Below are 54,861 nucleotides of genomic sequence, written 5' to 3' on the forward strand. Positions count from 1 at the left end.
AGATGCACCCCCTGCACCAGGGTCTTCTGGCCGGCGAGCTCGATGCGCAGGGCGTTGGTCATGTTCCACTCCGCGGCCTTGGCCACGGCATAGGCGCTCGATCCGCCGGAGGCGAACCACGACAGCACCGACAGGATATTCACGATCGCCCCCCCGCCGTTCGACGCGAGAACCGGCGCGAACGCGCGGATCACGCCGAGGGTTCCGAACACGTGCGTGTCGAGCTCGAGCCGGATCGTGTCGAGGTCGCCGGTCAGGAGGTTCGCACGAGTCGCGACGCCGGCATTGTTGACGAGCAGGGTGACATCGGGGGCTGCGGCAGCCGCATCCGTCACCGACCGCGCATCGAGGAGGTCCAGGCGCAGCACCTCGACCCGCGGGTCGGACACCTCGATCAGCCCGGGGCGACGAGCCGTGGCGTAGACCTTCGCGGCCCCGCGCGCGAGCAGTTCGTCGACGAAGCGGCGGCCGATGCCGCGATTGGCTCCGGTGACCAGTGCGATCGAGTCGGTGACATCCATGGGGGTTCCCTTCGCTTCGGTGCGGACGCGGTCGCACCCGCTCTCTGGCGGTTACGCTAAGACCTCACGTTGACGTCAAAGGCAAATCGGGCGCGGCGACGGATGCCGGCGGCCGACGCGAACCGGAGGATGCACACCATGCGAATCGGGGAACTGGCCGGCAGGTCGAAGGTGAGCACGCGAGCGCTCCGCTACTACGAGGAGCAGGGCATCCTCAGATCCGAGCGCACGCCGAGCGGCCAGCGGATCTACGCGGATTCGGCGGTGGACCGAGTGCGGCTCATCCAGCACTTCTACGCCGCCGGGCTCGGCAGCCGCACGATCGCGACCATCCTGCCCTGCGTCGACGCCGGGCACGCGGAACCCGAGATGGTCGAGAGCCTGCGCGCCGAACGCGCTCGCATCACCACAAGCATCGCCGAACTCGAAGAGGCGGGGCGGAAGCTGGATCAGGTGATCGAGCTCGCCGTGCGCCCGGATCCGGAGCACTGCCCGTCATCGCGCGAGCAGCCGGCCGTCAGGGACACGGCATCGGTCTGACCGCGCGCAACGCGAGGCGGTTCGCACTGGGCTGCCGCTGACCTCGTTCTCGGTAACCCCGCTGCCTGCGGGCAGATCGATGAGCAGGAAGGAGACTTTGGTGGTTATGACGGCTTGAACTGGCCCCACTCGGACAGCTTGGGTTCTAAAGGTGGTCGCAACACCTGACCCCAAGGGGTGTTGCCATGACCAAGCCGTTTCGCCGGCCTAAGAAGCGTGGACCCACCTGGCTCCGCTGGTGATCTCGGAACCTCGATTGTCATCGCTCTGCTGATCGTGCCGCGCGCCTGGAGCCTGCTGTGCGAGGCCGCGGACATCCTGCTGGAGGCGGTTCCCAGGGGCGTCGACCTGGAGGAGGTCCGCAGGCACCTGCTGGAGACGCCGGGCGTCATCGACGTCCACGACCTGCACGCCTGGAGCATCACCTCAGGGCTTCCGGTCATGTCCGCCCACGTTGTGATGGAGGGTGGCGCCCCGGTGGACGGCTCCTTCGGTCAGGTGCTGGACCGGCTGCACGAGTGCCTGGCCGGTCACTTCGACGTCGAGCACTCCACGCTGCAACCGGAGCCCGCCGGTCACACCGATCACGAAGGCGCACGGCACCGCCGAGACGGTGAAGTACCCGCTCCTTATGGCTCTCATATCCGACATGATGTAGAACTTCTACGCCATGTAGAAACCAGAGAGCCTGATGAGTGACGACACGCGTGCAACGATCAAGGAACGACTTTCCACCCTGCAGGCCCAGCAACGCCGGGCTGAGCGCCTGCGCACGATCGCCGTCGCCGGCGCGGCGGTGGTGGCGATCGGCGCGGTGGTCACGGCGGCCACCGTGCTGATCCTCAAGGAACGCGCCCGAACGTCACTGGAGGCGGTGCAGACCGTCGCCATCCCCCAGCGCGAGCACACCAAGGATCCGGTGAAGTACCCGCAAAGCCCGCCGGTCGGCGGCAATCACGACCCCGCCTGGCAAAACTGCGGCCTCTACAGCCAGCCGCTGCGCGCCGAGAACGTGGTGCACTCCCAGGAGCACGGAGCGGTGTGGATCACCTATCGGCCCGATCTGCCCATGGAGCAGGTGGAGAAGTTGCTCGATCTGGCCCGGGGCCGCGACTACATCATCGTCTCGCCTTATCCGAATCTGTCGGCTCCGGTGGTGGCCAGCGCCTGGGCCAAGCAGTTGAAGCTGAAGGGGGTCGAGGACCCGCGGCTGCCGGCGTTCCTGCGTGCCCACGTCCAGGGCCCGGCCACTCCCGAGCCCGGCGCGTCCTGTTCTGGCGGCATCGGAGAGCCCTACACATGATCCGGCTCCCCTTCCGGCGCCGGCGGCACTTCGCCCTCGCCGCAGCGACGGTCCTGGTGATCGCGCTGATCGGCGCCGGCCTCGGCGTCCTGTATCCCCGGCCGCCTGCCGACGACTCGGTGGAGGCCGGTTTCGCCCGGGACATGCAGGCCCATCACGCCCAGGCCGTACGGATGTCGATGATCGTCCGAGATCGCAGCACGGATGCCGAGATCCGGATGCTCGCCTACGACATCGCGCTCAGCCAGCAGCAGCAGATCGGCCAGATGTACGCCTGGCTGCAGCTGTGGGACCTGCCCCAGGCATCCCTGGATGCGCCGATGGCCTGGATGCGCCGAGCACACCACTCCACGACCGGCACGACGCGGAGCATGACCTCCATGCCGGGAATGGCCACCGCCGCGCAGATCAAGCAGCTGGAACAAGCCGCCGGGCGCGAGGCCGACGTGCTGTTTCTTCGCCTGATGATCCCCCATCATCAAGGCGGCGTGCAGATGGCGCAGGCCGCGCTGAACGCCACCGGTCAGCCGCAGGTCCGGCGCCTGGCCATCTCCCTCGTGGCTGCCCAGAGCAGTGAGATCGACCTGATGAAGCGCATGCTCACCACCCTGGGCGCCGCCGATGTACTCCCGGCTGGCTGAAGGAGCGCTGGTCAACGGCGCCCTGCGACGAAGGATGCGAGCCTTTCACACCTCCGCGGCGTTGATCGGGCTGCACGACAGCGTGCGCGGCGGACGCGCTCTGGGAATCGGCCGCGGCCAGGACCACAGGATCACCGCGTGCCTGGAGCGCGCCGGCGCGGCGGCGGTCGACGTCATCGATCTGGGTGCCACAGATCGGCGCGCTCCTCTGGCCTCAGTGGAGGCCGGCTATGACATCGTGGGCGACTTCGCCGTCACCGCTGGCCGATCTCGCCGCGGCCACGGCCGGCGCCTTGGTCGCCGCCGTCCTGCTGCCTTCCGATAAGGCAATGCTGTCGCCAACGGCGCTGCCCTACATTCGAGCCGCCTCCTGGGCGGCGCTGAGCTGGGTGATCGCGACCGCGGTAGTCCTCCTGCTCACCTTGTCCGATGTTCTCGCGGTTCCGGCCGGCCGACTCCGGCGAGCGCCTCCACGACGGGCGGCGCCTTTCAAAGGCTTCCCGACGGTCCTCACTTCGCCGTTGACACCCCCACCTTCTACATCTGGTAGAAGATAAGCGGGCGCGTACCGCGCAAAACCTCCTCCAGGAGCAGGACATGACGACGAATCTGAAGATAACCCTCACCATCGCCGCCGTGATGGCGGCGATCATCGCGGCGTTCACCGTGTTCGGTGACTTCGGAACGCAATCCACCAGACCCGCAGCCGATGCGGCCGGCGCGCAGAGCGCTCCTGCCCAGCTGCTGGTGCGCGAGGACAGCCACAAACTGTCCACCGCGGCTGACGGCAAGGTCACGCTGGTGGAATTCCTCGACTTCGAGTGCGAAGCCTGCGGCGCGGCCTTCCCGCACATGGAGCGCATTCGCGCCGAGTACGACGGGCGCATCACCGTCGTGGTGCGCTACTTCCCGCTGCCGGGTCACCGCAACGGCGAACTCGCCGCACGAGTCGCCGAGGCCGCCGCCAAGCAGGGCAAGTTCGAGGCCATGCACGCCAAGCTGTTTCAGTCCCAAAAGCAGTGGGGCGAGGCCTCTGAATCCAAGGAGGCGTTCTTCACCGACCTGGCCCAGCAGGTGGGCCTGGACATGACCGCCTTCTCGACCGACCTCACCGCGCCCGCGACCGCCCAGCGGGTGAGGAAAGACCAGGACGACGGAACGGCCCTCGGCATCCAGGGCACCCCCACGATCTTCTTCAACGGCGCCCAGCTGACCGAGGCGCCCAGCTACGACAACCTCAAGGCCAAAATCGACGCGGCGCTCGCCTCGTGACCACCTCCGCCATCGACCAGCCCCCGATCACCGCTGAGGGCTCGTCCTCGTCCATCATCATCAGGGCGCTGCCGTTCGTGCTGACGATCGGTGGCGGCCTCGGCCTGCTGGCCGCGTTCTTGCTGATGATCGAACGTCTGCACCTGGCCGCCGATCCCACCTACGTTCCCACCTGCAGCATCAACCCGATCCTCAGCTGCGGATCGGTCATGAAGAGCGCCCAGGCCTCCGTCTTCGGCTTTCCCAACCCGCTGCTGGGCGTCGCGGCCTTCTGCGTCGTGACGACGGTGGGCGCGGTTCTGCTGGCCGGAGCCCGCCTGCGGCCCTGGTTCTGGTATGGCCTGCAGCTGGGCACCCTGGCCGGCGTCGTCTTCGTGCACTGGTTGATCGTCCAGAGCCTGTACGTGATCGGCGCCTTGTGCCCGTACTGCATGCTCGTATGGATCGCGACGATTCCCATCTTCTGGTACGTCACGCTCGCCAACCTGCACAGCGGCCGCATCGCCCTGCCGCGCGGCGCGCACCGGGCCGCCGCGGCGGCGGCCCGGTATCACACGAGCGTGCTCATGGTGTGGATGCTCGCCATCCTCGGCCTCGTCCTGCAGCGCTTCTGGTCCTACTGGATCACGCTGATCTGAGATCCGGTCACTGGCCCGGGCGGCGACGCCTGCTCATGACGACGCTGAATACCGCCATGACGACGATGAAGCCGACGACCACCCACAGGAACATCGACGGCCCGTCGCTCTCATTGGCCTGCGGGGTCACGGCCGGCTCCGCGGGCCGGGCGCTCAGCGCGGGAGAGCTCGGCGCGGGCGTGCCGGCGGTCTGCGAGCCACCCGCACTCGCACTCGGAGTTGAGGTGGGGGTCGAAGAGGCGATCACAGTGAACGGGATCTCGCCGGTGCGGGGATGGCCGTCGGAGGAGACCACCCGGAAACCGATCGTGTACCTACCCGCCGGAAGCGTCCCGGACAGCTGCTGGATGACCTTCTTGCCCCGCATGTCGGCCTCACCGGACTGGAATCGCTCGCCCGCGGCGTTCAACACCGCCACCTTCGGGAACTTCACCTCTCGTTCGAACTCCAACGTCACTTCGCTGACGTCGGAGACTTTGTTGTCCTTGGCCGGATCGCTGGACTTCAGCACGTCATGCGCCTGAACTGTCGTGATCGGCCACAGCGCCGCGATGAGAGCGACAAGAACGATCGCTGATCTGTGCAGGAACATGAAGTGGCTCCCTTTCGGTGGGGCGTGACCGCTTGCGCTGCGGCAGGCGCATGGGTGATCGATGTACTCGGGCAGCGCGCCTGCGCCGAAGACCTGCCGCTCGGCGTGCACCTCGTTGCGCATCAACCAGGTGAGCGTGGTGACGAAAACCCCCTGACCAGCGCGCGGACGCGATCTCGGGCATGAGGCGGCCTTTGAGGCGTCAGGCTGACCACATGGAACTTCTACATTATGTCGAAGATAGGTGCCGAGCGCCCCACCGGTAGGGCTCAATGGCCATGTCATCGAGACCCCGCAGCCTGGGCAGGCTCATGCCGGGGGCAGCAGCGATCACCGGCAGGGCTGCTCTCACCGGTGTCGGCGTCGTTCCCGGCGTGCCCGCTCCTGGGCCCGAAGCAACGACACCAGGTGCGGATCCAGCTCAATGTCGCCCTCCGGCGGGGGCGACCACCGCTCCACTGGCGACACCGGCGCATCCAGCACCGCCTGTGCCGACTCATCGGCCTGTTTCCACCGGGCCTTTTCGGCTTCCGCATCCCGCTCGGCGCGCTGACTCGCGGCGCGCTGCCGGGCGAGGATCACCTGTGCCGCCCTCGGCGATGCGGTGCCCAGGAAGAGTGGAATGTGGAGCGATCGAGAGCGGGGACGGGCGCTCGGGTGAGGCGCGAAGGCGCGAGGGAGCCGGGGCGGGACCGCTCACATCGGGGTCACCGCCACCACCGCCGCTCGACTGCGGCCACACGGGGGTGGACGGTGTTCACCAGCCCAGTTCGTCGCAGCCCAGGTGGTCGGCCGGTTCGACCTGCAAGGTGGCGTGAGCCACGTTGTGGCGCCGGCGCAGCAGGTCGCGGGCCTGGTCCAAGACGGCGTGGCTGTCGGCGCCGTCTGAGGTGACCAGGTGGGCGGTGGCCACGTTCATGCCGGAGGTCAACGTCCACAGGTGCAGGTCGTGGACGTCGCGCACGCCCTCGACGGCCACCAGATCACCGGCAACGGCGGAGGCGTCCATACCGGCCGGGACGTGCTGGCCCAGGACCGCGAACACCTGCCGTCCGAGCGAGATGGCGCGCACCGCGACGAAGACACCGATGGCCAGCGCGACCAGCGTGTCCCAGATCGGCTGGCCGGTCGCCGCGACCAGCCAGCCGGCGACGATGACGCCGACCGACCCGGCGGTGTCGGCCACCACCTCAAGGTAGGCGCCCTTGACGTTCAAGCTCTCAGCCGCGCCCGAACGCAGCAACAGCAACACGATCACATTGATGACCAGGCCGATGGCTCCCACGATGAGCATCGGCCCGGAGGAGACCTCGGCGCCGGCGCCGATCCGGCCCACCGCCTCGGCCACCACGTACACCGCCACGCCGAGCATCAGCAGCACGGCCAGCAGGGAGGCGAACACCTCCGCGCGGTAGGAGCCGTAGCTACGGCGCCCCGTGGTGTCGGGGCGGGTGGCGATCCGGGTGGCCACCAGCGCGGCGCCCAGCGTCACCACGTCGGCGGCCATGTGCCCGGCATCCGACAGCAACGCCAGCGAACCCGACATCAACCCATAGACCAGCTCGACCACGAAGTAGGAGCCGATCAGGGCGAAGGAGACCGCGAGTCGCCACCGGTGCCGGCCCCCGGCGTGCCCATGGCCGTGCCCGGTGCCCATCAGCGGGTTCCACCGCGTTCGGGGTGGATGGCCTGGGTGTGCTCGGTGTGGGCGAGCGCAAGGTCGAGCAGCATCCGCACGTGCGCGTCCTCCAGCCGGTAGAAGGCCATCCGACCGGCCCGGCGGGCCGTCACGATGCGGTGCGCCCGCAACAGCCGCAGTGCGTGCGAGACCGCCGACTCGCTCTGGCCGCTCACCGCGGCCAGGTCGCACACGCACATCTCGCCCTCCAGCAGGGCCAGCAGCAACCGCAGGCGGCCTGGATCGGCCAGCAACCCGAACACCTCCGCGGTGTCGGTCAGATCCTGCGCGGCGGGCATCCGCTCACGCACCGCCGCCACCCGGGGCGCGTCCACTATCCGGGCGGTACAGCCGTCAACGGCCACGAATCGCTCATCTGAATAACTATTCATATATAAAGGTTAGCGGCCGCCAGAGGCGGCCTGTCAACTGATACCCCGACTTTCTCGCTGCTTCGATGCTCAGGGCGCCGCCCGCCGCCCGGTGCCCCGATACGGCGTCCTGGTGCGGCAGACACCGGCCGCCAAAAGCGCGGTATCAGAGCACACTGAAGTTGGCCCGGTTGAGTGGGCAGGTCGGGATTTGCGGCTGTGCGGCAGCGTAGCGGGATTGCTGGGCGTGTCGGCGCTCGTATTCGGCGGGGCCGAGCATGCCTGGAGTCGAGTGACGCCGGCGGGGGCGTAGAACCCTTCGATCAAGCGGAGGTGACATCGGCACCTGTGAACTCCTCCCAGGACACATCGTCCCAAGCGATCAGGTGTCCACAAGACCGGGACAACATCACCACCCACCTGGCCACCCTGCGTGACGGCGGCGTGTTGGCCTCCCGCCGAAAGTGGAAGACCGTCTACCACCGGGCGGATGCGGGGCGGATCGGCCGCGCACCGAGCGACCTCCAGGTAAGCCTGCAGGCGTGCCGCCCGCCGGCGGAGTGTGCGCTGGATTCTCCCTGCGAATAGGCCCTCACCGTCGGCGAACGAGGCGCAGTGAGGCGATAGCCCGAGACGGCAGGAGCCGCCGGGCATCCGTACCTCACAACTTAGGCACCCATCTATATTGACAATCCTCAAATCAATGAGGCAGGCTGAGCATTACTTCGACAGACTTCTAATCAGTCGAGGGGTGGGTAGAGCTCGGTGGACCGGGGCTCACCTCCACCCCGGCACCCTTGACGATCAGCACGCGACTCACAGGAGAGACGATCATGAGCGATGGACAGCGCGACCCGGCGGCCGTGGAGATCGAGCCGTTCACGTCCGAGGGCGGCGAACTGCCCGTGGTGGTGATCGGTGCGGGCCCGGTTGGCCTGGCCGCCGCCGCCCACCTGGCCGAGCGCGGCCTGAACTTCCTCCTCTTGGAGGCCGGACAGCAGGTCGGGGCCTCGATCACCCAATGGGGGCACGTGCGCACCTTCAGCCCGTGGCGCTACAACGTCGACGCCGCAGCCCGGCGCCTGCTCCAGGCCGAAGGCTGGGCCGCGCCGGATCCCGAGTGGCTGCCGACCGGCGCCGAGCTGATCGACGACTACCTCGCCCCGCTGGCCAAGCACCCGGAGATCGCCCCCAACGTGCGCTTCGGTGCGGCGGTGACCGCGATCAGCCGCCTGGGCTATGACCGGGTCCGCTCCATCGGCCGCGAGCAGGTGCCGTTCCTGATCCGCCTGGCCGACGGCCGCGAGGTCCATGCCGGGGCGATCGTCGACGCCTCCGGCACCTGGACCACGCCCAACGTGCTGGGGGCCAATGGTCTTCCCGCCTACGGTGAAGCCGAGGCAGCGGCGCTCATCGACCACGCGCTGCCCGACGTGCTGGGCGCCGACCGCGAGAGGTACGAGGGCCGCCACACCCTCGTGGTCGGAGCCGGTCATTCGGCGGCCACCACTCTGCTGGCTCTGGCCCAGTTGCAGGACACCCCCGTCACCTGGGCAATCCGGGCGGGCAGCGCGGCACGTGCCTACGGTGGCGGCGAGGCCGACGCACTGCCCGCACGTGGCGCCCTCGGCACCCGCCTGCGCACCCTGGTCAAGGACGGACGCATCCAACTGCTGACCGGTTTCTTCACCCACTCCCTCACCAAGGCCGACGGCCAGGTGACGGTACTCAGCCGCGACCCCTCTGGCACCGAGCAGTCCATCACCGTCGAGCGCGTCGTGGTCGCCACCGGATACCGGCCCGACCACTCCATCGCCTCCGAGCTGCGCCTGGAGCTCGACCCCATCCTCGGCTCGCCCCGCGCGCTGGCCCCGCTGATCGACCCCAACCAGCACTCCTGCGGCACCGTCCCGGCCCACGGCGTCGACGAGCTGTCCCACCCCGAGACCGGCTACTACGCGGTGGGCGTCAAGAGCTACGGCCGCGCTCCCACCTTCCTGATGGCCACCGGATACGAGCAGGTCCGCTCCGTCGTCGCCGCGTTGGCCGGGGACTGGGAGGCCGCCCATGACGTGCAGCTGGACCTGCCCGAGACAGGCGTGTGCTCCTCCGGTCTGGCCGAGGCCCAGGAGCAGCGGGTCGGCCTGGCCACCGGCATCAGCGGCGGCCTGCTCGCCACCCCGCTCCCGCTGGCCACCGTCGGCGGCAGCGACGGTGGTGGCGGTTGCTGCGGCTGAACGCGCCGGCCATCGACCAGCACCGAAGCCGCAGACACAGGGAGCGTCAGATGTCTGAGGGATACCCCACCGCCGCCCAGAAGGAGGCCCTGCGCCTGATCTGTGAGCACGGGCCCATCGACACCCGCCGCCTGGGTGAGCACCTGGTGGCCGCCCGCCGGTCGAGCACCAACCCGGGCTACGCCCCGGCGATCGCCCGGACGGCCGGAACCCTGGCTTGGCGGCTGCAGGCTCAGGGGTTCATCGCCGAAGACCCCTGCAGTGCCCTGTGGATGACCACGGCGGATGGACGCCGGCTGATCGGCTGCGCCGGGACGCACGGGTGAGCTCCGCCGCTGAAGCCGCCGCTGAGGCCGCCGTCCCTGTCCCGGGGGGCGGCGGCCGGCCGCGCTTGGCCCAGGGGTGGCGCATCGTCGCCGCCCTGGCCGTGACGCAGACCATCGGCTACGGCGTGCTCTACTACGCCTTCTCCGTCTTCCTCACCCCCATGGCAGCCGACCTGCACGCCAGTGGCGCCCAGATCGCGGCCGCGCTGACCGGCTCGATCCTGATCGCCGCGCTGTGCGCTCCGCTGGTCGGCCGCCTGCTGGACGCCCGCGGCGGCCGGGGCCTGATGACCGCCGGGTCGATCATCGGCACGCTCGCCGTCCTGGCCTGGTCGCGGGTCGAGAACCTGCCCCAGCTGTACGCGGCCTTCGCCGCGATCGGCATCGCGTGCGCGATGGTGTTGTACGAAAGCGCCTTCGCCGTCATCGTCAGCTGGTTCGACGGCCCCACCCACGGCCACGGCCACGGCCGAGCCAACGCCCTGCTCGCGCTCACCGTCGTCGCCGGGTTCGCCTCCACCATCTTCCTGCCGCTGACCGGCCTGCTGGTCGACTCCTACGGCTGGCGCACCGCCCTGGTGGTCCTGGCCGTGATCTACGGAGTAGCGGCGATCCCGTTGCACGCGTTCGTCGTGCGCCGCCCCGCCCTCGCCGGACATCGGCCGGCCACGACCCACGAGCGGGCTCAGGTCGTCAAGACCGCCACCCGGGCGCGGCCGTTCTGGCTGCTGGTGATCGCCTTCACCGCCAACGGCGGCGCGGCAGCGGTGATGTCCGTCCTGCTCATCACCTACCTCATCCATCTGGGGCACTCCCCCGTCCTGGCCGCCACACTGGCCGGACTGCTGGGGGTTTTGTCGGTGACCGGCCGCCTGCTCACCACCGGCCTGCAACACCGCCTGCCCGCCGCCCTCATCGCCGCCGCGATCTTCGCCCTGCAGGGCGTCGCCGCCGCGCTGCTTCCGCCGGCCGGGCACACGGTGCCGGGCGCCATCGGCTGCGTGCTCGGATTTGGGCTTGGCTTCGGCATCGCCTCCATCACCCTGCCGCACCTGCTCCTGCAGCGCTACGGCAGCAGCGCTTATGCCTCGCTGTCAGGCCGCATCGCCGCCTTCTCCGTCGCCGACAAAGCCCTGGCGCCGCTGGGCGCGGTCGCGCTGGCCCAGGCGGTCGGCTACCAGTGGGTGATGGCAACCGTTGCGCTGGCCTGCGCGATCGCCGCGTTCGCGCTGGTCGCCTACCACCGCGTATGATTTAGACAAATGTCAAATTAAGGGGTTGCTGTATGACCGCCGCCACCACCCAGTGCTGTGCTCCGATCGCCCGCGAACCCATCTCACCAGCCGACGCGGCCGAACTCGCGGCGGCGCTCAAGGCGGTCGCCGACCCCGTCCGGTTGCGGCTGCTGTCGATGATCGGCTCCCACCCCGGCGGTGAGGCGTGCGTGTGTGACCTGACCGGCGCCTTCGACCTGAGCGCCCCCACCATCTCCCACCATCTCAAGACTCTGCGGCTGGCCGGGCTGATCGACAGTGAGCGGCGCGGCACCTGGGTCTACTACTGGATCGTCCCCTCGGCGGTGGCCCGGCTGAGCGCGCTGTTCACCCCGCTGGCCGAGCCCACGAACGCGTGAGCCCGACCGAGGCGACGGCACCATCGCCTTCGCCGCGGCGGATCGACGTACAGTTCACTGCCGGGCCGGATGATGCCCGCGCCAGCAGGCGGGGCCTCTCCGAGCGCGGCCGACACCGTCGCCTACCTGGCCGACTACGAGCAGCGCTACCGGTTACCGATCGTCCGCCCCGTGCGCGTACGGGGCGGACGGCGGGATGAGGACCATCTGACGGTCCAGGCCGACGCCGGTACCTGGCAGGCACGAATCGTGATCAGCGCGACCGGCACCTGGTGGCGGCCGTTCATCCCGCACTACCCGGGCATCGGCGACTTCGAGGGCCGGCAACTGCACACCGCCGGCCACACCGGACCCGAGCCCTTGCGCGGTGAGCGTGTGGTTATCGTGGGCGGCGCCAACTCCGCCGCACAGATCCTCGCCGAGGTCTCCACTGTCGCGAGCACCACCTAGGCCACCCTGCGCCCGCCTCGGCCACTTTGATCGGCGCCGCCCGCACCGCTAAAACCTGTGTCGCCGAAGTCCTGCAGCAGCTCGGGTCCTGACGCCCGCTCCTTGTGCTGAGATGCGGGGGCGCGATCGTTCACGGTGAGCGGCGTCCAAGCGCGGGGAGAACGCCACCTGGGCCGAGAGCACGTCTCACCATTTTGATTAGAAATCCTTCTAACTTGACATTCCTCTAATCAAAGTGGAACGCTGACCCTACTTAGATATCTGTCAAATCCAAGCGAGGTCGGTGTGGCGTAAGAGCGTGCGCCACCGACCCGAAAGGGGCACGCCATGGCAAGCGAGAGCACCGGTGGATTCATCGGGAACCTGCAGGAAGCCTTCACCCCGCCCGCAGCCGGAGGATGCTGTGGAGGCCCCGCTCCCAGCGCATCCAACGACGCCGTTTCCGTGGCCGTGTCGTGTTGCGGAGGTACGACCGAGGCCGAGCAGACCACCCAGACCGAGGGCTGCGGCCAGGCACCGGCCGCCGCCGGTAACACTTCCGGTGGATGCTGCGGATGAGCTCCCCGACCCCCGTCTCCCCGCCTGTGCCACCAGAGGCGGCCAAGGCCCCCGGCCTGGCGGCCGCCCTGGAACAGGTGAGCGCGCGGCGGATGCTCGACTGCGTCGCGGAGTTGGCCGCCGACCGCTACGCGGGCCGCCGGGTGGGCACCCCCGGCGGCCACGCCGCGGCCACCTGGCTCGCCGACCGGTTACGCACGCTGGGCGCCGATGTTCGGCTTGACCCGTTCGATGTCGCCGAAGTGCGAGAGCTGTATCGCACACCGGTGTTGCAGTGGAGCGCCGGCCGGGCAACCCGGCGGTTGGAGCATCGCCGCGATTTCGTCGAGCACCTGGCCTCGGCCGAACTGCCCGATCCGCGCTCGGCGCCGCTGGCGGACGCGGGCACGGCGGATCTTGGCGGGCGCTGGGTGCTGGCTCCGGCCAGCGAATGGGCGCAGACCTGCCGGCGCGCCGAAGCCGACGGCGCCCTCGGCGTGCTGACGGCCCGAAACACCGACGACGACGGGTGGATGCCCAAAATGATCGCCGGGCCCGCCCGGCATGCGGTGGCGGTCATCGGAGTACGCACCGACCTGCACCGGCAGCTGGCCGATGCCCTCGCCGGGGGGGAAGTGACCGTGACCGCGTCGGCACCGCTGCGCGCGGTCGGTGTTGGCGGTGTCAACGTTCACGGCCACCTGCCGATCGGGCCGGACGTGCCGGATGAGGGGGCAGGGGAAGGGACGGCGGGTGGGCCGCGGGTGCTGCTGACGGCGCACTTCGACGGAGTGGGCGACGACCCGGGCCGTCGCCTGCCCGCCGCGGCCGACAACGCCTCCGGGGTGGCCGCGATCCTGGAAGCCGCCCGTGTCCTCGCCACCACCTTGACCGTGCCGGTGGATCTGAGGGTGTCCTTCCTGGACGCCGAAGAGGTCGGCGCCTGGGGTTCGGCCCACCATGCCCCCGCTGTGGCGCCGGGCACCCAGGTCATCAACCTGGACGGGGCCGCGCAACTGCACCAGGCGGCCGCGGTCGAGGCGGGCGGCCCGGCCCATGCCCTGCTGGCCGTCTTGGACCAGGCCGGGCGCCGTATCGGGGTGGCACTGCGGGCCGGGGCGATGGCCTCGGACAACCGCCGCTACGCCGCGGCGGGGCTGGCCGCGATCGGCATCGGCATGGGCATGCCCGGCTACCAGCCCCCCGCCGAGACCCCCGACCGCGTCGAGCCGGCCACCCTGGTGGCCGCCGCCCGCCTGCTCATCTCCGCCGTCTGGCTGCTGGCCGGCACGCAGCGCCCCTGAGCGGGGCGCCTTGTCGGACCAGGACCCTCGGCGTGGGCCTGCGGTCCAGGCGTTCTGGGCCACGGGCCCGGCTCAGGCCGCCCAGGCCGGGTCACCGGGCGTCGAGATCGGCGATCAGGTTTTCGACACGGGCTCGGATCTCGTCGCGGATGCTCCTGACGGCCTCGATGTCCCGGCCGGAGGGGTCGTCGAGCTTCCAGTCCTCGTACCGCTTGCCGGGGAAGAACGGGCAGGTGTCCCCGCAGCCCATGGTGATGACCACATCGCAGACCCGCACGGCTTCGACGGTCAGCACCTTGGGCTGCTCAGCGGCGATGTCGATGCCGACCTCGGCCATCGCCCGCACCGCGACCGGATTGATCGTCTCTGCGGGCTGCGACCCGGCCGAGCGGACCTCGATCCGATCGCCTGCCAGATGGGTGAGCCAGCCGGCGGCCATCTGGGATCGGCCGGCGTTGTGCACGCAGACGAACAGGACCTGGGGCGTATCAGCTGTGTCAGGCATGGACTGATCCTTTTGATGCGGGGGCGGTGGAGAACAGGCGGCGGCCGGCCAGGCTGACGTAGACCAGGGCGACCAGGACGGGCACCTCGATCAGCGGGCCGACCACCCCGGCCAGGGCCTGGCCGGAGGTGACCCCGAAGACGCCGACCGCGACCGCGATGGCCAGCTCGAAGTTGTTGCCCGCCGCGGTGAAGGCGAGCGTCGTGGTGCGCTCGTAGGTCAGGCCGATCGCCCGGCCGGCCAGGAAGGAGCCACCCCACATGAGGGCGAAGTAGGCCAGCAGCGGTACCGCGATGCGCGCCACGTCTCCGGGTTGGGAAGTGATCGTGTCACCTTGCAGGGCGAACAGGATGACGATGGTGAACAGCAGCCCGTACAACGCGATCGGCCCTATCTTCGGCAGGAAGCGCTCCTCGTACCATTCGCGGCCCCGGGCACGCTCGCCCAGCCTGCGCGACAGGTAGCCCGCCACCAGCGGGATACCGAGGAAGATCAGCACGTACCAGGCGATGTCCCAGGCCGAGACCGCCAGCGCGGTGCCTTCGCCCAGGCCCAGCCAGCTGGGCAGCACCTGCAGGTAGAACCAGCCGAGCGCGGCGAAGGCCACCACCTGGAAGATCGAGTTGATCGCGACCAGCACGGCGGCGGCCTCACGGTCGCCGCAGGCCAGGTCGTTCCAGATCAGCACCATGGCGATGCAGCGGGCCAGGCCGACGATGATCAGGCCGGTGCGGTACTCGGGCAGGTCGGGCAGGAGCAGCCAGGCCAGCGCGAACATCAGCGCCGGGCCGAGGACCCAGTTCAGCACCAGCGAGGCGACGAGCAGCCGCCGGTCGCCGGTGACGGCGCCCAGGCGGTCGTAGCGGACCTTGGCCAACACCGGGTACATCATCAGCAGCAGACCCAGCGCGATCGGCAGCGAGATCTCACCGATCTTCACCGCCTCCAGCGCGGAGTTCAGACCGGGCACCAAGCGGCCGAGCAGCAGACCCGCGGCCATCGCCAGCCCGATCCACACCGGCAGGAGGCGATCCAGCGTCGACAGGGCGCCGATCACGCCCGGCTGCCCCACAGGGGCGGAGACCGAGGCTCGGGTGGATGGTGAGGACATGGATTTCCTTCCGTGGTCGCGCTCAGGCCGTGGCGGGAACGTTGATCAGGGCCGACAGCTCGGCCAGGGTCTCGGGGACCAGCCGGTAGTACACCCACGAGGCCCGGCGCTCGGAGACCAGCAGCCCGACCTCTTTCAGGACCTTCAGGTGGTGACTGATGGTCGGCTGTGACAGCTCGAAGGCGCCGGTCAGGTCGCACACGCACACCTCGCCGCCGGCATGGCTGGCCACGATCGACACGATGCGCAGCCGTACCGGATCTCCCAGTGCCTTGAACACCCGCGCCACGGCGGCGCCCTGCTCGGCGCTGAGCGGCTCGCGCGTCAGCGGCGAGCTGCACTCCAAAAGCTCCAGCGGCTCCATCGAACCCTCCCGTATAGAGATCCATCGAAGTCGACCAACATCTATATTGACATATGTCTATTAGGGCACGATACGGAGGTGCCGCCTTTCCGGGCGCCGGGCAGGTCGAGGATCGGCCGCACTTCCGCGACGCTCTTGCCGTCCGGGTCGGGCAACTCCCAGTCCAGGTAGCGCTTGCCGGGAAAGACCGGGCAGGCGTCCGGCCCATGGTGACCAGCACGTCGGCAGCGCGGACAATCTCCCCGGTCCATGACAGAAGCCGATATTGGCATATATCGATATCAGCAGAGACGAACAACTGGTGAACAGTCGATGTGATCTGGCCTGTCGCGGAGAAGGGCGAAGCAATCAGGGCACTGGACGGCCAGCAGCGACGACGCGCCGATCCTGGATGCACTCTTGGACGCCGGCGCCGACCTCGAAGCCGACGGGGCGATGATCGGTGGTGGTACGGCGATCTCGGACGCGCGCGCGTTCGCACAATGGAACGTCGCGCGCCGATTGATCGAACACGGTGCCCGCACGCTGCTCTGGGAAGCTGCCACGCTCAATCTGATGGACCGGATCGCCGACTATTTCGCCGCCGACCCGTCACCCACGGCCTGTGGTCAGCCTGCCACGGCGGCCAGTGCCAAGCGGCAGAGTTCTTCCTACGACGCGGCGGCGACGTTAACCGGGTCGGCCACGACCAGCCGCCCCCGCTGGATGCCGCCCACCGCACCGGCGCAGATGACCCGCTCACCTGGCTGCGTGACCACGGCGCCAAGTCGACCAGCGAACCCAGCTGACCTACGCCTGGTCCAGGGCGCGGCGCAGAGCGGCTACCGACGGCGCTCCCTCCAGGCGGCCATCCTCATCCCGATACATCCGGCACGACACGCTGGCCGGCACCCCCGGATCGGCGAACGGGTCGACACCGTCGATCAGCAGCGTCGGCGACCCGCGCATCCCCCACCGGGCCGCCTGCTCGTCGTCGTCGATCACTCGCCGCATCACCGATACCCACCGGCGATCGGCCAGCACCTCAGCCAGCCGCTCATCCAGCACCGACGCGTTCGGACAGTCCGGCACCACCAGCACCGTCAACTCCATCATCAGCCGCCCTTCGCAGCAGTGTAGTAATCCTGCGGAGTTCCTCTACGGGTACTTCGTCCCTGGTGCGACGTATCTTGACGGCGCCCCTGCCTCGAGCCCGATGACCGCGCTGCGCCGCTCCAGGAGGATCACGTCGCGCCACACGCCGTGGTGGTGGCCGACACGCTCGCGGGTACCGATGACGCGGAAGCCGAGCGCCTGGTGCAGAGACAGGCTGGGCGCGTTCTGCGGGAAGATTCCTGCCTGGATTGTCCAGATTCCGGCGTCCTGTGACCCGGCGATGAACGCGGCCAGCAGGGCCCGGCCGATGCCGCGGGCCTGGCAGTCGGGGTGGACGTAGAGGCTGTGCTCGACGACTCCGGCGTACACCGCCCTGGCCGAGACCGGTGAGGCGGCCACCCAGCCGACGACCTCACCTGTGTCGGTGTCGACGGCGACATAGCGCGGGTGCGTCAACTTACCCTCGGTGAAGCCCTCCCAGCTGGGTGCGAGCGTCTCGAAGCTGGCTTGGCCGCCCTCCAGCCCCGCCTGGTAGATGGCCAGCACCTGCTCGGCGTCGGTCTCACGCATCGGCCGGATCTCCAGCCCTGGCGAGATCGCGGGCTTGACGGCCTGGATGATGGCCGAGTGCACTCCGTCGCCGTGATCGGCCGTCAGCGTGATCGAGGTGGCCACGAACCCGGTCGCCGCCAGCAGGGCCCGGTATTCGACGATGGTGAGGGATCCGGCGATACAGCCCACCCGCTGCTCGGTGGCCACGCGTCGCTGCGCCTCGGCGGCTCCGCCGGTCGCACTGTCGGTGACGACGTCACTGATGCCCAGGCGGCCGCCGGGCCGCAGAACCCGGAAGGTCTCAGCCAGCACGGCCGCCTTGTCGCTGGAGAGGTTGATCACGCAGTTGGAGATGACGACGTCGACCGCGTGATCCGCCAGCGGGATCGCCTCGATCGTGCCGCACACGAACTCGGTGTTCGCCACACCCGCCTCCGCGGCGTTGCGCCGGGCGAGTTCCACCATGTCGGCGCTGGCGTCCAGGCCATAGGCCTTTCCGTACGGGCCGATGCGGCGCGCCGACAGCAACACATCGATGCCGCCCCCGGAGCCGAGGTCGAGCACGGTCTCGCCCGTGCGTAGCTCGGCGACGGCGACCGGGTTGCCGCAGCCGAGGCTGGCGCGCAGCGCGCCCTCGGGCAGTCCCGCGGTGTCGTCGTAGCCGGCCGCGCCGAAGCAGCCGTCGGCGAACGCATCGGGAGCGCAGTCCACGACGCTCTCACCGGCCAGCGCCGCGCGGGCCAGACCGGAGTAGCGCTCGACGACCTCCTCATGTGCCATGGCGTGCTCCTCGGTCGCAGGTGGAGGTGGCCGGGACAGGGTTGCCCATCACCACGTCGGCAGCGGTGGGAAAGCACCGCACGCACTCTTCGTTGATCCGGTACAGGCCGGAGGTGCCGTGCCGCTCCACCAGCACGAACCGCACCTCGGACAGGATCTTCAGGTGGTGCGACACCGTCGACTGGCCCACCCCGCAGGCGGCGACGATCTCGCTCACGGTCATCGGCTCGCGCCGCCGGGCCAGCAGCGACACGATCTGGATGCGGGTGCCGTCGGCCAGCGCCCTGAACCAGCTCGCGTACTCCTTGGCCGCCTCGCGCTCCAGCGGCTCCAGCTTCTCATTCATCGAAAATCGACGATAATCGATGAATGCCTGCCTGGCAACGAGGCCGACGCCGAGGTCCCGATGATGGCCCTCCGCTCCCGAACGCGTCCCCAGCCGCCAGGCAGGTCTGACGGCGCCATTGGGTTCGCGTGATGGGTGTCGGGATTAGAAGGTTTCTCGACAGGCATCCGACGAGCCTCTCGGCGGCCCGGAAAACCAGACAGCAGATGACAAAACATCGACCCGGATGGTCGTTCTCGGGGTTGAATTGACGACAGGATTTCCCGACAGATAGAAGGGGGTTTCGCCCCTTCCCGAGAAGTGCCGGTGCGGATCGTCCACTCCCGCTCGTCCACAGCTGAAGGGCGCTATCGAGGACGACCGCCCGCGCCGGACGGCGACCAGCGCGAAGAAGCGAGGACGGCCTTCCAAGAAGACGGCGCCTCAATCGCGGCCCTGGCCCGCGCCCACGGAGTGAGCCGGGCCGCCGTGCGGACCGCGTTGACCGGCCTGCTACCCGACCAGCCCAGCCTGATCGACTGAGACTTCCGCCCATTCAAGGGTCCGCGCCGTCAGCCAAGATCGCTATGGCCGCTTTCCGACGTATCTCGGTCGTCCCCCTTATATGAAACGCGCGGACGCCTGCGCCGATCCACCCCGCGGTGCTCTTCCGCCGTCTTCCGGTCGTCACTCGGAGGCCAACCCTCCTCGCAGGCCGACCCTGACGCCAGAGCACCACGGCAGATGCTGCTTCCAGCCTTCCGATGGTCAGTCGCTACTGGCCGTTCCGATCCTTCTCACGGGCCTTTTCGGTTGCTCAGGCGAAATCAGTTGGCGGGCTTGCCGAACCAGCGGGAGAGGTGGTCGTCCAGGTCCTGCTGATCGTCGCCGATCCAGGCGACGTGGCCGTCGGGGCGCAGCAGGACGCACGGGACATCCAGTTCCGCAGCGGGATCCGCGAGGTAATCGACCCTGCCTGACCAGCCGCCGACGGTCAGGCGTTCGGTGCGGTCCAGCAGCAGGCCACGGCCGCGATGCAGCAGACCGTAGAGGTGGCCCTGTTTCACGTCGATGTCGTGCAGGCGGCGGCCGAGCAGGCCGGGGCCCTCGCCGAAGTCGTAACGGATGCCGATCGCGGTGATCTTCTCGATCAGATAGCGGTTCACCTCGTCGAAGTCCATCAGTTCGGTGAGCAGCCTGCGCACGGCCTGCGGGCCCGGTTCGGTGGACAGCAGTTCCGTCTGGGCGCGGGTGTTGTCCAGCACGTCCTCGGCGACCGGATGACGTTCGGCCTGGTAGGTGTCCAGCAGTGTTTCCGGGGCCCAGCCGCGGATCTGTGCGGCCAGTTTCCAGCCGAGGTTGAATGCGTCCTGAACGCCCAGGTTGAGGCCCTGTCCGCCGATGGGTGGATGGACGTGTGCCGCATCGCCGGCCAGCAGCACCCGCCCGACCCGATAACGTTCGGCCAGCCGGGTGGCATCCCCGAAGCGGGACATCCAGCGCGGGGAGTGCACGCCGAAATCGCTTCCGGCGATGGTGCGCAACTGTTGTTTGAAATCCTCGAGGGTGGGCGGTTCCGCGCGGTCGCTGACTCCCGCGGCGGGGACTACGACGCTATAGACCCCTTCGCCGAAGGGCCGGAGCCAGAATCGCTGATGGGCCTCGCGGATTTCGGTCACCTTGGCGGCGATCTCCTCCTGCGGCACGCCCACTTCCATCTCGCCCATCAGCGTCTCGGTCCGTGAGGGCTCGCCGGGGAAGCCGACACCGAGCAGTTTACGCACCGTACTGCGCCCGCCGTCACAGCCGACGAGGTAGCGTGAACGCAGCTGTTCCCCGTCGGCCAGCTCGACGGTCACCCCCTCGTCGTCCTGCTCGAAGCCGGCGACCGCGCAACCGCGCCGGACCTGCGCACCCAGTTCGATCGCATGCTCTTCGAGCAGATATTCGATGACCGGCTGCGGGATGCCCAGCAGATAGGCGTACGCGGAATCCAGGCCCTTGGGCGCGGGTTTGGGGATGGCGGCGAAGAAACCGCCGGCCGGACGCTGTCTTCCATGCTGGAGAATGCGATCCAGCAGTCCGCGCATCGCCATCAGCTCGAGACTGCGAATATGCAGACCGACTATGCGGACGAACGACGCGGGCTCGGTTGCCTTCTCCAGAACGAGTACCCGCACATCGTGCAGCCGCAGTTCGGCGGCCAGCATCGCACCGGTCGGCCCGCACCCGGCAATGATCACATCGAAGACGAGGGGCGCGCGATCGGCGCCGGAGGCCGGCGACCAGAGAACTCCGGGGACGTCGCCCACCGTGGAGTCACGCCCGGCCCTGTCGTTCGACAGCGGCTCGGCGGTGACCTGCTGAGAGTGCATAGGTGCTGCCTTTCGGGAGTGCCTTGTTGGCGAGGCGCTCCCGGCGACACCTACGTCAATCGCCCGGCCGTGACGGAAAGGGGGAGCACCCACATCGATACAGCGTTCATGGGTCTCACCTCCTCGGGCGGTGTCACGGTCAACTGCAAGCTACAAGCCCGAGCATCATCCCGTCCAATCCTTTCCCGGCCACGTGATCACGATTCCAGACGGGCCCGTGCGGTTGCAGGGCGAATCCGGTGTGGCGGCCCGGCTGGTCCCGGTCGACGGTCTGATCCTGGCTGCCCCCGAGGCGGACCGGATCTCGGTAGGCGCTGCCCTGATGAGGTTCGCTCGTGGCCACTACGCGAACTGGTCGTAGGCGAGCTTGACGACCAGCGCGATGACGACGCACAGCAAGACGCCGAGCAAATCATCCCGCCCGCCCGGACGCGATGGCCGGGCGGTGGGGCATCGGGCCGTTCCCGACGCCCCAGGTGTTCACGACTGTGGCCTCGAGCTTGTGGCCGGGTCAGCGATCAGCGGGTTCCCACCACGTCAAATTGGCGGCCGCCTGGGCCACCGGCTCGATGATCTCCCACGCTTCGGCGATCAGCCCATTGTGCAACCGCCAGATATCGACCACCACGATTCCGGGCTCGGCGCCGGGCAGCCAACGGCGCGAGTGCATCATGACGCGATCACCGTCGGCCAGCACATGCTGGATCTCGACCGAGCCGTTTCCGGCGCTGGTCATCGATCGTCGTTGGAACATCGTGATGACCAATCGCGCCATCGAACCGTTCCTCGCAGACGTGGCCCCCGACCTGCTCCGGCCGCCGATCAACATGGTGCGGCTGGGGCTGGACCCGCGCGGGCTCGCTCCCCGGATCGTCAACCTGGCCGAGGTGCGTTCGCTGCTGCGTACCCGGATCACGCGGCAGCTTGCCGCGGTTCCCGACCCCGAGCTCACCGCGCTCTATGAGGAGCTGCTGGCGCCCGGCTTCGACGACGCGAGCCACCCGATCCGACGTTGAGGCCAGATCAGCAGGGTAGGGCCGGCCTGACCGCTCCACAGGCGCGGCATCCGCGGGCCGCCTGCTCGCCTAACGTGCCTTAACAACCTTCAAGCCGCTGACCAGCCAGTTCACTGATACAGTGACTCCGCCGGCGCGGAGATGATCAAGCCTTGGCGCCGACATGCTCTCACCGCACACTCACTCCCGGCCATCGGGTCACCCCTGAACCCCAGCTTGGTCCTTTCATGAACACTCCTTTCCGAGAAGAACTCGCCGAACAACCCGGCGGGCCGCTACCAGGGTCGGATTTCTTCTCAGGACTCGTTCTCACGTAAACAAGGGCAGGGCGAGTTATGGGAGAGGTTTGTGAGAGGATTCCGGGGGTGAGCAGCGAGCCGGACTCAGCCACCGCCGATGCCGACGAAGTCGAGCGCCACCTATGCCTGCGGTGCCGGGTCGAGCCGGGCTCTCCATGCCGGTCGCGCTCCGGTACGGTCGCCGGGACCTACCACACCGGCCGGTTCATGAAGGTGCCCCGGCTGGCGAAGCGGCTGCGGGTGCCGACGCCGGCCGATCGGGGACCGGGGCAGCTGTGGCGCCCGGGCAGCCCGCCGCCGGCGCCGATTCCTACGGACACCCCGGCCACCGACGTCAGGGTCGGCTACGCCCGCTGCTCGCACCTGACCCAGGAACTCCAGTCCCAGCTCGACGCCCTGGAAGCGCACGGCATCAGCCACGACAAGATCTTCGCCGAGAAGGTCTCCACCCGCGTCCGGGTGCGGCCAAAGTTCGAGGCCGCGCTGGAGATGTGCCGCCAGATCAAGGCCCACGCACCACACTGCCGCGTCATCCTCACCGTCTACGAGATGAAGCGGCTGGGCCGTGACTCCGCCGAGCTGACCGCGCTCGCCGACCACCTCACCGCCCACGGCATCGCCCTGGAAATGCTCGCCGGACCGCTGCCCGGCGTCTACGACCCCAGCGGAACCGGCCGCATCCTGTTCGCGTTCTTCGCCGCGATGGCCGAAACCGAACGCGAGAACATCCGCGAAGCCACCCTCGAAGGCCTGAATGCCGCCGCCCGCAAGGGCAACCACGGCGGACGCCCACCAGTCATCACCGACGACATGCTGCACACCGTGCTCCGACGTCGTGCCAACGGCGAGTCGGTGCAGGACATCCGAGGCGACTTGATCATCCCCACCGGCAAACGCAAGGGACAAAACCCGAGCCTGGCCAGCATCTACCGAGCACTCGCCGAGCACGACAGGCGCCAGCGGCACCCGGACACGATCGAACAGGCCCACACCACGTTCGCAGCCGATCAGGCGAACACCTGACCAACCGAAACGGCCATCACCGCCCGATTTTCGGCAAGTACTACGCCGCCCCCTCTGCGCGCGCCCGCGTAGAGGTGTCCGGAAACTCCCCCTCGGAGGGCTCTCCTGCCCTCAGATGCGCCTACGCGCGAATACGACAGCCCACTCGTTTGAACCTCCGGAGGAAGGACGAGTCCTCCTACCCCGTGGCGTAATGCGACCGGTTGTGCTCCTGCCCGGCGATCTGCGCCGCTTCGATCCGGTCGGCATCGGTGACCACGCTGCGCAGGGCGGGGCTCGCCAACACCAGAGAGACCAGCAGAAGCACACCGGAGGCGATCGGAACGTAGTACAGCTCCACACGACCCAGCAGCCCGGCCAGGAGTGCGGCCACCGGCCCGAAGCCCGTCGCCGACACCGCGACCATCGACATCACCCGGCCCATCTGGTGGCCCGGCACGATCAGCTGAATGGCCCCGAGCATGACGATGTTGGACGCGGTGATCGCGAAGCCCAGGACCACCCAGGCCGCGACGGCGATGTAGGCGTTGGGCGCCAGGCCGAAGCCGAGGAAGCACAACCCCGTGACGGTGAACAGCACCACTTCCAGGCGGAAGCGGCCGAGCCGGGCGACCATCCCTCCCGCGGCGGCGGCACCGAGGAGGGCACCGGCGGCCGACGAGCCGACGAACACCCCGTACAGGGAGGGCGGCACGCCGAAGTGGTCCCGGGCCAACAGCACCATGACCGCGCTCAACCCCATGAAGGAGGCGTTCAGCGCAACGCTGAAGAGCAGGATGGGCCCCAGGGAACTGCCGCGAAAGACGAAGGAGACGCCGTCGCGCAGGTCGGCCAGGGGTGAGGGGCGAACACCCGTCTTCATGTCCTCGCCGATGGTGTTCTTGGGCCTGCGCACGGCCATGGGCAGTCCCAGCAGCACCAGGGCGCCCAGCAGGTAGGCGGCGCTGTTGACCGCCAGGGGCAGGACGGCCGCCACGACGAACAGGAACCCGGCCAGGGGGCCGCCGGCGAAGTCCTGGGTGACGGTCTTGCCGCCTTCCAGCCGTCCGTTGGCGCGGTCGATGGTCCCGGCGGGTGCGATGTCGGGGAGCATCGCCCGTCCGGCGATGTCGTAGAACACTTCACAGGTCATGACGGTGAACATGACCGCGTACAGCACCCAGATGCCCGCGTGGCCGGTGGCGATGAGCGTGGCCAGAGCGATCAGGGCGCCCGCGCGGACCAGGTTGGCCGCCACCATGAGCCGACCTCGATCGACGCGGTCGGCGATCACCCCGGAGACCAGGCCGAACAGCAGCCAGGGCAGGAAGCGGGCCGCGAACAGCCCGGACACCATGAGCGGGTCGTTGGTGAGCAGCGCCGCCACCAGGGGCAGGGCGATGATCATCATGCCGTCGGCGAGGTTGCTGAACAGGCTCCCGATCCAGAACCGGTTGAAGTCCCGCCCGAGCCCGGGTGCGGTTTCGGGTTTCGCGGGTCCACTGGAGGTGTCCGGGGAAGTACTGGAGGGTTGTTCCTGCATGGGTGGACACCTTTCCGCGCGTGGGGACTCGCGCGAGCCCGGGGCCGGCCGCATCGGTGAAACGGTTGCTCGACCATTTCCTCCACCGTTTGCCTCGCCCTGAAACCCGGGCGCCCTGGCGCCGCCGCGGACCTGCCCGGTGGATCGTGCCCACGGCGGCCTCCCGAAACCATCGCAGCTGGAAACCGCCGCCGCGGGTCTGCCGGAGTGACCAGCGCGGCAGCCGGTAAGCGCTGCGGGCATGGCCAGCGCGTGTGGTCGGCGCGGTTCCACCACATGGCGCTGCTGGTGACGGCGCCGATGACGCCAGTCGCCGTCACCAGCAGCAGGCCGGGCGGGTCCTGGCCTGCTCAGGCGATGCCGGCTGCCAGGGCGACGCGGGCACGTCGCTCGGTGAGGAACACCGGCCCTTCGCTGCGGCCGGCGAGCAGTTTGGGGAGGAGGTGGGCGGTGCGGGTCTGCCAGATCGACGGCGAGCGCGGCGGTGGGGCCGTGACGGGCAAGGCGGCGGGCCGACATCATCGATCGGTTGCGCCGCGGCGAGATCACCGCACAGCAGGCATCGTCCGAAGTCGGTGACCGTACGGGGCAAACGCCCGGACGGTCACCGACTTCGGCTCTAGGGCCCGGTACTGCCCACGGTGCTCGTATTCTCACCGGTCGTGGTCCTGGCCGTGCTGGTGGCGGCCGTGGCCTGCCTCGTGTATCGCGTCAGTGTGGTGCGGGCACTCGGCGCCGGCTGGCGCATCGTCTCCGCGCTGCCCGGGGCTGTTGCGACGCAAGTACATGGAAATTCCAATAATTGGAATCTCCATGTACTGTGGCGGTTATGGATGACCTGCGGCTGAACGAAGAGCTCATCGACTACCTGTTTGCGATCCGCACTCAGGTGCACGCCGAGCTCAAGGAGCTGGCCCGCGAAGCGGGGCTGACCGACACCCAGACCGATGTGCTGTGGAGGCTGAGCCGCGAGCAGGAGATGACCGCGCGCCGCCTGGCCGACCGCTTGCAGTGCGACGCCTCGACCGCCACGTCGATGATCGACCGGCTCGAGAAGCGCGGCCTGGTCCGCCGCGTGCCCCACCCTACCGATCGCCGCGCGAAAGTCATCCAGCTCACTCCCGAGGGGTGCACGCTGCGTGATCGCGTCATCCAGCACACCACTGAGCACTCACCCTTCGCCCGCCTCGACCGCGAGAGCAGGCTGCGCCTGCACGCGCTTCTCCGCGAGGTGATCGACGGCACTCAGTCGACAGGTGAGCCCGCCACCGTCAAGGACAACCACGAAAAGGAACAGCAATGAGCAGCAAGACCGCAGTCATCACCGGCGGAGGCTCCGGCCTGGGCCTGGTGACGGCACGCCACCTGATCAAGGCCGGGCAGACCGTCGTCCTCGTCGGCCGGGACGCGGCGCGCACCAAGGCCGCCGCCGACAGCTTGCGCGGCCTGACCCCTGCGGGCAGTGACGCGGCCCCGCCGAGGACGTATATCGCCGACCTGGAACAGTGGTCGCAGGTACGCGCCCTCGCATCGAAATTGGCTGCCGACACCGTCCCGGTGGACGTCCTCATCAACAACGCAGGGGCGGCCTTCCCCCGGTACGAGCAGACGGCGGACGGTGTCGAACGCACCTACGCGATCAATCACCACGCCCCGTTCCTGCTTACCCACGCCCTCCTGGCCGCAGGAGCGCTCACCCCCGAAGCGCGGATCATCAACATGTCCACGTTCGTGGAAAAGCGCGGCAAGCTCGACGTCAAGGATCCGGATGTCGCGGGGAGGGCGTGGAACAGCCGCTTCTACAACCAGATCAACGTCTACGCGACGAGCAAGCTCGTCAGCCTCCTGGCCACTCGAGAGCTCGCACACCGCCTGCCCGACGGTATGAGCATCTACAACGCCAATCCCGGCATGGTGAAGGGAACCGCGATCAACAGCAACGCCGGCGGCCTGATGCGGCTGACCGCCCCACTGTTCCGTCCGTTCGCCATCACCCCGGACGAAGGTGTGCAGACCCCCGTCTGGCTCGCCACCGCCTCGCCCGCTCCGCACCCCAGCGGCGGCTTCTTCAGCAAGTCCCAGCCGGACGCCCCTTCGCGCCTCGCCCTGGACGACACCCTCGCCCGCATCCTCTACACCAAGACGGCAGCCCTCCTCGGGGTGGAGCCCCTCAAGAAGCGAGCCGGATCACGCTAGTTGGAACCAGGTAGGGAACTATCGGGCTATCGGGCGAGTCCCTGGCCGGATATCTCCTCAGACTGTCCTACCGGTTACGCATCATTCCCCTTCAACTCGCCCGGCTGACCGGATGCGCCTGCGGCACCTCCACGCTCATCAGTCGTCGGCTCCTGCTCGGCATCGACATCGGCGACTTCGCCCGGGCCACCAGGCTGACCACCGACGAAGCCGCCGCTTTGACGCTGCTTCCCTGGACGGACTGCTACCCTCCGATCGCGCGTTCACGATCCGGGTCCTCCTGGCCGACGTCCTTCGACTATTTCGTAAACGATCGTGAACAACAGCGGACGCAACAGGGTGAACCGCTCGGCATGCTCGTCGGTAGTCACGGGGACGTGACCACCCGTGTGGCGGCGGTCGGCTGCTCAGGACGTGGGCCGCCCTTGGGCCAGAGCAGGGAGCCCGGCTTGCGGGCCTCGCGGCGAATCTTCCACACCCCGAGCTTGCAAGTTAGCTCCTTGTATGCCGCGCTAATGCGGCCGCCGACGTAGACGTTCACCGAGGTGTCGTCTTTGCGGGCGAGCTGTCGCATGGCGGCGCGCCGGCCGAGGCTGACGCACGACCCCGTGAGGGCCAGGTTGATCACCGCCGGTTCGGTCCCCGCAACGCGGCTCAGCACCGTGTTGGCGGCCTGCGCCCCCAGCGGCACGGCGGCCTGGCAGCTCATCCGCAGCGGCTGGCCCGACGGTGCGGCGGCGTCGCCGGCCGCGACGATGCGGTCGTCGTCGACGCTGGTCAGCGTCTCGTCGGTGAGCAGCCGGCCGAGCTCGTCGGTGCGCAACCCGCTCGCGGCCGCCAACTCCGGCACGCCGAAACCTGCCGCCCAGATGGTCAGTGCGCTCGCACGCACCGCACCGTCGGCGAAGACGACCGCATCCGGCCGGACCTCGGTCACCTCATTGGCCTCGAGCACGGCGACACCGTGCCGGGACAGCCACTTGGCGACGTATCGGCGACCCGGCGCACTCACTGAGGGCGCCAGGATTCCGCCACACACCAGCGTGACCGTGCGTCCTTGTTCGGCCAGTTCGGCGGCCGTCTCGATGCCGGTCAACCCGGCGCCGACCACGGTGACCGGAGCATCGGGAGGCAACTCGTCAAGCTCGGCGCGCAGCCGCTGCGCAGACTCGAATTCGGCGATGGAGACAGCGAATTCGGCCGCGCCGGGCACCGACAACGGTATCGCTGCGGTGCTGCCGACCGCGTAGATGACGTAGTCGTAGTCCAGCGCGCAGCCCGACGCCAGCCGCACCGTGCGGGCGGTGGTGTCGATGCGTGTGGCGCTGCCGACCACCAACTGGATGTCCTCGCCCAGCAGCGTGCCGTAGTCCACCGTGGCCTCGCCGGTGCCGGCCACGAACTGGTGCAGCCGGATTCGGTCGACGAACTCCGGGCGGGGATTGACCAGCGTGATGTCGACGTCGGCGCGCATCCGCAGATGGTTGGCCGCGAGTGTTCCGGCGTAACCGCCACCGATGACGACGACCTTGTGGGGTGTGTGGTGTTCGGGCATGGACATGACAACGTTTCCCTTCTCGATTGGGGGTGGTCCTTCAACACGAAGTGGCCGGCGCGGGGACGATGCCGTGTTCCGACACGGGGTTCTCGACGGCGATCCGCATACCCGCCGGGGGCGGCTACCCGCGTGCTGGATGGTGTCTCACCAGTCCGACAACACAAGACCTCGGTGTGAGGCGACGCGCCAACCTCACAGTTCACTGCGCTGTCTTGTCGAACCGGTGAGGGCAGACCCGACCAAGGGAGTCAGTGACACGATGGCCAGGACACCATGACCACCCCATCCGAGCCAGGACACGGCCGGCCGGATCCGGGCCTGAGCGCGATCATGAACGAACGGCGCCAGCTGACCAATCTCGCCTACCGGCTCCTCGGCTCCCTGGCCGATGCCGAGGATGTCGTCCAGGAGACCTACGCCCGCTGGTACGCCATGTCCCGGCAACAGCAGGACGCCATCACATCCCCCGGCGCCTGGCTGACCAAGGTCGCCGGCCGCCTCTGCCTCAACGTGCTCTCCTCGGCACGAGCCCGGCGAGAGACCTACGTGGGCGAGTGGATCCCCGAGCCGCTGCCCGAACCTAGGGAGTGGATCACCGGGCGCCCGGACGGCATCAGCGTCGACCCGGCCGACCGGGTCACCCTGGATGAGTCGGTCAACATGGCTTTCCTCGTCGTGCTCGAATCGATGACCCCGGCCGAGCGCGTCGCGTTCATCCTGCACGACGTCTTCCGCTACCCCTTCGCCGAAGTGGCCGAGATCGTCGGCCGCACCCCCGCGGCCTGCCGCCAGCTGGCCTCCTCGGCCCGCCGCCGCATTCACGCGTCGCGAGCTCCCGCGGCTCCGGCATCCCAGCAGGCCGGCATCGTCAGGGACTTCAAACAGGCATGGGAAGCCAAGGACATCAACGCCCTCATCGGCCTCCTCGACCCCGACGCCACGGCGACCGCCGACGGCGGCGGCGTCGTCGGCGCCGTACTCCGCCCGATCGAAGGCGCCGAGCAGATCGTGCGCTCACTGCTCAATCTCGCCGGCAGGCTACGCAACCTGACGATCCTGGAGCGTACGGTCAACGGCCAGCCCGGCCTGATCGCTCAGCATGATGGCGTCACCGTGTCGGTGTACGCGTTCGACATCGCAGGCGACCGGATCAAGCACATCTGGGCGGTACGCAACCCCGACAAGCTCCGGCCGTGGACCGGTGGGGCCGCAGCACTCGGCGACTCAGGAACAGCACGTGGCGCCCGAGCGACAGAAGATGATCTTAGCTAGCACGGACACGCTTGGTTTCGAGCGCGCCTTGCCCGAGGTCAAAGGGTTTCGCCGATGCCCCCACCCGCGATGGACAGGTATCGCCGCAGGCCGGTGGCACCACACACGACGCTCAATGTTCAGTCGCCTTTGCAGACTTACCTGGTAGCGCAGACGGTCTCACACGATCACTGGATGAATGGACAGATGATGACGAAAGCGCTGGAATTGCCGCTGCAGATGCGGCGGAACGGGCTCGACCCGGTCGAGGAACTGGCCCGGGCACGCGATGGCGAGGGTGTGGTACAGGTGAAGACGCCGTTCGGCGCGCCCGCGTATCTGGTCTGCCGTCATGAGGACGTTCGCCAGGTGCTGGCGGATCCGGCTCGGTTCAGCAGCGCCCTGACACCGTTCCCGGGATCCGGGCAGATGAACGCCGACGAACTGGCCAAGATGCGGGCCGGGCAGCTGATCGGGTTCGACCCACCGGAGCACACGCGGTTGCGCCGGATGCTCACCCCGGAATTCACGGTACGCCGGATGCGCAGGCTCGAGCCGCGGATCACCGAGATCGTCCAGACGGCTCTGGACGATCTGGAGCGGGCCGGCAAGCCGGCCGATCTGGTGGCGCACTTCGCGCTGCCGGTGCCGTCGCTGGTGATCTGCGAGCTGCTGGGCGTGCCGCATGCCGACCGCGCCGAGTTCCACGAGCGTTCCGTGCGCCTGCTGGACACCTCCTTGCCGATGGAGCAGCGGAACGCGGCACAGCGGGAGGACCGCGCCTACATGGCCGACCTGGTGGCCCGCGCCCAGGCGGACCCGGGCCAGGACATGCTCGGCATGCTGGTGCGCGAGCACGGCCACGATCTCAGTACCGACGAGCTGATCGGCATCGCGGGACTTCTGCTGCTGGCCGGGCACGAGACGACCTCGAACATGCTCGGCCTGGGCACCCTGGCCCTGCTGCGGCACCCGGACCAGCTCGCCATGATCCGCGACGATCCGGCGCTGATCGAGCCCGCCGTCGAGGAGCTGCTGCGCTGGCTGTCCATCGTGCAGTCGCTGCCGCCGCGCACGACCACGACGGACGTGGAGATCGCCGGGCACACCATCCCCGCGGGCTCGCTCGTGGTCCTTTCGCTTCCTGCCGCCAACCGCGACCCTGCCTTCGTCGACGATCCCGAGACCCTCGACATCACCCGGGGAGCCGCCGGTCACGCCGCCTTCGGCCATGGTGTGCACCACTGCCTCGGGGCGCCGCTGGCGCGGATGGAGATGCGCATCGCCTTCCCGGCACTGCTGCGCCGCTTCCCCGGCCTCGCCCTGGCCGACCCGTACAAGCAGGCCGACTTCCAGGTCTTCAGCATCGTGTACGGCTTGAACTCGCTGGCGGTGACCTGGTGAGCGGACGGCCGCCCGCCTAACAGCTCTACGACACCCCCGAGACGACTGTCCAGCAGATCGCCGACCTGTTCGGCGTGCCCCGGTCGACGTGTACGGGCACCTGAGGCGGACGTCGTCGTGACCGTGCGATTCACCCTCGCCGAAGGCATGCCGAGCCGGCTCCATGCATCGGACGGCGCACCACCGCACCGTGGGGCATCGTGGGCGCCCCACCAGCCTGGTCCGCCAGATTGGCTTCGCCCTCGGCCCCGGCCGGCCACTCCATTGTGGAATCGCCAATCGCCACCTGCGGCTTCGAACCGAAGCCGCTCACAACGCAAGGAGAATCTCATGAACATGCCAGATCGATTTGACGAGGAGGCTGAGACGCAAACTCAAACGACCAAAACGTTCCAGCACGCGACGGACGAGAAGCCGACCACCGTCGCACGAAGCGGCTGGAACTGGAGCCGGATCCGCCCCCTCGCCTTTTGGGCCACCACGTTTGTAATCGTCTTCGAGTTGACTGCTGGATCGGTGTGGAACCTTCTACCGATCGAATGGGTGGAAGTTCAGTTGCGCCACCTGGGATACCCGCACTACTTCGCCTACATTCTAGGCGTGTGGCAGGCCGGTGCGGCCGTCGCGATCATCGCGCCCAGACTCCCGCTGATCAAGGAATGGGCGTACGCGGGTGCCTTTTTCCTGTGGTCGAGTGCCGTGGCGTCGCATCTGATAGTCGGCGACGGGCTTCAGACGTGGGGGGTGCCGCTGATGTTCGGGACGTGCGCCATCGCGTCGTGGGTGCTGAGGCCTGCCGACCGCCGGCTCCCGGAGACGGGGCTCCGTCAGGACCGCCCTGCCAACGCTGGACAAAATGGGGCCGGTCCGCCGGAAACCCGTCCTCGCGCTTGGGCCGTTCCGATCGGGCTCCTCGTTGTTCTGTATGCCGTTTCGTTCCTCACGCTGCCCGCGGCCGAAGCCATGACGCACGAGTGGGCAGTTGAGAACGGCTGGATCGACGAGTAGCGGCCTTGAAGGTCTCGACGTCTCGCCGACACATGCTTGCCTAACGTGGCCTAACGACCTTCTGGAATGGAAGCCGGATGTCACCGTGTTGCCGGCGGCCCTGCGATAGCAGCCGTCGTCATCGGCCGTCCTCTCGCCGACGCGGTCTTTGCCGTCGATCCAGAGGGGTCGACGCCGTGGATGCGGGTGTCCTGGCCGTAGTCAACGAGCAATACGCCCAGGTTGGCACCTTGAGCTCGGACCTGGTCTCTTTCGGCCGGATGATGTCCACCCGGACCAGATCCTTCTTGCCGTCGCTGTCGACCGGCGACTGCACCTGGACGTACTCGCGGATGGCGTCTTTGTACGAGAAGGCCGGCTGCGTCAGCCCGCCGGAGATTTCGATCGTCGGTTTCGCCGCCGGAGTGGCCACCCCGGGTGTGGCCACTCCGGCCAGCGCCGTGACCCCCACTCGCCGGAAGACCCGCGGCATCCGGACCCTGTTGTTCTTGGTAGTCAAGATGCCACGTCCCAGGTGACCGGGAGGCTCTTGACTCCGTAGATGTCCGCGGTCTCCAGGCGCAGGGCGACCTCTTCAGCCGGTACGGCCAGCCGTAGCGTGGGAAAGCGGGTGAGCAGCGCGGGGAAGGCGACCCGCATCTCGACGCGGGCCAGCTGTTGACCCAGGCACTGGTGGATGCCGTGGCCGAAGGCCAGGTGCCCGCCCTCCTGCCTGCGCAGGTCGAGCACGTGGGGGTCGGTGAAGCGCTCGGGGTCGCGGTTGGCGGTGGCGTACGACAGGATGACCGTCGAGCCGGCCTTGATGGTCTGGCCGCCCAGCTCGACGTCCTCCAGTGCGACCCTCGGGAACTGCTTGGCGACGCTCAGATACCGCAGCAGCTCCTCCACGGCCCCGTCGGTGAGCGCGGGCTCGGCGCGCAGCGCGGCCAGCTGCTCCGGGTTCTGCAGCAGCGCGAAGGTGCCCAGCGCCAGCATGTTCGCGGTGGTGTCGAACCCGGCCGACAGCAGGATCAGGGCGATCCCCCGTAGCTCCTCATCGGTCAGATCGCTGTCGAGCAGGTCGCTGAGCACGTCGTCGGTGGGGTTGGCGCGCTTGGCGGCCACCAGCTCCGCGAGGTAGTTCTGGGTCGCGGTGTAGGCCGCGATCAGTTCCTCGTCGCCGACCTCCCCGCCGAGGAACTTGTCGATGTGCCCCTGGAAGGAGCCCCGGTCCTCGTACGGCACGCCCAGCAGCTCACAGATGATGATGGAGGGGATGGGCTTGGCGAACGCGGTCACCAGGTCCGCCGACGGCCCGGCCTTCTCCATCGCGTCCAGGTGCTCGGCGGTGACCTGCTCGACGCGCTCGGTGAGCTGTCGCATCCGCCGTACGGTGAACTTGCCCACCAGTGGTTTCCGATAGCGCCCGTGCTGCGGCTCGTCCATGAGGAGGAACTCGCCGGGCGGCGCCGGAGGCACCTCGATCTCGCCGAGGTCGACCAGCGGATGGTGGCGCATGAGCTCCTTGCGTGAGCTGAACCGAGGGTCGGCCAGGACCGCCCGGACCAGGTCGTAGCCGGTGACCAGCCGGCCCTCGTGTCCGTCGGGGAAGGGGAAGCGGCTGATCGGGCCGTGCTCGCGGGCCTGGATCAGCTCCTTGGGCGGGTCGAAGGGGCAGCCGGGCTGGCGCGCGGCCGGCAGCGTGGTGATGGTGTGTTCCATGGTCATTCCTCTCATCGGCCTGGGATGAAGTCGCGACAGTACGTGTTTGGCGCGGTTCGAAGGCTGCGTTGCACTCAGAATTCCTGTCAGCCACAGGAAGTGCATTCAGTCAGGTGATTAGCGCTGATCGCTGCGCCGCGAGAAGAAGCGTGGCCGCCGGATCGACTTCGGTGAGGAGCGCAAACGGCGGTACCGCGGTCGCAACGTCGTCGAACGGTGCTTCAACCCTCTCAAGAGATGGCACGGAATCGCGATGCGCAACTACCGCGCCGCGATCTGCCTCTCCGCCACGCTGATCTGGATCAAGAAAGACTCGATCAACACGGCCCTAGGAGATCTTGCGGCGGTAGGTGTTCATGGCGAAGGCGTAGGCGACGATGAGGATGCCGACACACCAGGCCAGGGCGATCCAGATGTCGGTGCCGACCGGCTGCTGGGTGTACAGGTCGCGGATGGCGTTGACGATGGAGGTCACCGGCTGGTGCTCGGCGAAGGCGCGCACCGGGCCGGGCATGGTGTCGGTGGGCACGAATGCCGAGCTGAGGAACGGCAGGAAGATGAGCGGGTAGGAGAACGCGCTCGCGCCGTCCACGGACTTCGCGGACAGACCGGCGATGACGGCGAGCCACGTCAACGCCAGGGTGAACAGGATCAGCATGCCGGCGACCGCGAGCCACGCCGGCACTCCCGCCCCCGAGCGAAAACCCATGAGCAAGGCGACGAGCACGACGACCACGAGCGAGATCAGGTTGGCGACCAGCGAGGTCAGCACGTGCGCCCACAGCACGGACGACCGTGCGATCGGCATGGACTGCAAGCGCTCGAAGATGCCGCTCTTCATGTCCAGGAACAGCCGGAAGGCGGTGTAGGCGATGCCCGAGGCAACCGTGATGAGCAGAATGCCGGGCAGCAGGTAGTTCACATACGAAACCGGCCCCGTGTTGATCGCGCCGCCGAACACGTAGACGAACAACAGCAGCATGGCGATCGGCGTGATCGCGGTCGTGACGATGGTGTCCACGCTGCGCGTGATGTGGCGCAGGGATCGTCCCAGCAGGACGGCGGTGTCGCCGAAGAAATGCTTGGTCATCGCTGCTCCTTACGCGTCCGTGCCGACGCCGCGGTCATGGCCGGCGCCGACGAGAGCGAGGAAGACGTCCTCGAGGGTCGGCTGCTTCTCGACGTATTCGACCTTGGCGGGCGGCAGCAGCCGCTTGAGCTCGGCCAGGGTGCCGTTCACGATGATCCGGCCCTCGTGCAGGATCGCGATCCGGTCGGCGAGCTGTTCGGCCTCGTCCAGATACTGCGTCGTGAGCAGCACCGTCGTACCGTGCTCGGCGAGTTCCCTGACAGCCTGCCACACCTCGATGCGCGCCTGGGGGTCCAGGCCGGTCGTCGGCTCGTCGAGGAAGATGACCGGCGGATTGCCGATGAGGCTCATCGCGATGTCCAGGCGGCGGCGCATGCCGCCCGAATACGTCGACACCCTGCGCGCGCCCGCGTCGGTCAGCGAGAAACGCCTCAGCAGGTCATCGGCGATCCTGCCGGGATCCTTGAGGTGCCGCAGCCGGGCGACCAGCACGAGGTTCTCCCGCCCGCTGAGAATCTCATCGACGGCGGCGAACTGTCCGGTGAGGCTGATGGACTCCCGCACGTCCGCAGCCTGCGTGGCGACATCGAAGCCGTTGACACCGGCCGTCCCCGCGTCCGCCTTGAGCAGCGTGGACAGGATTCTCACGACCGTGGTCTTGCCCGCCCCGTTCGAGCCGAGCAGGGCGAAGATGCTGCCCCGCGCCACGTCGAAGTCCACGCCGCGCAGCACCCGCAGCTCCTTGTACGACTTCTCCAGACCCTGCACATGGATCGCCTGGGCTTGCCGTGTCGTCATCAGACGGTCCTTTCTTCTCTTCCGGTGTCTTCGCCGGCGGCGCGCTCGATGGCGCTGGTGAACCGTGCCCGCTCCCGGCTGATGTACCGCCCCACGGAGTAGTTCTGCACAAACGCCTCGACAAACTCCACGGGGTCCTCCCCGAAGATCTCGCGGATCGGGGTTCCATCCGCCGCGCTCTGCTCGAACAGATCGGCAAGGTCTTCGAACATCGAAGCCGCGTCGGCGCCGTCCCCCGGCCCGAAGTGCATCAGGTACCGCTCCAGCGCTTCGACTGCCGTGCGATAGTTCTCGGGAAGCGCTCTGATCCGCGCCTTGTACTGCCGCCAGCGCCTCTTGTCCTCGAGCGGCCCGGTGACCACCTCCAGGTACTGCAGGTAGCGCCTCTTCGGCTCGGCCGGCTCTGTGGCCATGTCTACTTACCTCCTTCGCGGAGCTGTTCGAGCCGTTCCGTGAGGAAGCTCCAGGTCCTCCAGAACTCTTCGAGATACTCCCGTCCGCGTGCGTTCAGGGAATACACCTTGCGCGGCGGCCCCTTCTCGGACGGGACCTTCTCCACGTCGACGAGGCCGCGCCGCTCGACCCTGACCAGTAGCGCGTAGACCGTGCCCTCGGCGATGTCGGAGAAGCCCTGATCCCGCAGCCACGCCGTGATCTCGTAGCCGTACGCGGGCCGGCCGGACAGGATCGCCAGGACGATGCCCTCCAGCGTTCCTTTGAGCATCTCCGTCACCTGCTTGCCCATGGACCATCCTTCGGCTACTCAGTTATACTGACTACTGGTACATAGTAACACTGAATAGTGAAGGCGCAAGCCCCGCGGGATCCCAGTGGCAATGCGGAAATTTCCAACAAAGCAGTCTCTGACCTGCGGTAACGGAGGCATCTGGTCGCCTGCGGCGGGTTGATGATCACTGCCGCTACGTTGGGTGATGCGTTGTCGGAGAAGATGTTCTCTGAGGAGGAGTTGGAGCAACTGCGCTCGCTCCCGGAGATCAGCACAGACTTGAAGTCCCTGACGGCCTGCCGGGGGCGTTGCGGCCTCAGCGGCTCACGGCGGTCTCCCGCTCCACACGCGACGACTTCTCGGGATTGCGCACGTGGTAGGCGCCGGTGATGTAGCCGTTCTCGAGCCGCACCGCCACCACGCCGTCGATCTCCCCATCGACTCGAACGAGCAGCCCCGGGCCACCATTGATCTGTACCAGCTCGACCGACCTTTCGGCGTCGCGCCTCCACCAGCCGACGGCCGGCAGGCGAGCCACCTTGCCGGCCCCCACGATGGGCTGAAGCAGGGCATGCTTGACTCCGCCGCCGTCGCTCAGGGCGACGACGTCCGGCGCGAGGATGTCGAGCAGGTTCTGCAGGTCGCCGGTTTCGACCGCGCGTTGGAAGGCCTGGAGTGCGGCTCGGGCCTCGGTCGTGGAGGCGATCGACCCGCGCGGGATGCCCGCGGTCGTGGTTGGGCCCTCCTACCGGGTGCGTGTGACGCGAAGTCGTGCGTCGGTGACGTTGTCGAAGCGCGAATCCCCTCCCCGGATCAGGACGAAGTGTCGCCGCACGTCGGCGCAGTAGGCCAGCAGGGGGCCGGACGGCGCGAGGTCGTCGCCGGTGAGTTCCTTGCCTGTGGGGAGGCGGGCGTTGAGCATCGTCAGGGCCGCGACGGGATCGTCGGCGGGGCCGGCGGTCGCCTCGAGGTAAAGCGCCTCGGCACCGCCGATAGGCGCGTGGGAGTCAAAGACCGTGATGGCCACCTCTGGGCGTTCGGCGAGGTTACGGGAATGCCTGCTGTCCGGTGCCGACACCCAGACGAGCCGGTCCTCATCGCGGGCGGCGAAGAAGACGGGAGTGGCCCACGGCCGCCCTTGGCGATCGGCGGTGGCGAGCACGAGGTAGCGACTGTCGCCGAGCAGCCGGGGAACCATCGCCCACCTACCGGTGCCCGACCGTCTCACCGCCTCCCTGCCCGGTTTCCAAGAGATCCTCGCCTACGTCACCTCAGGCCACGGCGTCGCCCTCGTCGGCGCCCAAACGTCGAACTTCTACCCGCGTCCCGGCTTGATCTGCATCCCCGTGGGAGGCAATGCCACGTTCGACTACGCCCTGGTCTGGCGCACCGACCGGCTCAGAACCATCGCCGAGGCCTTTCTCCGCCACATCACGCCGCCGACGGGTAGCTGAGCGACGGGCCGGCCGCTTGTCGGAGTCTCCTAGCGGGTGGCGACCCGCTAGTCGTACTTGATGTGGGTAAGGAAGAAGTCCCGGACGTCCTCGGCGAGCAGCTCTGGCACCTCCATCGCGGCGAAGTGGCCGCCGCGCTCGAACTCCGACCAGTGCCTGATGTCGTACAGCCGCTCGGCCAGCGGTCGCACCGACTGCGTGATGTCGTGCGCGAACACCGCCACGCCAACCGGTACCGGGCATGGCTCGATCCGCCGCGGAGCCTCGCGGTGCAGCCGCGCCGAGGAAGCCGCGGTGGCGGTCAGCCAGTACAGCGAGATGTCGGTGAGCATCCGCTCGTCGCTGATGTGCGAGCGAGGGTCCGTCCACTGTGCGAAGCGCTCGGCGATCCAGGCCAGCTGGCCGACCGGCGAGTCGGTCAGCGCGTAGCCGACGGTCTGCGGGGTGGTGGCCTGCAGAGCCTGGTACGGCGGACGATTCGCCATCAGCTGCCTGACCTTGTCCAGCCGGGCTTCATCCGTTTCGGACAGTTCAATGTCGGCGTCCGGGACCGGCGCGGTCGGCAGGTAGTTGACGTGCACCCCGACGACCTGCTCGGGCGCCACCGTGCCGAGCGCCGTTGAGATGCCCGAGCCGAAGTCGCCACCCTGCGCGCCATAGCGCTCGTACCCGAGACGGCGCATCAGCTCAGCCCAGGCCCGCGCGACCCGGACGATGCCCCAGCCGCGCTCGTGGGTCGGCCCGGAGAAGCCGTAACCCGGGATGGACGGAATCACCAGGTGGAAGTCGCGCGACAGCGGCTCGATCACGTCGAGGAACTCCAGGAACGAACCGGGCCAGCCGTGGGTGAGGATCAGCGCGAGCGCGTCCGGTTTCGAAGACCGGACGTGGACGAAGTGGATGTTCTGGCCGTCGATCTCGGTGGTGAAGTGCGGAAGCTCGTTGAGCTTGGCCTCGTGCTCGCGCCAGTCGTAGCTGGTGCGCCAGTATTCGGCCAGTTCCTTGAGCCGCGCCAGCGGGAAGCCGTAGTCCCACCCGGCGTCGGCGACCTCGTTGGGCCAACGGGTGCGGGAGAGCCGGTCGGTCAGGTCGTCGAGGTCGGCCTGGGGGACATCGATGCGGAACGGCTTGATCATGGTCTTAACTCCAGGGGGATTCATTCGGCGCCCAAATGTTCGGACGACGGGTGATGACGAGCTGCGAGGTGAGCCTCGACATGGATTTGCACGCGGCCCGGCTGTCCTGCGGCCGGAGTGAAGATCTCGGTGAGCTCGTAAGGCAGGACGAGGTGGGGCCGCCGTGCGGGAACACCACTGGCGACTCCCCCTGCCCGGTCTCTGTGCAGGCGAGGCAGGAGTCGATGACGGCGACGGTATGCATGATCACTATGTCCTTCGATGAGTTGCATGTCGGACTCTAGAGCTACATACTCCAACCGTCAACTATCCAACTAATATCATCGCAACCGTCACTGAAAGAACCATTTGGCGGCCGGCATCACGCCAGGAGGTGAGGCTCGTACCCGGCCAGGTGAGGAACGTCGTCGACGACGCGCCGCATGCGACCACCGGCCACCTGATGCGCCGCGCGTTCACCGCTCATGCCATGCAGGACGGGCCATAGTCGCGCGAGTTCGTGGTGCTCGACATCCCCGCCGACGAGGACGCCCCCTCACAGCAGGATCTCGCCCACCGGCTCGGCATCAACCGCACGCCCTCGGCCAGGCGCCCGATCGGCTCCAGGAGGCGGGCCATGTCATCCGCACCCGCAACCCGGCCAACCGCCGCACCTACCCGCTGCCCCTGACCGAGGCGAGCCGTACCACCCTGGACGGCATGCGCCACACCGTCGCCGACCGCGACGCCCGGCTCACCGGCGCCCTCACCACACCCGAACGGCGGCGCCTCACCGCGCTGCCGACCAAGCTCGTCGCCGACGACGGGCCGTCCGCCATCCACGGCATCGAGCACCTGATAGCTCAAGCCCACTACCGGCTGCGCCACCTCGAGGATCATCCACGGCTTGGAAGGTGGGCCGCTGACCTGCGCATCCGTCATTTCGTGGGTCCGGGTGCCGAGTCACCGCAGACCGCCGATCCGGTGCGTCAGTCCTGAAGGCCGGTGCGAGCGGCGGCGGACAGCAGGGTGAGCGCGGCCTGGCGGGCGGCCTCGCCCGCGCCGGCTGTGTCGTGATGCGCGGCGACGACGGTCGCCCCCTCGACCAGCATGAGCAGCTGTCGTCCCAGGAGGGGCGGATCGACGGCTCCGGCACGGCTGGCGATGCCGGTCAGAAGCTCGAGGTAGCGGCCCAGGTGGCGCGCGGTGATAGTGCGTACGGCGTCGACGTGATGCTGGGCGGCCGCGTTCAGTATCGCGCAGCCACGGAAGACCGGCTCGTCATACCACCGCTGGAGGGCGTCGAACACCGCGGCGAGTTGGTCGCCGGGGGCGTCCCCGGCGGCTGCGACGGCTTCGGCCAGCCAGTTCGTTACCCGCTCGCTGCGCGCTTGCAGCACGGCCTCCACGAGGCCGTCCTTGGTGCCGAAGTGCCGGTAGAGCGTCTCCTTGGACACCCCGATGCGGGTGCACAGCTCGGCAACGCCGATGCCGTCGAGGCCACGCTCGTACAGCACCCGGGTGGCCGTCTCGAGGATGGCCGCTCGGGTGCGCTCCGGGTCGATCGTCGAGCCTTTGGGAACTGGCATGCCACAGATCGTACCGGTCAGTTCGTTCTACTGCTAGCATCCGAGTTCGTACCGATCGGTTCGATCTTTGGAGTGCCATGCCAGACTTTTTCGCCTCACCGCAAATCCGGAACGTCTCGGACGCGCGGGACAAGACGCCTCGCGGCGATGCTGCCGCCGAGAGATGGGACCGATGACGCAGACGGCGCTGAAGGCGGGGCCCTGGGCGGTATGGCAGGCGGGTCGGCTGGCGCTCGGCACCGCCTCGGCACTCGGGCTCGCACGCTTCGCCTACGGCCTGCTCCTGCCGGCCATGCGCGAGGACCTGCACTGGACCCTGGCTGAGGCGGGAGCGATGAGCACCGCCAACGGGCTCGGGTACCTCCTCGGCGCGCTGGTGACCGCCGCGCTCGTGCGCCGCTGGGGCACCGCCGCCGCTTTCCGCATCGGGATGGCACTCACGGCCGCTTCGCTGGCTGCCACCGCGGCGAGCGACGCCTACCTGGCGCTGCTGGCCGTGCGGGCCGCTGCCGGGGCGGCGGGAGCGGTGGTGTTCGTCGCGGGCGGCGTGATCGCCTCGCGCGTCGCCGCCCGCGCGGCCTCCGGTGCGCCCATCACCGTGTACTTCGCCGGCACCGGGCTGGGCATCGTCGTCAGCGGTGTGAGCATCCCCGCGCTAGAGGAGCACTGGCGCCTGGCCTGGGTCGGCCTGGCCGTCGCTGCCGCACTGGCGACCGTGGCGAGCTGGAGCGCGGCGAGCACGGGCGAGGACGCGCATACCACCGCGGCCGGCCGGGCCCGCGTGCGCCCGCTGTGGGGGGCCGCCCTGGCCTACCTGCTGTTCGCCGCCGGGTACATCACCTACATCACTTTCCTGTCCGCCTACCTCACCGACCAACACGCCCCGCTCGGGCAGGTGGTGCTCACCTGGACGGCGCTGGGCCTGGCCGTCATTGCGGCGCCCGCGCTGTGGAGCCGCCCCACCACCGAGTGGCCCGCCACCCGGGCACTGGCCACCCTGCTCGCCATCCTGGCCGGCGGAGCGGCGCTGGCACTGGCAGCACCCACGCCACCGGTCATCCTCGCCTCCGCAATCATCTACGGGGCGACATTCATGGGCGTCCCCGCCGCCATCACCGCCCTCATCAAGGGCAACGTCCCACCCGCCGACTGGACCGCCACGCTGGCGGCCTTCACCACGGTGTTCGCGGCAGGGCAGACCGCCGGGCCGTGGATCGCCGGCGTGGTCGCCGATCACACCTCGACCGAGGCCACCCTGGCGTGGACCGCGATCCTGTGCGCCGCGGCCTCCGCGATCGCCATCGCCGGAGGCCGTGCGCGCCCCGGCCCCGGCGCGGCGCACAGCTGAGACGTGCGCCTGACATCGGCGCCCCCGACACAGAGACCACGCATCCGATCGACGTTCTCTCCAGCAGCGCCTCACGAGCCGCCAGACACGAAATCCGACAAGAGAAAGAGAGAAAGATCATGAGCAACTTCGTGCTTATCCCAGGAATGTGCCACGGCGGCTGGTGCTTCCAGGAACTCACCGGCGAGCTTCGCGCGCAGGGGCATGCCGTCTACCCGCTGACGCTGACCGGGCTCAGCGAGCGCAGCCATCTGCTGCACGGCGGAGTGAACCTCGACACGCACATCCAGGACGTGACCAGTGTGCTGGCCACTGAAAACATCCAGGATGCGGTGCTGGTCGGCCACAGCTACGGGGGGATGGTGATCACCGGTGTCGCCGACCGCGAACCCGAACGGGTGGATGCCCTGGTGTACCTGGACGCCATGGTGCCGGGGCCCGGCGACTCCTCCTGGACCCTCGTCTCCGACCAGGAGCGGCGGTGGTACATGGACGTGGTGGAGACCGGCTACGCGGTGCGGCCGCTGCCCTTCTTCGACCCGCGGGCCACGCCCCACCCACTGGCCTCGCTGCTCCAGCCGCTCCAGCTCACCGGCGACCTCGCGCATATCCGCCGCAGGGACTACGTGTACGCCGCGAAATGGGACGGCCAATCCCCGTTCACTCCCCTCTACCAGCGGTTGCGTGAAGACCCCTCGTGGCGGACGTACGCGCTGGACAGCGGGCACAACCTCATGCGGGACGTGCCGCAGGACCTGTTGAAGATCCTGCTCCAGGTCGTTGACCCCGCTGATGGCGAGGAGCGGGACAACCATGACGACGCTCTGATGCCTCACCCCACCGAGCACCACTAGCCGGCCTCCTGCTGTTGCGACGCTCGCCATGAGCACCACGTCGTCGCCCGTCATGACCATGCCGGCTGCACGAGGCCTCTGTCACCTTGCGGAACCGGTGAAACTCCCGGATCCGTCCCCGGTGATTCTTCGCCTGCCGCGAGCTGAAGTCGTAGTCGGCGAACAACTCCGGGCCGACCTTTACCCGCCCCGCCATGAAGTTCACCGCTGCCCGCGGCACATCCTCCCGCCGCGGGCAGCACGCCTCCTGCCCGAACTCGAAGTACTTGAGCATCACGCTGAATCCCAGGCGCGTTGCTCCCGTCTTGTTCGCCGACAGGGCGAACTCCTCCTCATCCAGCGTCCCGATGAGTCCGGTGGCGTGGGCGTGGCGGAGCAGGCGGGGAGGCTCCGCGTCAGGCCGGGCCAAGGACGCAGAACTCGTTGCCTTCCGGGTCGGCCAGAACCTTCCACGGGACGTCGCCCTGGCCTACGTCGGCGAGCGTCGCGCCGAGGGCCTCAAGCCGGCCCACCTCCGCCGCCTGACCGTCAACGGGGTAGGGCAGCAGGTCGAGATGGACGCGTTTCCACATGTCCTTCAGGTGGGGCGTGCGGAGGAACTCCAGATACGGGCCGACCCCCTTGGCGGAGCGCAGCAGCGCATGATCGTCGGTCACCTCGTGCAGGGTCCAGTCCATCGCCTCGCCCCAGAACCGTGCCATGGCCCGCGGGTCCGCGCAGTCGACGACCACCGCGGCGATCGGCCCGGTGTCCCGGTAGATCTCCCGAGGCTCCAGGACGCAGAACACGTTGCCCTCCGGGTCGGCCAGAACCGTCCATGGGAGGTCGCCCTGGCCCACATCGGCGGGCGTCGCGCCGAGCTCCTTCAGGCGCGCGACCAACTCCGCGTGATGGGCCGCAGAGGTGGTGGCGAGTTCGATGTGCGCACGGTCTTTCACTGTTCCGGGGTCCGGGACGGCGATGACATCGACGCAGACCGCGGCGGGGACCGGCCAGGCGGAACCCACGGGCCTGACGCTGGTCGCACCGGGCTCCTCGCTGGAAACACCCCAGTCGAGCGCCTCCGCCCAGAACCGGCCCAGCGCCGAGTCATCCCGGGCTTTGAAATTCACCTGAACAAGTTGCAGCGCCATGCCGCAACCCTATTCCCAAGGGATGAACTGACAGCCGAGATCACCGAATTCGGAGTAGCGGGTGGCGATCGCGGCGGCACGGTTGCGCAGGGAGTTGCGCAACCACTGCGGGGCCAGGGCTTCCGCGTCCGTGGTGAGCTGCCACAGCGCCCATTCGGCGTGCCTCGGATCTTGGAAGGTCACCTCCAGCCGCAGCCAGCCGTCTGAGTCGGCTTCTTCGGCGCGGACGGCCAGCGCGGTGCCCACCAGGTCCTCCCGCCGCGCCGGGTCCACTCGTACCAGCACGGTGACTTGGTCGCCGCCGGCCCGAAACTGCGTGCTGCGTTCCTGCCAGGCCCGGTCCAGATCGACCCGGTCTGGTCGCTGTGCGGGTTCGGCGAGTTCCTTGGCGGCCAAGACCCGGGACAGCCGGTAGGTGCGGTCCGCGCCAGACCTCATGGCCAACAAGTAGCCCCGGTCGCGTACGGTGACCAGGCCGATCGGGTCCACCGTGCGCCACTTCGGGATCTGGTCCACAGCCGCATAGTGGATGCGCAGCTTGTGTCCGGCGAACACCGCGCGCAGAACCTCGGCCGCTATGGCGTCAGGCACCTCCTCAGTGACCAGCCGACGCGAGAGGAGGTCGGTCTCCGGGTCGATGAGCAATCGCTCGGCCGCGCCGGCCGCGGTGTCCCGATAGCTTTCGGGTAGCGCGTCAACCACCTTGAGCATCGCCGAAGCGAGCGCCGAGCCAAGGCCGAACGCCTGCGCGCCGCGCCGTGATCCGGCGACCAGCAGGGCAAGGGCCTCGTCGTGGTTCAGTCCGGTGAGCTCGGTCCGGAAACCGGGCAACAACGCGAAACCGCCGTGCCGGCCGCGTTCGGCGTAGACCGGGACGCCGGCTGCGGACAGCGCCTCGATGTCGCGCAGCACGGTGCGGGTGGACACCTCCAGCTCGCGGGCCAGCGCGGCCGCGGACAGCCGACCGTGCTGCCGCAGCAGCAGAACCAGCGAGACCAACCGGTCGGCGCGCACACGAAAACTCTACAGAAATACACGACACAGGATGTCGTGTATTCGCTGGGAGGCTGATCAACACGACGAAAAAGATGGCGGCTACCGAGCCGATGGACGTATGTAATGTCGACGAATCGAATGGAGCTGATGTGGCAATGGAGCGAACGGCGGTCAACCCGTGGGCGTGGTCGGCGGAGATGGGGTACAACCAGGGTGAGATCGTCTCCGGGCACACCCGAACCCTGTACTGCGCCGGGCAGACCGCGATGAGCGGCGACGGCAAGCCCCAGCATGCCGGTGACATGGCGGCGCAGTTGGCGCTGAGCCTCGACAACCTGGAGGCCGTGCTCGGCGAGGCCGGCATGTCCCTCGCGAACCTCGTCCGGCTCAACGTCTACACCACCGACGTCGATCGGCTCTTCCAGCACTACGGCGCGCTGGCGTCGCGGTTGGGCGCCGCCGGGGTGGCACCGTCCACCACGATGCTCGGGGTGACACGGCTGGCGATCCCCGACCTGATGGTCGAGCTTGAGGGAACCGCCGTCGCGTGATGCGACCTCGCCGCCTCCGGCAGGGCTGCCGGAGGCGGCACGAGCAGTAGGCAGGTGGGTGATTTCTTGCTCCATGAACGGCCTGGAGGCCGCCCGCAAACGCGGCCGCGTCGGCGGCCGCCGCCCCGTGGTCGACGACGACAAACGCGCCGCCATCCTCGCCCGCCGCCAGCACGGAGAATCCATCCGCACCATCGCCGCCGGAGTCAACGTCTCCGTCGGCGTCGTCCACAAAACCCTCACAGACACCGAGGCCCCGTAGGCCGCCCCGGAGCGACAGCCCTGATGTGGCAGCGAACCAGAAGTCGCGCCAGGGAGCCTGGGCGGGCGCGGCAGAGGGGCCTTTATTCGGTGGGCAGGGCCGTGAGCCATTCGGTCAGGAGCTGGTTGACCTCCTCGGGACGTTCCTGCTGGATCCAGTGGCCGCAGCCGTCCAGGAGGTGGGAGGAGACCAGCCCGGGAAGGGTGGCCGGGTAGGCGTTGATCGCGTCGGCCATCCAGGTCGTGGAGGCGTCCAGGCTGCCGCCGATGAACAGGGAGGGCTGCTTGATGGGGGCGTCGTTGAAGTCGGCGAGGTCCTCCCAGTCGCGGTCCATGTTGCGGTAGCGGTTGAGCGCGCCGGTCATGCCGGTGCGTTCGAACTCCCCTGCGTACACCTCCAGGTCGTCCTCGGCGAGCCAGGAAGGCAGCCGGCCGCTGGGGAACCGGTCGCGCAGCGTTGCGCCGGGGCTGACGAAGTGCGGGTCGGGGGCCTCGGGGCCGGGCATGGTCTCGGCGGACAGCGCCGCGTAAAAGCCCGCGAGCCAGCCCCGCACGTCGGGTTCCATCTCGGCCTCGGCGCGGCCCGGCTCCTGGAAATAGGAGACGTAGAACTCCTGGTCACCGCCCATCTGAGCGAAGAGGCCGGTGGGGCGGGGGCCGCCGGGCGGCGCGTAGGGCACACTTAGCAGCCCCACCGCGCGGAAGACCTCGGGGTGCAGCAGGGCGGACGTGGCCGCGATGTTCGAGCCCCAGTCGTGGCCGATGATCACTGCCGACTCCTCGCCCAGGGCGCGCACCAGCGCGACATTGTCCTCCACCAGAGCGAGCATCCGGTAGCTGTCCTCCGCGGCCGGCTTGGAGGATCGGCCGTAGCCGCGGACGTCGAGCGCGACCGCCCGGTAACCGGCCTGCGCGAGCACCGGGAGCTGACGACGCCAGGAGTACCAGGACTCGGGGAAGCCGTGGACGAGCAGCACCAGCGGCCCGCTCCCCTGCTCCGCGACATGAATCCGGCCGCCCGGCACGGACACCGAACGATGTGTGATCTCTGCGATGTGCTGCGACATGCGTCCCCTCCAGATGGCGTGCCCGCTTCTGTCAGCGGCAGTGCTCTTGTCCCCCGCTCCGCGTCCCCTTCTGCTCCGCGGGCGCTACCACCGATCATCTCGCTGACCTGGCCAGTCGCCGAAATCCTGTTGCCGGATCGGCAACTTCCATGATGCGGCCCGCCCAAGCTCCCCAGCGTCACTTCTCGTTCCCCTGCCACATCAGGGCCGCGACCACCCGCATCCGAACCGGTAGTGGCGATAACCCCAGCCCCGACGGCTCGCTAACGCCACCTGGCCTGGGCTCGGTGACCGCTCCTCCTCTTGGTCGGGGGGGCGTCATCCGGAGGGCTCACATCGATTTTATGGGTGATGGGTCTTTAGTCCATTTTATAAATGATCTTGAACCCTAGTCAGCGCCTTTACAATGTAGATTCATTAGGTCACGACGGCGACGATCAGGCATCCTCTCCGACGTGTTCCGCGAGGGCCGGACGGCCGCGTACCTGCACGGCAACTGCATCGGCGCGGGCATCGAACTGCCCGCGCCGCCCGGTTCGCGGTCCCACCCCTGACCACCGTCGCCATCGACAGTGGCGACCTGGAAGCGCGCATCGCCCATCCCCTCCTACGGGTCCTGAGCAGCGGGAGCGCGGATCTGGTCCTCGTTCCGGACAACGTGCACGTGATCGAGCGGAACTCCACCTGATCACTCACCGACGAGGGACCCGCCCATCCGCCGGATTCCTGCGATCTCGTCGTCGATCTTTACGTAGAGTGCGGTCAGGAGGGTCTCGAGGTTTGTCGTCACACGGATCATTGAGGCCCGCGCTCCTGTCGCGGGCCGGAACCTGGGACCTGCTCCTCCAGGCGACCGCCGATCACCCCATCTGACAAAGTCGGGCCGGGCGGCGTCCATGTCCGAGACATACGGGGGCGATTGATGAAGCGCTACATCCTGACCGGCACCCCTGGAGCCGGGAAGACGGCGATCCTGCGTTGGCTGGAGTGTGACGGCTACACCGTCGTCGAGGAGGCGGCGACAGATGTCATCGCCCTGCACCAGGCCCGGGGTGAACCCGAGCCGTGGACGAAGCCGTCCTTCGTGGAGGCGATCACTACCCTGCAGCGTCGACGGCAGGAACAGGCCGCGGCCCTTCCCGGCGATGTACAGATCTACGATCGATCACCCGTCTGCACCTACGCCCTGGCCACTTATCTCGGCCACCCCGTCTCTCCGGCCCTGTCCCGCGAATTGGAACGCATCCAAGCTCAGCAGATCTACGCCAAGAAGGTCTTCTTCATCCAAAACCTCGGGTTCATCACACCGACCGACGCACGATTGATCACCTTCGAGGAGTCGCTGCGATTCGAGCAGGTTCACCAGGACACCTACATCTCACTCGGCTACGAGTGCGTGCCGATCGCTCCGGGCATGCTGCCGGACCGGGTAGCGGCGGTCAAGAAGCAGCTCGAAGCCGCATCATGACCGGACCACGGACCACATCGGAGCCACTCGTCCAGGGAACATCGGCGCCCGCCGGCACGGCCGTGCTCACCATGCTGCGGAGCCCGTCGCGCCAACCGATGCTGGAAATGGGGCCTCCGACGAGCTCACGGAGCTTGCCGACGTCGGGGCACATGCCTTTGGCCGAAGAAGGTCGAGTCGCCGAGCGAGGTGCCGCTGCAGTACCCCCAGGCGGGGATGCCGCTGGTGGTACGTCCCGCGACATACAGGCCGGAGACCGGGGCGCCGTCGAGCGAGAGGACCTCGCCGTGAAACGACGTGTACAGGCCGCCCGGTGGTGAAGATCGAGAACATCGCGTTCCGGAGGTCGAGCACCCCGTACGGCGGCTTGAGCGGCCTGACCCACCGGGCCTACTTGTGGCAGACCGGATCCTCACCCTTCTCGGCGGCTGCGTTGTACAGCCCGACCGTGGCGGTCAGCGCCCCTGGCACCAGCCCCATCTCGGTCTCCAACTCGGCGAGGTCGTCCGAGACCCAGGTCGGCTCGACCACGTACCCGGACGCCTGCCGCGTCTCCTCATTGGCCGTGTCGTCGTAGAGCAGGAATATCTGCCGATCCTGATAGAACAGCGAGGCCTGCCCGACCCGACCCGGGTAGCCGTCCTCGTTGATGAACCGGTTCCCATGCCGGTCGAGCAGCGCCGGGTCGGCGGGTAAGGTCGTCTGACCGGCCTCCATGTGCAGGACCGCCGCGCCGACCGCCTGGCCCGTCCGGATGGCGGAACCGTCGTCGCCGTCGGTGCCGGTGAGGTGGTTGCCGAGCAGCCTCGGGGAGTGCTGGGCGAGCATCGCCGTGTTCGCTCCGAACCCGCCCGCCGAGAGCACCAGCCCGCGCCGTGCCTTCACGAACGACCGCTCGCCGAACGTCACCACCTCCGCCCCGACCACCCGGTCCCCGTCGACGACCAGGCGCCCTACCCGGGTGTTGTAGTGCGTGTGCACACCCGCGTCCGCCGCGGTGTCCGCGAGGTGCTTCATCAGCACCCAGCCGGCTGACTGCTCCCCCGGCTTCTTGTTGGTCATGGCCGGAACGTGGCCCCGTGGGGCGGGCGCCGCGATGTCCGCGAACGGGTAGGCGTTCTCTCCGCCGGTGAACATCAGCCCGTACCCGCTCGGGGCCTCCCACGACGGCTCGGTCCACAACCTCGGCTCGAACGGCACCCTGTCCGTGCCTCGCCTACCGAGGTCGGCTCCGCCGTGCCCTTGGCCCCGGTGCGCGGCTCGCGTCAAAGGACGAACCGCCGGTTTACCAGGTCACACCTTCGTCGGTGTGCGAGCGCGATCTGCGGAAGGTGCGGAATGGCCGGGGAGGCGCAGCACGAACCGTGCGCCGCGGGGGCTGCCTTCGATGGTGAGGGTGCCGCCGTGGGTTTCGGCGATCTGCCGGGCGATCGGCAGGCCGAGCCCCGTGCCGCCGGCGTCCCTTCTGCGGGAGGCCTCCAGGCGGGCGAACCGCTGGAAGATGGCCTCCCGCTGGTCGGGGGCGATGCCCTCGCCGTCGTCGCACACCTCCAGCACCGCCGTGCCCGCCTCCAATGTGAGGGCGACCGTGATGGCGGAGTCGGCGTGGCGTTCGGCGTTGTCCAGCAGGTTGTTCAGCAGCCGGGCCAGGCCGATCCGCTCCCCGTTGATCATCACGCCGGGGGTGAGGTGACAGATCACCGCGACCCGGCGTGGCCGCCGGTCCAGCTCGGCCGCCACCAGGCCGGTCAGGTCGATGGGATCGCGTTGGCCGCTGATGCCCGCGTCCAGCCGGGCGATCTGCAACAGGTCGGTGGCCAGGTCCTGAAGCCGTTCCACACTGTCCAGCAGCGCGTTCGCCGTTCGCGGCCAGTCGGTCTCCTTCGGGTACATGAGCGCCTCATCGATCTGCACGCGTATGGCGGTCAGCGGGCTGCGCAGATCGTGGGAGGCGTCCGAGGCGAACCGCAGCTGCTGCTCAACCGCCGCCTGGGCCCGGTCCAGGGTCTTGTTCGCGATCTCGGCGAGGTCGCGCAGCTCGTCTTGGTACTTCGGTACCGGCACCCGGTGGCCGAGATCACTCGCGGTGATCTGGGCCAGTTCTCTGCCGATCGCGCCCACCGGCTCCAAGGTCTTGCTCACGGTCCGGTAGGTGCCCGCCGCGGTCGCCCCGACCAGCAAGAGCCAGCCGGCGGCGAGCGGGATCAGCAGCCGAGGGCCCACGTACCAGGGAACATCGGCAACGGCCATGTTGAGCAACCAGACGCCGTCGGCCTTGTGCAGGGGGTAGGAGATCACGATCTTGCACTGGCCGGGGAACGCCCGCAGATCGCACAATCGCGCAATCGCATAAGAGTCGACATCAGGGCGAAGGTTTGTTATTGGCGGCTCGCGCGCCGTGAAGCCCGGGGTGGCGGTGACCAGCGTGCCGGCCGGGTCGAACACCTGGATCGCCTCATTGCGCCTGTTCGGCAGCAGGTGGGGGGATATGCCGCTGTGGCGTATCTGCCTGGCCATCTCCATGGCGTGGGTGGCGAGCCGTTGTGTCCGATCATCGACGGAGGCTTCCCGTACCGCCACCAGGGCGAACACCGCGACAACAGTGCAGAGCAGCGCCATGACGGCGCCGGCCACCACGGTCAAGCGGATCCTGATGGAGCACCGATGCCACGTGCTCACCTTGATCCTCCCCTCACGACCAGACGCACACCCTTATGGCGACTCCTTACCGCTCCTGGGAAGACTCACGACCAAAGCCGTGTAAACGTCAGCTGGAACGCATGGAATGCCCATGTTGTGGCGAAAGAAGCAATGGGCGAGAGCGACCGCCGCCAGCGGCTCCAGGCCCAGCCGAACACGGAGGCGCGGTAGCCGGCCCACCCGAACCGGCTCTACCGCAAAAACGGGGTCCGCTCCTCCCCGAGGGCCGGCGAGCCGCGTGAGCTCGGGAGGGTCGGTCATGTTCCCGCTGGGGGTGGAGGTGGGTGCGCTGTCCGTCGTGATCGAGGGTGCAGCTGTGGCCACCGCGAGCTGTGTGCCCCGGCGCGCCGCACGACGACGAACAGCCGGCGGCACGGTCACTGTGAAGGTTGTGGTGCCATTACGTCGACCTCACTGTTCTGGGTTTCCACTCGGCTCTGTCGTCGGTATTTGCCCGGTGCGGTGCCGTACTCCCGCTTGAAGGCGGTGGCGAAGGCGAACTCCGAGGTGTAGCCGATCCGGGTGGCCACCTCGCCGAGCGGGGCATCGGACTCACGGAGAAGCCGGGCGGCGGTGGTCATCCGCCACCAGGTCAGATAGGTGAGGGGCGGCCGGCCGATCAGGGTGGTGAAGCGCCGGGAGAAAGCCGCCCGCGACAGTCCCGCCTGGCTGCTGAGTGTCCCAACCGTCCAGGGGAGTGCGGGATCACGGTGGAGGGCGTGCAGTGCGGAGCTGATCGCCGGGTCGCCCAGTGCCGCGGCCCAGCCGACGGCCGTGCCGCGTTCGGACTGTTCGTCGAACCAGGCGCGCAGGATGTAGAGCAGCAGCACGTCGAGCAGGGCGGGCACGACGGTGTCCACACCGAGGCGGGGAACGTCGAGTTCGCCGCCGAGGAGGTCGACGGCGGCGCGCAGTTCGGGACGGTGCCCGAGGCGGGCAGGCAGGTGGACGATCTCGGGCAGGTCGCCCAGGAGCGGATGGGCTCGGCTGGGGTCGAGCCGGTATCCACCGCAGAGGGTCACGGTGACCGCCTGCGAGCCGTCCTGTCCGGTCTTCCCCACGGTCGCGGAGGCGTAGCGGTCTTCGAATCGAGGGTCGTTCAGTGGGTCGCAGACAGGTTCGGTCAGCGGGGTGGCGGGGCTGTCGGCGAGCGCGTAGCCGCTTCCGTGGGGCAGGAACACCACGTCGCCGACGTTCAGCACGATGGAGGTACCGCCGTCCGGGGGGATCAGCCGGCATGATCCCTGCAGGACCACTTGAAAGCCGGCGGAGCCAGGCACGGTGGGGAACCGCTGCCCCCAGGGGGCGTGCCACCGAACGCGCGCCGAACGGGGTTCCCCGGCGCGCATCGCGGCGATCACATCGCTGAGTACATCCACGGGGAGAGTCTATCTCTGCGGCTATATGAAGACGTACGCGTATAAATATGAGATTTCTACGCATTGGACGTCTCTCTTCATCCCCATACGGTTGAGCGCACACGAAGTGATCAACCGTTGGGAGCCTTTTATGCCGGGGCAACGCAGGATTCTGGTGATCGGGGCGACCGGCACGGTCGGCCGGCAGGTCGTGGCTCAGCTGCTCGAGGCGGGGGCAGAGGTTCGCGCGCTGGCCCGCGATCCCGAAGTGGCCGGCCTGCCGGACGGCGTCGAGGTCGTACCGGGCGACCTGGCCCATCCGGCCACTCTGCACGCGCCCTTGGACGGGGCCGAGGCCGTGTTTCTCCTCTGGCCGTTCGCCACGGCCGAGGGGATGCCCGCGGTTCTGGATGTGGTCGCCACACATGCCCGCCGCGTCGTCTACCTGTCTTCCGCGGCCGTACGCGACTACGAACAACAGGTCGAGCGGCTGATCGAGCGGTCCGGGCTGGAATGGACGTTCCTGCGACCGCACGCCTTCGCGGCCAACGCCTTGCGGTGGGCCGGGCAGATCCGCGCCGGGGCAGTCGTGCGTGAGCCGTACGGCGCGGCCGCCATGCCCCCGCTGCACGAGCGGGACCTCGCGACGGTCGCGGTGCGCGCACTCGTCGGCGACGGGCACAACGGCGCGGTCTATGAGCTGACCGGGCCCGAGATACTGACCCAGGCCGAACAGGCGAGCATCATCGGGGAGGTGATCGGCCGCCCGGTGCATTGGGAGGAGACCTCGCCGCAGACCGCGCGGCAGCGGATGCTCACCCGGGGCTGGCCACCCGCGGCCGTGGACGGCATCCTCCAGGCCCAGGCCGAGATGGCGACCGCGCCGAGAGTGGCCACGGCCACGGTGGCAGAGGTAACCGGAGCCCCGGCACGCACGTTCCGCACCTGGGTGGCCGACCACGCGGGCGAGTTTCGCGACACCATGAAGGCCGCCCGCATCCATGAGTACGGCGATGCCTCCGTCATCCGATACGAAGAAGTACCGCGGCCCGCGCCCGGACCGGGCGAGGCCCTGATCCGGGTCGCCGCCACCTCGTTCAATCCTTCGGAGACGGCGCTGCGGTCGGGGATGCTGCCCGCGCTGCCGGTCGACCTGCCCTACACCCTCGGCTGGGACGTCTCCGGCACGATCGCCGAGCTCAGCGACGACGTGGAGGGGCTGGCCGTGGGCGACCGGGTCATCGGCCGTCTCGACGCGGGCGGTGCCGCGGCCGAGTACGTCACCGCCCCGGCCGGCGTGCTGGTCAAGGCACCTGTCACTGTTCCCCTCTCCGACGCGGCCGCGATCCCGGTCGCCGCGCTCACCGCCTGGCAGGTGCTGTTCGAGCACGCCCGCATCACCGCGGGCCAGCGCGTGCTCATCAACGGCGCCGGTGGCGGCGTGGGCGTGTTCGCCGTCCAGCTCGCCAGGCACGCCGGCGCGACAGTGGTCGCCACGGCCAGCGGCCGCAGCGCCGCGGCGGTCCGCGAGTACGGCGCCGACCAGATCATCGACTACACGACCACCGCTCTCGCAGCCGCGCTGGACTGCCCGGTCGATGCCGTCGTCAACCTCGCTCCGATCTCCCCCGAGGCCGCGGTGAGCCTGGTCTCCCTTCTACGGCCGGGCGGCGTCATCGCCTCCGTCGCCACCCCCGTCGAGCCGCCCGCCGACGCCGATGTCACCGCCCTCCACATGGTCGCCCGCAACGACGCCAAGCAGCTGGGCGAGATCGTCGAACTCCTCGACGCCGGCGCGCTCATCGTCGACGTCGCCGAATCCCACCATCTGTCCGACCTCGCGCTGGTCCACCGCAGGAGCGAGGCGGGCCAGACCCACGGCAAGATCACCATCTTGCCCTGAACGTAGGCATCTCCTGGGTCGGGGCAGATGTGCTCGGGGCTGGGACGGCGGGCGGGGACCGGGCGGCGGTCGGACAGGAACAGCGGCCCGCGAGTACGGACCGGTGCGTCGGAGGGCGGTCGATGGGATGGGGCGGCGGCTTGCCCGAGGAGCCGAGCCTGTTTCACCTCCGCAGGTTCGCGGTGACAGATCGCTACTTCTCGTGAGGTCCCTGAGCTTTCTTACTCGGCCGGGCCATGTCTCGGTGCTGCACGGACGTGCGCGCGTTCGCGCACCACGCCCGCCGGCACGTCGATGCCCGCCGCCCTCGCGAGGTGGTCT

At 68.7% G+C, this 54,861-nt stretch carries 62 protein-coding genes and 3 pseudogenes (1 of these 65 only partly in view); 31 read left to right on the forward strand and 34 right to left on the reverse strand.

The features are described from left to right. A partial coding sequence (locus ABT130_RS25325) for an SDR family NAD(P)-dependent oxidoreductase (RefSeq protein WP_350959185.1) occupies positions 1–521 on the reverse strand: 521 nt, incomplete at its 3' end. A 138-nt stretch (positions 522–659) separates the two neighbouring features. Between ABT130_RS25325 and ABT130_RS25330 the strand changes: the two genes are divergently transcribed. The 6 genes and pseudogenes from ABT130_RS25330 to ABT130_RS25355 all read left to right on the forward strand — a co-directional run bounded on the left by ABT130_RS25330 (position 660) and on the right by ABT130_RS25355 (position 4,915). Next, complete coding sequence (locus ABT130_RS25330) at positions 660–1,061, forward strand: MerR family transcriptional regulator (protein ID WP_350959188.1); 402 nt, start codon at positions 660–662, stop codon at positions 1,059–1,061. A 252-nt stretch (positions 1,062–1,313) separates the two neighbouring features. Beyond that, positions 1,314–1,664: pseudogene (locus ABT130_RS25335) on the forward strand (cation diffusion facilitator family transporter); the annotation flags it as partial. An 88-nt stretch (positions 1,665–1,752) separates the two neighbouring features. Continuing rightward, positions 1,753–2,364 carry a thioredoxin-like domain-containing protein gene (locus ABT130_RS25340; protein WP_350959190.1) on the forward strand — a complete coding sequence of 204 codons (612 nt, stop codon included), beginning with the start codon at positions 1,753–1,755 and terminating at the stop codon, positions 2,362–2,364. Positions 2,365–2,420: 56 nt separating this feature from the next. After that, complete coding sequence (locus ABT130_RS25345) at positions 2,421–3,005, forward strand: DUF305 domain-containing protein (protein ID WP_350959192.1); 585 nt, start codon at positions 2,421–2,423, stop codon at positions 3,003–3,005. A gap of 597 nt (positions 3,006–3,602) precedes the next feature. Beyond that, complete coding sequence (locus ABT130_RS25350) at positions 3,603–4,277, forward strand: DsbA family protein (protein ID WP_350959195.1); 675 nt, start codon at positions 3,603–3,605, stop codon at positions 4,275–4,277. After that, positions 4,274–4,915: a vitamin K epoxide reductase family protein gene (locus ABT130_RS25355; RefSeq protein ID WP_350959198.1), complete on the forward strand. Its 642-nt coding sequence runs from the start codon at positions 4,274–4,276 to the stop codon at positions 4,913–4,915. Before ABT130_RS25350 ends, ABT130_RS25355 begins: the two co-directional genes overlap by 4 nt. A 7-nt stretch (positions 4,916–4,922) precedes the next feature. On the opposite strand, the gene ABT130_RS25360 is transcribed toward ABT130_RS25355, so the two are convergent. The 4 genes from ABT130_RS25360 to ABT130_RS25375 all read right to left on the reverse strand — a co-directional run bounded on the left by ABT130_RS25360 (position 4,923) and on the right by ABT130_RS25375 (position 7,550). Next, positions 4,923–5,630 carry a copper resistance CopC family protein gene (locus ABT130_RS25360; RefSeq protein WP_350959323.1) on the reverse strand — a complete coding sequence of 236 codons (708 nt, stop codon included), beginning with the start codon at positions 5,628–5,630 and terminating at the stop codon, positions 4,923–4,925. Positions 5,631–5,855: 225 nt separating this feature from the next. After that, positions 5,856–6,089 carry a hypothetical protein gene (locus tag ABT130_RS25365; protein ID WP_350959201.1) on the reverse strand — a complete coding sequence of 78 codons (234 nt, stop codon included), beginning with the start codon at positions 6,087–6,089 and terminating at the stop codon, positions 5,856–5,858. Positions 6,090–6,264: 175 nt separating this feature from the next. After that, the gene (locus ABT130_RS25370; RefSeq protein WP_350959203.1) at positions 6,265–7,164 is read right to left on the reverse strand and encodes a cation diffusion facilitator family transporter; all 900 of its coding nucleotides are present in this window, start codon (positions 7,162–7,164) and stop codon (positions 6,265–6,267) included. Further along, the gene (locus ABT130_RS25375; RefSeq protein ID WP_350959206.1) at positions 7,164–7,550 is read right to left on the reverse strand and encodes an ArsR/SmtB family transcription factor; all 387 of its coding nucleotides are present in this window, start codon (positions 7,548–7,550) and stop codon (positions 7,164–7,166) included. Before ABT130_RS25375 ends, ABT130_RS25370 begins: the two co-directional genes overlap by 1 nt. Before the next feature lie 839 nt (positions 7,551–8,389). Here ABT130_RS25375 and ABT130_RS25380 point away from each other — a divergent pair. From ABT130_RS25380 to ABT130_RS25405, 6 genes are all read left to right on the forward strand, one after another. Continuing rightward, on the forward strand, positions 8,390–9,793 hold the full coding sequence (locus ABT130_RS25380; RefSeq protein ID WP_350959209.1) for an FAD-dependent oxidoreductase: 1,404 nt from the start codon (positions 8,390–8,392) through the stop codon (positions 9,791–9,793). Positions 9,794–9,843: 50 nt separating this feature from the next. After that, a complete protein-coding gene (locus ABT130_RS25385) occupies positions 9,844–10,119 on the forward strand; it encodes a hypothetical protein (RefSeq protein ID WP_350927112.1) in 276 nt (91 codons plus the stop codon). Then, positions 10,116–11,372, forward strand: a complete 1,257-nt coding sequence (locus ABT130_RS25390) for an MFS transporter (protein ID WP_350959212.1) — start codon at positions 10,116–10,118, stop codon at positions 11,370–11,372. The genes ABT130_RS25385 and ABT130_RS25390 overlap by 4 nt, the downstream gene beginning before the upstream one ends. A 32-nt stretch (positions 11,373–11,404) precedes the next feature. After that, complete coding sequence (locus tag ABT130_RS25395) at positions 11,405–11,752, forward strand: ArsR/SmtB family transcription factor (protein ID WP_350927108.1); 348 nt, start codon at positions 11,405–11,407, stop codon at positions 11,750–11,752. Positions 11,753–11,821: 69 nt separating this feature from the next. After that, complete coding sequence (locus tag ABT130_RS25400; RefSeq protein ID WP_350959215.1) at positions 11,822–12,202, forward strand: NAD(P)-binding domain-containing protein; 381 nt, start codon at positions 11,822–11,824, stop codon at positions 12,200–12,202. Positions 12,203–12,756: 554 nt separating this feature from the next. After that, a complete protein-coding gene (locus ABT130_RS25405; RefSeq protein ID WP_350959218.1) occupies positions 12,757–14,043 on the forward strand; it encodes a M28 family peptidase in 1,287 nt (428 codons plus the stop codon). Between the two features lie 91 nt (positions 14,044–14,134). On the opposite strand, the gene ABT130_RS25410 is transcribed toward ABT130_RS25405, so the two are convergent. The 7 genes and pseudogenes from ABT130_RS25410 to ABT130_RS25440 form a co-directional block, all read right to left on the reverse strand. Next, on the reverse strand, positions 14,135–14,548 hold the full coding sequence (locus tag ABT130_RS25410; protein ID WP_350927101.1) for an arsenate reductase ArsC: 414 nt from the start codon (positions 14,546–14,548) through the stop codon (positions 14,135–14,137). Continuing rightward, positions 14,541–15,659 (reverse strand): ACR3 family arsenite efflux transporter, encoded by a 1,119-nt coding sequence (gene arsB / locus ABT130_RS25415; protein WP_350959221.1) that lies wholly within the window; start codon positions 15,657–15,659, stop codon positions 14,541–14,543. The genes ABT130_RS25410 and arsB overlap by 8 nt, the downstream gene beginning before the upstream one ends. 22 nt (positions 15,660–15,681) lie before the next feature. Then, positions 15,682–16,023, reverse strand: coding sequence for an ArsR/SmtB family transcription factor (locus ABT130_RS25420; protein WP_350959224.1), 342 nt, complete (start codon positions 16,021–16,023; stop codon positions 15,682–15,684). A gap of 41 nt (positions 16,024–16,064) precedes the next feature. After that, a pseudogene (locus ABT130_RS25425) lies at positions 16,065–16,270 on the reverse strand (hypothetical protein); the annotation flags it as partial. A 542-nt stretch (positions 16,271–16,812) separates the two neighbouring features. Continuing rightward, complete coding sequence (locus tag ABT130_RS25430; RefSeq protein WP_350959226.1) at positions 16,813–17,118, reverse strand: thioredoxin family protein; 306 nt, start codon at positions 17,116–17,118, stop codon at positions 16,813–16,815. Between the two features lie 42 nt (positions 17,119–17,160). Beyond that, positions 17,161–18,450, reverse strand: coding sequence for a GNAT family N-acetyltransferase (locus tag ABT130_RS25435; RefSeq protein WP_350959229.1), 1,290 nt, complete (start codon positions 18,448–18,450; stop codon positions 17,161–17,163). Continuing rightward, positions 18,440–18,796 (reverse strand): ArsR/SmtB family transcription factor, encoded by a 357-nt coding sequence (locus ABT130_RS25440; RefSeq protein WP_350959232.1) that lies wholly within the window; start codon positions 18,794–18,796, stop codon positions 18,440–18,442. Before ABT130_RS25440 ends, ABT130_RS25435 begins: the two co-directional genes overlap by 11 nt. 306 nt (positions 18,797–19,102) lie before the next feature. On the opposite strand from ABT130_RS25440, the gene ABT130_RS25445 reads away from it, so the two are divergent. Next, positions 19,103–19,318 carry a hypothetical protein gene (locus ABT130_RS25445; protein ID WP_350959235.1) on the forward strand — a complete coding sequence of 72 codons (216 nt, stop codon included), beginning with the start codon at positions 19,103–19,105 and terminating at the stop codon, positions 19,316–19,318. Positions 19,319–19,602: 284 nt separating this feature from the next. On the opposite strand, the gene rox is transcribed toward ABT130_RS25445, so the two are convergent. Further along, positions 19,603–21,150, reverse strand: coding sequence for a rifampin monooxygenase (gene rox / locus ABT130_RS25450; RefSeq protein WP_350959238.1), 1,548 nt, complete (start codon positions 21,148–21,150; stop codon positions 19,603–19,605). Between the two features lie 193 nt (positions 21,151–21,343). Between rox and ABT130_RS25455 the strand changes: the two genes are divergently transcribed. Continuing rightward, a complete protein-coding gene (locus ABT130_RS25455; protein WP_350959241.1) occupies positions 21,344–21,511 on the forward strand; it encodes a hypothetical protein in 168 nt (55 codons plus the stop codon). Positions 21,512–21,661: 150 nt separating this feature from the next. Here the strand turns inward: ABT130_RS25455 and ABT130_RS25460 are convergent, their stop codons facing one another. After that, positions 21,662–21,925 (reverse strand): nuclear transport factor 2 family protein, encoded by a 264-nt coding sequence (locus tag ABT130_RS25460; protein ID WP_350927085.1) that lies wholly within the window; start codon positions 21,923–21,925, stop codon positions 21,662–21,664. On the opposite strand from ABT130_RS25460, the gene ABT130_RS25465 reads away from it, so the two are divergent. Both ABT130_RS25465 and ABT130_RS25470 read left to right on the forward strand, forming a co-directional pair. Then, a complete protein-coding gene (locus ABT130_RS25465; RefSeq protein WP_350959243.1) occupies positions 21,909–22,166 on the forward strand; it encodes an MmyB family transcriptional regulator in 258 nt (85 codons plus the stop codon). The genes ABT130_RS25460 and ABT130_RS25465 overlap by 17 nt on opposite strands. A gap of 365 nt (positions 22,167–22,531) precedes the next feature. Then, positions 22,532–23,488, forward strand: a complete 957-nt coding sequence (locus ABT130_RS25470; RefSeq protein ID WP_350959246.1) for a recombinase family protein — start codon at positions 22,532–22,534, stop codon at positions 23,486–23,488. Between the two features lie 178 nt (positions 23,489–23,666). Here ABT130_RS25470 and ABT130_RS25475 read toward each other — a convergent pair whose 3' ends face one another. Both ABT130_RS25475 and ABT130_RS25480 read right to left on the reverse strand, forming a co-directional pair. Further along, entirely contained in the window at positions 23,667–25,010 is a 1,344-nt protein-coding gene (locus tag ABT130_RS25475; RefSeq protein WP_350959248.1) for an MFS transporter, read from the reverse strand. Between the two features lie 350 nt (positions 25,011–25,360). Then, positions 25,361–25,513, reverse strand: a complete 153-nt coding sequence (locus tag ABT130_RS25480; protein ID WP_350959251.1) for a hypothetical protein — start codon at positions 25,511–25,513, stop codon at positions 25,361–25,363. Between the two features lie 159 nt (positions 25,514–25,672). Here ABT130_RS25480 and ABT130_RS25485 point away from each other — a divergent pair, with 159 nt between their 5' ends. Genes ABT130_RS25485 through ABT130_RS25495 form a run of 3 tightly spaced genes read left to right on the forward strand, consistent with a single transcriptional unit; the run spans position 25,673 to position 27,206 of the window. Beyond that, on the forward strand, positions 25,673–25,858 hold the full coding sequence (locus tag ABT130_RS25485; RefSeq protein ID WP_350959253.1) for a hypothetical protein: 186 nt from the start codon (positions 25,673–25,675) through the stop codon (positions 25,856–25,858). Then, positions 25,840–26,313, forward strand: a complete 474-nt coding sequence (locus ABT130_RS25490) for a MarR family winged helix-turn-helix transcriptional regulator (RefSeq protein WP_350959256.1) — start codon at positions 25,840–25,842, stop codon at positions 26,311–26,313. Before ABT130_RS25485 ends, ABT130_RS25490 begins: the two co-directional genes overlap by 19 nt. Next, complete coding sequence (locus ABT130_RS25495) at positions 26,310–27,206, forward strand: SDR family NAD(P)-dependent oxidoreductase (RefSeq protein WP_350959258.1); 897 nt, start codon at positions 26,310–26,312, stop codon at positions 27,204–27,206. Before ABT130_RS25490 ends, ABT130_RS25495 begins: the two co-directional genes overlap by 4 nt. 367 nt (positions 27,207–27,573) lie before the next feature. Here ABT130_RS25495 and ABT130_RS25500 read toward each other — a convergent pair whose 3' ends face one another. Further along, positions 27,574–28,767: an NAD(P)/FAD-dependent oxidoreductase gene (locus ABT130_RS25500; protein WP_350959261.1), complete on the reverse strand. Its 1,194-nt coding sequence runs from the start codon at positions 28,765–28,767 to the stop codon at positions 27,574–27,576. 270 nt (positions 28,768–29,037) lie between these two features. Between ABT130_RS25500 and sigJ the strand changes: the two genes are divergently transcribed. From sigJ to ABT130_RS25515, 3 genes are all read left to right on the forward strand, one after another. Then, entirely contained in the window at positions 29,038–30,036 is a 999-nt protein-coding gene (gene sigJ / locus ABT130_RS25505; RefSeq protein ID WP_350959263.1) for an RNA polymerase sigma factor SigJ, read from the forward strand. Positions 30,037–30,210: 174 nt separating this feature from the next. After that, the gene (locus tag ABT130_RS25510) at positions 30,211–31,419 is read left to right on the forward strand and encodes a cytochrome P450 (RefSeq protein WP_350959265.1); all 1,209 of its coding nucleotides are present in this window, start codon (positions 30,211–30,213) and stop codon (positions 31,417–31,419) included. Positions 31,420–31,749: 330 nt separating this feature from the next. After that, the gene (locus ABT130_RS25515; RefSeq protein ID WP_350959267.1) at positions 31,750–32,427 is read left to right on the forward strand and encodes a DoxX family protein; all 678 of its coding nucleotides are present in this window, start codon (positions 31,750–31,752) and stop codon (positions 32,425–32,427) included. A gap of 118 nt (positions 32,428–32,545) precedes the next feature. Here ABT130_RS25515 and ABT130_RS25520 read toward each other — a convergent pair whose 3' ends face one another. The 8 genes from ABT130_RS25520 to ABT130_RS25555 all read right to left on the reverse strand — a co-directional run bounded on the left by ABT130_RS25520 (position 32,546) and on the right by ABT130_RS25555 (position 37,941). Further along, positions 32,546–32,899: a hypothetical protein gene (locus tag ABT130_RS25520; RefSeq protein ID WP_350959270.1), complete on the reverse strand. Its 354-nt coding sequence runs from the start codon at positions 32,897–32,899 to the stop codon at positions 32,546–32,548. A gap of 23 nt (positions 32,900–32,922) precedes the next feature. Further along, complete coding sequence (locus tag ABT130_RS25525; RefSeq protein ID WP_350959271.1) at positions 32,923–34,128, reverse strand: cytochrome P450; 1,206 nt, start codon at positions 34,126–34,128, stop codon at positions 32,923–32,925. Positions 34,129–34,456: 328 nt separating this feature from the next. Beyond that, the gene (locus tag ABT130_RS25530; protein WP_350959274.1) at positions 34,457–35,218 is read right to left on the reverse strand and encodes an ABC transporter permease; all 762 of its coding nucleotides are present in this window, start codon (positions 35,216–35,218) and stop codon (positions 34,457–34,459) included. A gap of 9 nt (positions 35,219–35,227) precedes the next feature. Then, positions 35,228–36,016, reverse strand: coding sequence for an ABC transporter ATP-binding protein (locus ABT130_RS25535; protein WP_350959277.1), 789 nt, complete (start codon positions 36,014–36,016; stop codon positions 35,228–35,230). After that, on the reverse strand, positions 36,016–36,429 hold the full coding sequence (locus ABT130_RS25540; RefSeq protein ID WP_350927055.1) for a DUF1048 domain-containing protein: 414 nt from the start codon (positions 36,427–36,429) through the stop codon (positions 36,016–36,018). The genes ABT130_RS25535 and ABT130_RS25540 overlap by 1 nt, the downstream gene beginning before the upstream one ends. 2 nt (positions 36,430–36,431) lie before the next feature. Beyond that, a complete protein-coding gene (locus tag ABT130_RS25545; RefSeq protein ID WP_350927053.1) occupies positions 36,432–36,761 on the reverse strand; it encodes a PadR family transcriptional regulator in 330 nt (109 codons plus the stop codon). A 298-nt stretch (positions 36,762–37,059) separates the two neighbouring features. Beyond that, positions 37,060–37,281, reverse strand: a complete 222-nt coding sequence (locus ABT130_RS25550; RefSeq protein ID WP_350959280.1) for a hypothetical protein — start codon at positions 37,279–37,281, stop codon at positions 37,060–37,062. A 207-nt stretch (positions 37,282–37,488) separates the two neighbouring features. Then, positions 37,489–37,941, reverse strand: a complete 453-nt coding sequence (locus tag ABT130_RS25555; RefSeq protein WP_350959283.1) for a pyridoxamine 5'-phosphate oxidase family protein — start codon at positions 37,939–37,941, stop codon at positions 37,489–37,491. Positions 37,942–37,954: 13 nt separating this feature from the next. On the opposite strand from ABT130_RS25555, the gene ABT130_RS25560 reads away from it, so the two are divergent. Further along, positions 37,955–38,197 carry a LysR substrate-binding domain-containing protein gene (locus ABT130_RS25560; RefSeq protein ID WP_350959286.1) on the forward strand — a complete coding sequence of 81 codons (243 nt, stop codon included), beginning with the start codon at positions 37,955–37,957 and terminating at the stop codon, positions 38,195–38,197. Positions 38,198–38,244: 47 nt separating this feature from the next. Here the strand turns inward: ABT130_RS25560 and ABT130_RS25565 are convergent, their stop codons facing one another. Then, positions 38,245–39,333 (reverse strand): epoxide hydrolase family protein, encoded by a 1,089-nt coding sequence (locus ABT130_RS25565; protein WP_350959288.1) that lies wholly within the window; start codon positions 39,331–39,333, stop codon positions 38,245–38,247. A 699-nt stretch (positions 39,334–40,032) separates the two neighbouring features. Between ABT130_RS25565 and ABT130_RS25570 the strand changes: the two genes are divergently transcribed. After that, entirely contained in the window at positions 40,033–40,311 is a 279-nt protein-coding gene (locus ABT130_RS25570; protein WP_350959290.1) for a hypothetical protein, read from the forward strand. Here the strand turns inward: ABT130_RS25570 and ABT130_RS25575 are convergent. Then, positions 40,302–40,901: a TetR/AcrR family transcriptional regulator gene (locus ABT130_RS25575; protein WP_350959292.1), complete on the reverse strand. Its 600-nt coding sequence runs from the start codon at positions 40,899–40,901 to the stop codon at positions 40,302–40,304. The two genes, ABT130_RS25570 and ABT130_RS25575, sit on opposite strands and share 10 nt — an antisense overlap. 172 nt (positions 40,902–41,073) lie before the next feature. On the opposite strand from ABT130_RS25575, the gene ABT130_RS25580 reads away from it, so the two are divergent. Together ABT130_RS25580 and ABT130_RS25585 are read left to right on the forward strand one after the other, a co-directional pair. Continuing rightward, positions 41,074–42,249 (forward strand): YbfB/YjiJ family MFS transporter, encoded by a 1,176-nt coding sequence (locus tag ABT130_RS25580; RefSeq protein WP_350959293.1) that lies wholly within the window; start codon positions 41,074–41,076, stop codon positions 42,247–42,249. Positions 42,250–42,368: 119 nt separating this feature from the next. Next, entirely contained in the window at positions 42,369–43,103 is a 735-nt protein-coding gene (locus tag ABT130_RS25585) for an alpha/beta fold hydrolase (protein ID WP_350959295.1), read from the forward strand. An 82-nt stretch (positions 43,104–43,185) separates the two neighbouring features. On the opposite strand, the pseudogene ABT130_RS25590 reads toward ABT130_RS25585, so the two are convergent. From ABT130_RS25590 to ABT130_RS25600, 3 genes and pseudogenes are all read right to left on the reverse strand, one after another. Continuing rightward, a pseudogene (locus ABT130_RS25590) lies at positions 43,186–43,512 on the reverse strand (DUF4158 domain-containing protein); the annotation flags it as partial. After that, a complete protein-coding gene (locus ABT130_RS25595) occupies positions 43,499–44,236 on the reverse strand; it encodes a VOC family protein (RefSeq protein ID WP_350959297.1) in 738 nt (245 codons plus the stop codon). The gene ABT130_RS25595 and the pseudogene ABT130_RS25590, both read right to left, overlap by 14 nt. A 9-nt stretch (positions 44,237–44,245) precedes the next feature. Then, complete coding sequence (locus ABT130_RS25600; protein WP_350959299.1) at positions 44,246–45,250, reverse strand: helix-turn-helix transcriptional regulator; 1,005 nt, start codon at positions 45,248–45,250, stop codon at positions 44,246–44,248. Between the two features lie 137 nt (positions 45,251–45,387). Between ABT130_RS25600 and ABT130_RS25605 the strand changes: the two genes are divergently transcribed. After that, positions 45,388–45,783, forward strand: a complete 396-nt coding sequence (locus tag ABT130_RS25605; RefSeq protein ID WP_350959326.1) for a RidA family protein — start codon at positions 45,388–45,390, stop codon at positions 45,781–45,783. A 73-nt stretch (positions 45,784–45,856) separates the two neighbouring features. Continuing rightward, on the forward strand, positions 45,857–46,045 hold the full coding sequence (locus ABT130_RS25610) for a hypothetical protein (RefSeq protein ID WP_350959301.1): 189 nt from the start codon (positions 45,857–45,859) through the stop codon (positions 46,043–46,045). A gap of 82 nt (positions 46,046–46,127) precedes the next feature. On the opposite strand, the gene ABT130_RS25615 is transcribed toward ABT130_RS25610, so the two are convergent. Continuing rightward, positions 46,128–47,111, reverse strand: a complete 984-nt coding sequence (locus ABT130_RS25615; protein ID WP_350959304.1) for an alpha/beta fold hydrolase — start codon at positions 47,109–47,111, stop codon at positions 46,128–46,130. A gap of 922 nt (positions 47,112–48,033) precedes the next feature. On the opposite strand from ABT130_RS25615, the gene ABT130_RS25620 reads away from it, so the two are divergent. Continuing rightward, positions 48,034–48,579, forward strand: coding sequence for an AAA family ATPase (locus ABT130_RS25620; protein ID WP_350927029.1), 546 nt, complete (start codon positions 48,034–48,036; stop codon positions 48,577–48,579). A 390-nt stretch (positions 48,580–48,969) separates the two neighbouring features. Here the strand turns inward: ABT130_RS25620 and ABT130_RS25625 are convergent, their stop codons facing one another. From ABT130_RS25625 to ABT130_RS25635, 3 genes are all read right to left on the reverse strand, one after another. Then, the gene (locus ABT130_RS25625; RefSeq protein ID WP_350959307.1) at positions 48,970–49,779 is read right to left on the reverse strand and encodes an FAD-binding protein; all 810 of its coding nucleotides are present in this window, start codon (positions 49,777–49,779) and stop codon (positions 48,970–48,972) included. 93 nt (positions 49,780–49,872) lie between these two features. Then, on the reverse strand, positions 49,873–51,258 hold the full coding sequence (locus tag ABT130_RS25630) for a sensor histidine kinase (RefSeq protein ID WP_350959309.1): 1,386 nt from the start codon (positions 51,256–51,258) through the stop codon (positions 49,873–49,875). A 398-nt stretch (positions 51,259–51,656) separates the two neighbouring features. Then, positions 51,657–52,658 carry an AraC family transcriptional regulator gene (locus tag ABT130_RS25635; RefSeq protein WP_350959312.1) on the reverse strand — a complete coding sequence of 334 codons (1,002 nt, stop codon included), beginning with the start codon at positions 52,656–52,658 and terminating at the stop codon, positions 51,657–51,659. Between the two features lie 154 nt (positions 52,659–52,812). Here ABT130_RS25635 and ABT130_RS25640 point away from each other — a divergent pair, with 154 nt between their 5' ends. Together ABT130_RS25640 and ABT130_RS25645 are read left to right on the forward strand one after the other, a co-directional pair. After that, positions 52,813–54,540: an NAD(P)H-binding protein gene (locus ABT130_RS25640; protein ID WP_350959315.1), complete on the forward strand. Its 1,728-nt coding sequence runs from the start codon at positions 52,813–52,815 to the stop codon at positions 54,538–54,540. A 257-nt stretch (positions 54,541–54,797) separates the two neighbouring features. Next, a protein-coding gene (locus tag ABT130_RS25645; protein WP_350959318.1) for a hypothetical protein crosses the window boundary here: on the forward strand, positions 54,798–54,861 show its beginning. 245 nt of this gene lie beyond the right edge of the window; the window shows 64 of its 309 coding nt (coding positions 1–64); it begins with the start codon at positions 54,798–54,800; its stop codon lies beyond the right edge, outside the window.

Source organism: Streptosporangium sp. NPDC001681 (assembly GCF_040298085.1).
GTDB lineage: Bacteria > Actinomycetota > Actinomycetes > Streptosporangiales > Streptosporangiaceae > Streptosporangium.

Coding starts and splice junctions, on each gene's coding strand:
- ABT130_RS25330 (WP_350959188.1), top strand. CDS start 660: ATGCGAATCGGGGAACTGGCCGGCAGGTCGAAGGTGAGCACGCGAGCG.
- ABT130_RS25340 (WP_350959190.1), top strand. CDS start 1,753: ATGAGTGACGACACGCGTGCAACGATCAAGGAACGACTTTCCACCCTG.
- ABT130_RS25350 (WP_350959195.1), top strand. CDS start 3,603: ATGACGACGAATCTGAAGATAACCCTCACCATCGCCGCCGTGATGGCG.
- ABT130_RS25360 (WP_350959323.1), bottom strand. CDS start 5,630: ATGCGCAACGAGGTGCACGCCGAGCGGCAGGTCTTCGGCGCAGGCGCG.
- ABT130_RS25370 (WP_350959203.1), bottom strand. CDS start 7,164: ATGGGCACCGGGCACGGCCATGGGCACGCCGGGGGCCGGCACCGGTGG.
- ABT130_RS25380 (WP_350959209.1), top strand. CDS start 8,390: ATGAGCGATGGACAGCGCGACCCGGCGGCCGTGGAGATCGAGCCGTTC.
- ABT130_RS25385 (WP_350927112.1), top strand. CDS start 9,844: ATGTCTGAGGGATACCCCACCGCCGCCCAGAAGGAGGCCCTGCGCCTG.
- ABT130_RS25395 (WP_350927108.1), top strand. CDS start 11,405: ATGACCGCCGCCACCACCCAGTGCTGTGCTCCGATCGCCCGCGAACCC.
- ABT130_RS25400 (WP_350959215.1), top strand. CDS start 11,822: ATGATGCCCGCGCCAGCAGGCGGGGCCTCTCCGAGCGCGGCCGACACC.
- ABT130_RS25405 (WP_350959218.1), top strand. CDS start 12,757: ATGAGCTCCCCGACCCCCGTCTCCCCGCCTGTGCCACCAGAGGCGGCC.
- ABT130_RS25410 (WP_350927101.1), bottom strand. CDS start 14,548: ATGCCTGACACAGCTGATACGCCCCAGGTCCTGTTCGTCTGCGTGCAC.
- arsB (WP_350959221.1), bottom strand. CDS start 15,659: ATGTCCTCACCATCCACCCGAGCCTCGGTCTCCGCCCCTGTGGGGCAG.
- ABT130_RS25420 (WP_350959224.1), bottom strand. CDS start 16,023: ATGGAGCCGCTGGAGCTTTTGGAGTGCAGCTCGCCGCTGACGCGCGAG.
- ABT130_RS25430 (WP_350959226.1), bottom strand. CDS start 17,118: ATGATGGAGTTGACGGTGCTGGTGGTGCCGGACTGTCCGAACGCGTCG.
- ABT130_RS25435 (WP_350959229.1), bottom strand. CDS start 18,450: ATGGCACATGAGGAGGTCGTCGAGCGCTACTCCGGTCTGGCCCGCGCG.
- ABT130_RS25440 (WP_350959232.1), bottom strand. CDS start 18,796: ATGAATGAGAAGCTGGAGCCGCTGGAGCGCGAGGCGGCCAAGGAGTAC.
- rox (WP_350959238.1), bottom strand. CDS start 21,150: ATGCACTCTCAGCAGGTCACCGCCGAGCCGCTGTCGAACGACAGGGCC.
- ABT130_RS25465 (WP_350959243.1), top strand. CDS start 21,909: ATGACCAATCGCGCCATCGAACCGTTCCTCGCAGACGTGGCCCCCGAC.
- ABT130_RS25460 (WP_350927085.1), bottom strand. CDS start 21,925: ATGGCGCGATTGGTCATCACGATGTTCCAACGACGATCGATGACCAGC.
- ABT130_RS25475 (WP_350959248.1), bottom strand. CDS start 25,010: ATGCAGGAACAACCCTCCAGTACTTCCCCGGACACCTCCAGTGGACCC.
- ABT130_RS25490 (WP_350959256.1), top strand. CDS start 25,840: ATGGATGACCTGCGGCTGAACGAAGAGCTCATCGACTACCTGTTTGCG.
- ABT130_RS25495 (WP_350959258.1), top strand. CDS start 26,310: ATGAGCAGCAAGACCGCAGTCATCACCGGCGGAGGCTCCGGCCTGGGC.
- ABT130_RS25500 (WP_350959261.1), bottom strand. CDS start 28,767: ATGTCCATGCCCGAACACCACACACCCCACAAGGTCGTCGTCATCGGT.
- sigJ (WP_350959263.1), top strand. CDS start 29,038: ATGACCACCCCATCCGAGCCAGGACACGGCCGGCCGGATCCGGGCCTG.
- ABT130_RS25510 (WP_350959265.1), top strand. CDS start 30,211: ATGAATGGACAGATGATGACGAAAGCGCTGGAATTGCCGCTGCAGATG.
- ABT130_RS25515 (WP_350959267.1), top strand. CDS start 31,750: ATGAACATGCCAGATCGATTTGACGAGGAGGCTGAGACGCAAACTCAA.
- ABT130_RS25520 (WP_350959270.1), bottom strand. CDS start 32,899: ATGCCGCGGGTCTTCCGGCGAGTGGGGGTCACGGCGCTGGCCGGAGTG.
- ABT130_RS25525 (WP_350959271.1), bottom strand. CDS start 34,128: ATGGAACACACCATCACCACGCTGCCGGCCGCGCGCCAGCCCGGCTGC.
- ABT130_RS25530 (WP_350959274.1), bottom strand. CDS start 35,218: ATGACCAAGCATTTCTTCGGCGACACCGCCGTCCTGCTGGGACGATCC.
- ABT130_RS25535 (WP_350959277.1), bottom strand. CDS start 36,016: ATGACGACACGGCAAGCCCAGGCGATCCATGTGCAGGGTCTGGAGAAG.
- ABT130_RS25540 (WP_350927055.1), bottom strand. CDS start 36,429: ATGGCCACAGAGCCGGCCGAGCCGAAGAGGCGCTACCTGCAGTACCTG.
- ABT130_RS25545 (WP_350927053.1), bottom strand. CDS start 36,761: ATGGGCAAGCAGGTGACGGAGATGCTCAAAGGAACGCTGGAGGGCATC.
- ABT130_RS25555 (WP_350959283.1), bottom strand. CDS start 37,941: ATGGTTCCCCGGCTGCTCGGCGACAGTCGCTACCTCGTGCTCGCCACC.
- ABT130_RS25565 (WP_350959288.1), bottom strand. CDS start 39,333: ATGATCAAGCCGTTCCGCATCGATGTCCCCCAGGCCGACCTCGACGAC.
- ABT130_RS25570 (WP_350959290.1), top strand. CDS start 40,033: ATGCGCCACACCGTCGCCGACCGCGACGCCCGGCTCACCGGCGCCCTC.
- ABT130_RS25575 (WP_350959292.1), bottom strand. CDS start 40,901: ATGCCAGTTCCCAAAGGCTCGACGATCGACCCGGAGCGCACCCGAGCG.
- ABT130_RS25580 (WP_350959293.1), top strand. CDS start 41,074: ATGACGCAGACGGCGCTGAAGGCGGGGCCCTGGGCGGTATGGCAGGCG.
- ABT130_RS25585 (WP_350959295.1), top strand. CDS start 42,369: ATGAGCAACTTCGTGCTTATCCCAGGAATGTGCCACGGCGGCTGGTGC.
- ABT130_RS25595 (WP_350959297.1), bottom strand. CDS start 44,236: ATGGCGCTGCAACTTGTTCAGGTGAATTTCAAAGCCCGGGATGACTCG.
- ABT130_RS25605 (WP_350959326.1), top strand. CDS start 45,388: ATGGAGCGAACGGCGGTCAACCCGTGGGCGTGGTCGGCGGAGATGGGG.
- ABT130_RS25610 (WP_350959301.1), top strand. CDS start 45,857: ATGAACGGCCTGGAGGCCGCCCGCAAACGCGGCCGCGTCGGCGGCCGC.
- ABT130_RS25615 (WP_350959304.1), bottom strand. CDS start 47,111: ATGTCGCAGCACATCGCAGAGATCACACATCGTTCGGTGTCCGTGCCG.
- ABT130_RS25620 (WP_350927029.1), top strand. CDS start 48,034: ATGAAGCGCTACATCCTGACCGGCACCCCTGGAGCCGGGAAGACGGCG.